The 57,671-nt window shown below is 65.0% G+C and carries 49 protein-coding genes (1 of these 49 running past the window's edge); 24 read left to right on the top strand and 25 right to left on the bottom strand.

Going from position 1 to position 57,671, the window contains the following annotated elements; all coding sequences use genetic code 11:
* Positions 1-463, bottom strand: the 5' portion of a protein-coding gene (locus WC704_RS06460) for a prephenate/arogenate dehydrogenase family protein (protein ID WP_372889079.1). The gene continues 446 nt to the left of window position 1, outside the view; only the first 463 of its 909 coding nucleotides appear in the window; the start codon lies at positions 461-463; the stop codon falls past the left edge of the window.
* Between the two features lie 86 nt (positions 464-549).
* On the opposite strand from WC704_RS06460, the gene WC704_RS06455 reads away from it, so the two are divergent.
* The 6 genes from WC704_RS06455 to WC704_RS06430 all read left to right on the top strand — a co-directional run bounded on the left by WC704_RS06455 (position 550) and on the right by WC704_RS06430 (position 6,626).
* Entirely contained in the window at positions 550-2,121 is a 1,572-nt protein-coding gene (locus WC704_RS06455; RefSeq protein ID WP_372889078.1) for a flavin monoamine oxidase family protein, read from the top strand.
* A gap of 27 nt (positions 2,122-2,148) precedes the next feature.
* On the top strand, positions 2,149-3,282 hold the full coding sequence (locus tag WC704_RS06450) for a homoserine O-acetyltransferase (RefSeq protein ID WP_372889077.1): 1,134 nt from the start codon (positions 2,149-2,151) through the stop codon (positions 3,280-3,282).
* Entirely contained in the window at positions 3,279-3,704 is a 426-nt protein-coding gene (locus WC704_RS06445) for a GNAT family N-acetyltransferase (RefSeq protein ID WP_372889076.1), read from the top strand. The genes WC704_RS06450 and WC704_RS06445 overlap by 4 nt, the downstream gene beginning before the upstream one ends.
* Positions 3,701-4,306 carry a methionine biosynthesis protein MetW gene (metW, locus tag WC704_RS06440; RefSeq protein WP_372889075.1) on the top strand — a complete coding sequence of 202 codons (606 nt, stop codon included), beginning with the start codon at positions 3,701-3,703 and terminating at the stop codon, positions 4,304-4,306. The genes WC704_RS06445 and metW overlap by 4 nt, the downstream gene beginning before the upstream one ends.
* 72 nt (positions 4,307-4,378) lie before the next feature.
* A complete protein-coding gene (locus tag WC704_RS06435; protein ID WP_372889074.1) occupies positions 4,379-6,121 on the top strand; it encodes a carbamoyltransferase in 1,743 nt (580 codons plus the stop codon).
* A gap of 109 nt (positions 6,122-6,230) precedes the next feature.
* On the top strand, positions 6,231-6,626 hold the full coding sequence (locus WC704_RS06430) for a response regulator (protein WP_372889073.1): 396 nt from the start codon (positions 6,231-6,233) through the stop codon (positions 6,624-6,626).
* Positions 6,627-6,629: 3 nt separating this feature from the next.
* On the opposite strand, the gene WC704_RS06425 is transcribed toward WC704_RS06430, so the two are convergent.
* Genes WC704_RS06425 through WC704_RS06400 form a run of 6 tightly spaced genes read right to left on the bottom strand, consistent with a single transcriptional unit; the run spans position 6,630 to position 12,596 of the window.
* Positions 6,630-8,153 (bottom strand): PAS domain-containing protein, encoded by a 1,524-nt coding sequence (locus WC704_RS06425; RefSeq protein ID WP_372889116.1) that lies wholly within the window; start codon positions 8,151-8,153, stop codon positions 6,630-6,632.
* 32 nt (positions 8,154-8,185) lie between these two features.
* On the bottom strand, positions 8,186-8,749 hold the full coding sequence (gene ssb / locus WC704_RS06420; RefSeq protein ID WP_372889072.1) for a single-stranded DNA-binding protein: 564 nt from the start codon (positions 8,747-8,749) through the stop codon (positions 8,186-8,188).
* A gap of 24 nt (positions 8,750-8,773) precedes the next feature.
* On the bottom strand, positions 8,774-10,648 hold the full coding sequence (locus tag WC704_RS06415) for a ferrous iron transporter B (protein ID WP_372889071.1): 1,875 nt from the start codon (positions 10,646-10,648) through the stop codon (positions 8,774-8,776).
* Position 10,649: 1 nt separating this feature from the next.
* On the bottom strand, positions 10,650-10,937 hold the full coding sequence (locus WC704_RS06410; protein WP_372889070.1) for a ferrous iron transport protein A: 288 nt from the start codon (positions 10,935-10,937) through the stop codon (positions 10,650-10,652).
* Positions 10,938-10,994: 57 nt separating this feature from the next.
* Positions 10,995-11,672 (bottom strand): COQ9 family protein, encoded by a 678-nt coding sequence (locus tag WC704_RS06405; protein WP_372889069.1) that lies wholly within the window; start codon positions 11,670-11,672, stop codon positions 10,995-10,997.
* 9 nt (positions 11,673-11,681) lie between these two features.
* Positions 11,682-12,596 (bottom strand): DMT family transporter, encoded by a 915-nt coding sequence (locus tag WC704_RS06400; protein ID WP_372889068.1) that lies wholly within the window; start codon positions 12,594-12,596, stop codon positions 11,682-11,684.
* Between the two features lie 54 nt (positions 12,597-12,650).
* Between WC704_RS06400 and WC704_RS06395 the strand changes: the two genes are divergently transcribed.
* Positions 12,651-13,739, top strand: coding sequence for an alkene reductase (locus WC704_RS06395; RefSeq protein ID WP_372889067.1), 1,089 nt, complete (start codon positions 12,651-12,653; stop codon positions 13,737-13,739).
* 32 nt (positions 13,740-13,771) lie between these two features.
* Here WC704_RS06395 and WC704_RS06390 read toward each other — a convergent pair whose 3' ends face one another.
* From WC704_RS06390 to WC704_RS06355, 8 genes are all read right to left on the bottom strand, one after another.
* On the bottom strand, positions 13,772-15,145 hold the full coding sequence (locus WC704_RS06390) for a cytochrome P450 (protein ID WP_372889066.1): 1,374 nt from the start codon (positions 15,143-15,145) through the stop codon (positions 13,772-13,774).
* Positions 15,146-15,362: 217 nt separating this feature from the next.
* Positions 15,363-15,782: a 6,7-dimethyl-8-ribityllumazine synthase gene (gene ribH, locus WC704_RS06385; RefSeq protein ID WP_372889065.1), complete on the bottom strand. Its 420-nt coding sequence runs from the start codon at positions 15,780-15,782 to the stop codon at positions 15,363-15,365.
* Positions 15,782-16,930 carry a 3,4-dihydroxy-2-butanone-4-phosphate synthase gene (gene ribB, locus WC704_RS06380; RefSeq protein ID WP_372889064.1) on the bottom strand — a complete coding sequence of 383 codons (1,149 nt, stop codon included), beginning with the start codon at positions 16,928-16,930 and terminating at the stop codon, positions 15,782-15,784. The genes ribH and ribB overlap by 1 nt, the downstream gene beginning before the upstream one ends.
* A complete protein-coding gene (locus WC704_RS06375) occupies positions 16,917-17,537 on the bottom strand; it encodes a riboflavin synthase (RefSeq protein ID WP_372889063.1) in 621 nt (206 codons plus the stop codon). The genes ribB and WC704_RS06375 overlap by 14 nt, the downstream gene beginning before the upstream one ends.
* 4 nt (positions 17,538-17,541) lie before the next feature.
* Positions 17,542-18,528, bottom strand: a complete 987-nt coding sequence (gene ribD / locus WC704_RS06370; protein ID WP_372889062.1) for a bifunctional diaminohydroxyphosphoribosylaminopyrimidine deaminase/5-amino-6-(5-phosphoribosylamino)uracil reductase RibD — start codon at positions 18,526-18,528, stop codon at positions 17,542-17,544.
* Between the two features lie 2 nt (positions 18,529-18,530).
* Positions 18,531-18,881 (bottom strand): hypothetical protein, encoded by a 351-nt coding sequence (locus tag WC704_RS06365; protein ID WP_372889061.1) that lies wholly within the window; start codon positions 18,879-18,881, stop codon positions 18,531-18,533.
* Positions 18,882-18,943: 62 nt separating this feature from the next.
* Positions 18,944-19,615: a TonB family protein gene (locus WC704_RS06360; RefSeq protein WP_372889060.1), complete on the bottom strand. Its 672-nt coding sequence runs from the start codon at positions 19,613-19,615 to the stop codon at positions 18,944-18,946.
* An 85-nt stretch (positions 19,616-19,700) separates the two neighbouring features.
* Positions 19,701-21,029, bottom strand: coding sequence for a glutamate--tRNA ligase (locus WC704_RS06355; protein ID WP_372889059.1), 1,329 nt, complete (start codon positions 21,027-21,029; stop codon positions 19,701-19,703).
* Positions 21,030-21,165: 136 nt separating this feature from the next.
* On the opposite strand from WC704_RS06355, the gene WC704_RS06350 reads away from it, so the two are divergent.
* Positions 21,166-22,101: a ribose-phosphate pyrophosphokinase gene (locus tag WC704_RS06350; protein ID WP_372889058.1), complete on the top strand. Its 936-nt coding sequence runs from the start codon at positions 21,166-21,168 to the stop codon at positions 22,099-22,101.
* A gap of 30 nt (positions 22,102-22,131) precedes the next feature.
* On the opposite strand, the gene WC704_RS06345 is transcribed toward WC704_RS06350, so the two are convergent.
* On the bottom strand, positions 22,132-22,650 hold the full coding sequence (locus tag WC704_RS06345) for a sterol desaturase family protein (protein WP_372889057.1): 519 nt from the start codon (positions 22,648-22,650) through the stop codon (positions 22,132-22,134).
* A 121-nt stretch (positions 22,651-22,771) separates the two neighbouring features.
* On the opposite strand from WC704_RS06345, the gene sucC reads away from it, so the two are divergent.
* The 3 genes from sucC to WC704_RS06330 all read left to right on the top strand — a co-directional run bounded on the left by sucC (position 22,772) and on the right by WC704_RS06330 (position 25,848).
* Positions 22,772-23,971, top strand: a complete 1,200-nt coding sequence (gene sucC / locus WC704_RS06340; protein ID WP_372889056.1) for an ADP-forming succinate--CoA ligase subunit beta — start codon at positions 22,772-22,774, stop codon at positions 23,969-23,971.
* Between the two features lie 201 nt (positions 23,972-24,172).
* Positions 24,173-24,922 (top strand): electron transfer flavoprotein subunit beta/FixA family protein, encoded by a 750-nt coding sequence (locus tag WC704_RS06335; protein ID WP_372889055.1) that lies wholly within the window; start codon positions 24,173-24,175, stop codon positions 24,920-24,922.
* Positions 24,919-25,848, top strand: coding sequence for an electron transfer flavoprotein subunit alpha/FixB family protein (locus WC704_RS06330; protein WP_372889054.1), 930 nt, complete (start codon positions 24,919-24,921; stop codon positions 25,846-25,848). The genes WC704_RS06335 and WC704_RS06330 overlap by 4 nt, the downstream gene beginning before the upstream one ends.
* A 63-nt stretch (positions 25,849-25,911) precedes the next feature.
* Here WC704_RS06330 and nhaA read toward each other — a convergent pair whose 3' ends face one another.
* The 3 genes from nhaA to WC704_RS06315 form a co-directional block, all read right to left on the bottom strand.
* Positions 25,912-27,120, bottom strand: coding sequence for a Na+/H+ antiporter NhaA (gene nhaA, locus WC704_RS06325; protein ID WP_372889053.1), 1,209 nt, complete (start codon positions 27,118-27,120; stop codon positions 25,912-25,914).
* Positions 27,117-28,694 (bottom strand): lysine--tRNA ligase, encoded by a 1,578-nt coding sequence (locus WC704_RS06320; protein WP_372889052.1) that lies wholly within the window; start codon positions 28,692-28,694, stop codon positions 27,117-27,119. Before WC704_RS06320 ends, nhaA begins: the two co-directional genes overlap by 4 nt.
* Before the next feature lie 198 nt (positions 28,695-28,892).
* Positions 28,893-30,287: an SIR2 family protein gene (locus tag WC704_RS06315; protein WP_372889051.1), complete on the bottom strand. Its 1,395-nt coding sequence runs from the start codon at positions 30,285-30,287 to the stop codon at positions 28,893-28,895.
* A gap of 497 nt (positions 30,288-30,784) precedes the next feature.
* Here WC704_RS06315 and WC704_RS06310 point away from each other — a divergent pair, with 497 nt between their 5' ends.
* Positions 30,785-33,493: a helicase C-terminal domain-containing protein gene (locus WC704_RS06310; protein ID WP_372889050.1), complete on the top strand. Its 2,709-nt coding sequence runs from the start codon at positions 30,785-30,787 to the stop codon at positions 33,491-33,493.
* 11 nt (positions 33,494-33,504) lie between these two features.
* Positions 33,505-34,050 carry a histidine phosphatase family protein gene (locus tag WC704_RS06305; protein ID WP_372889049.1) on the top strand — a complete coding sequence of 182 codons (546 nt, stop codon included), beginning with the start codon at positions 33,505-33,507 and terminating at the stop codon, positions 34,048-34,050.
* On the opposite strand, the gene WC704_RS06300 is transcribed toward WC704_RS06305, so the two are convergent.
* Positions 34,047-34,574: a DUF177 domain-containing protein gene (locus tag WC704_RS06300; protein WP_372889048.1), complete on the bottom strand. Its 528-nt coding sequence runs from the start codon at positions 34,572-34,574 to the stop codon at positions 34,047-34,049. The two genes, WC704_RS06305 and WC704_RS06300, sit on opposite strands and share 4 nt — an antisense overlap.
* Positions 34,571-35,095 carry a ubiquinol-cytochrome C chaperone family protein gene (locus WC704_RS06295; protein ID WP_372889115.1) on the bottom strand — a complete coding sequence of 175 codons (525 nt, stop codon included), beginning with the start codon at positions 35,093-35,095 and terminating at the stop codon, positions 34,571-34,573. Before WC704_RS06295 ends, WC704_RS06300 begins: the two co-directional genes overlap by 4 nt.
* A 93-nt stretch (positions 35,096-35,188) precedes the next feature.
* On the opposite strand from WC704_RS06295, the gene WC704_RS06290 reads away from it, so the two are divergent.
* Together WC704_RS06290 and WC704_RS06285 are read left to right on the top strand one after the other, a co-directional pair.
* Positions 35,189-35,689 (top strand): outer membrane protein assembly factor BamE, encoded by a 501-nt coding sequence (locus WC704_RS06290; protein ID WP_372889047.1) that lies wholly within the window; start codon positions 35,189-35,191, stop codon positions 35,687-35,689.
* Positions 35,690-35,826: 137 nt separating this feature from the next.
* A complete protein-coding gene (locus WC704_RS06285) occupies positions 35,827-36,333 on the top strand; it encodes an RcnB family protein (protein ID WP_372889046.1) in 507 nt (168 codons plus the stop codon).
* Positions 36,334-36,375: 42 nt separating this feature from the next.
* Here WC704_RS06285 and pbpC read toward each other — a convergent pair whose 3' ends face one another.
* Together pbpC and WC704_RS06275 are read right to left on the bottom strand one after the other, a co-directional pair.
* On the bottom strand, positions 36,376-38,574 hold the full coding sequence (pbpC, locus tag WC704_RS06280; RefSeq protein WP_372889045.1) for a penicillin-binding protein 1C: 2,199 nt from the start codon (positions 38,572-38,574) through the stop codon (positions 36,376-36,378).
* 64 nt (positions 38,575-38,638) lie between these two features.
* Positions 38,639-44,461, bottom strand: coding sequence for an alpha-2-macroglobulin (locus tag WC704_RS06275; RefSeq protein ID WP_372889044.1), 5,823 nt, complete (start codon positions 44,459-44,461; stop codon positions 38,639-38,641).
* A 161-nt stretch (positions 44,462-44,622) separates the two neighbouring features.
* On the opposite strand from WC704_RS06275, the gene WC704_RS06270 reads away from it, so the two are divergent.
* Genes WC704_RS06270 through WC704_RS06255 form a run of 4 tightly spaced genes read left to right on the top strand, consistent with a single transcriptional unit; the run spans position 44,623 to position 48,769 of the window.
* A complete protein-coding gene (locus WC704_RS06270) occupies positions 44,623-46,011 on the top strand; it encodes a glycosyl transferase family protein (protein WP_372889043.1) in 1,389 nt (462 codons plus the stop codon).
* A 20-nt stretch (positions 46,012-46,031) separates the two neighbouring features.
* On the top strand, positions 46,032-47,045 hold the full coding sequence (locus tag WC704_RS06265; RefSeq protein WP_372889042.1) for a hypothetical protein: 1,014 nt from the start codon (positions 46,032-46,034) through the stop codon (positions 47,043-47,045).
* A gap of 48 nt (positions 47,046-47,093) precedes the next feature.
* A complete protein-coding gene (locus WC704_RS06260; protein WP_372889041.1) occupies positions 47,094-48,008 on the top strand; it encodes a sulfite exporter TauE/SafE family protein in 915 nt (304 codons plus the stop codon).
* Positions 48,009-48,046: 38 nt separating this feature from the next.
* Positions 48,047-48,769, top strand: coding sequence for a TIGR02186 family protein (locus WC704_RS06255; protein ID WP_372889114.1), 723 nt, complete (start codon positions 48,047-48,049; stop codon positions 48,767-48,769).
* A 43-nt stretch (positions 48,770-48,812) separates the two neighbouring features.
* Here the strand turns inward: WC704_RS06255 and WC704_RS06250 are convergent, their stop codons facing one another.
* Positions 48,813-50,072: an HD-GYP domain-containing protein gene (locus WC704_RS06250; protein ID WP_372889040.1), complete on the bottom strand. Its 1,260-nt coding sequence runs from the start codon at positions 50,070-50,072 to the stop codon at positions 48,813-48,815.
* A 155-nt stretch (positions 50,073-50,227) separates the two neighbouring features.
* On the opposite strand from WC704_RS06250, the gene WC704_RS06245 reads away from it, so the two are divergent.
* Positions 50,228-51,877: an ATP-binding protein gene (locus WC704_RS06245; protein ID WP_372889039.1), complete on the top strand. Its 1,650-nt coding sequence runs from the start codon at positions 50,228-50,230 to the stop codon at positions 51,875-51,877.
* Between the two features lie 8 nt (positions 51,878-51,885).
* Here the strand turns inward: WC704_RS06245 and WC704_RS06240 are convergent, their stop codons facing one another.
* Positions 51,886-53,352: a peptidoglycan DD-metalloendopeptidase family protein gene (locus WC704_RS06240; RefSeq protein ID WP_372889038.1), complete on the bottom strand. Its 1,467-nt coding sequence runs from the start codon at positions 53,350-53,352 to the stop codon at positions 51,886-51,888.
* 269 nt (positions 53,353-53,621) lie between these two features.
* Here WC704_RS06240 and WC704_RS06235 point away from each other — a divergent pair, with 269 nt between their 5' ends.
* The 4 genes from WC704_RS06235 (at position 53,622) to WC704_RS06220 (ending at position 57,634) form a co-directional block, all read left to right on the top strand.
* Positions 53,622-56,156, top strand: coding sequence for a helicase-related protein (locus WC704_RS06235; protein WP_372889037.1), 2,535 nt, complete (start codon positions 53,622-53,624; stop codon positions 56,154-56,156).
* A 25-nt stretch (positions 56,157-56,181) separates the two neighbouring features.
* Positions 56,182-56,484 carry an RNA-binding S4 domain-containing protein gene (locus WC704_RS06230; protein WP_372889113.1) on the top strand — a complete coding sequence of 101 codons (303 nt, stop codon included), beginning with the start codon at positions 56,182-56,184 and terminating at the stop codon, positions 56,482-56,484.
* A 33-nt stretch (positions 56,485-56,517) separates the two neighbouring features.
* Entirely contained in the window at positions 56,518-56,859 is a 342-nt protein-coding gene (gene fdxA, locus WC704_RS06225; protein WP_033967381.1) for a ferredoxin FdxA, read from the top strand.
* Between the two features lie 241 nt (positions 56,860-57,100).
* A complete protein-coding gene (locus WC704_RS06220; protein ID WP_010161421.1) occupies positions 57,101-57,634 on the top strand; it encodes a CarD family transcriptional regulator in 534 nt (177 codons plus the stop codon).
* The last annotated feature ends 37 nt before the right edge of the window (positions 57,635-57,671 follow it).

Below are 57,671 nucleotides of genomic sequence, written 5' to 3'. Positions count from 1 at the left end.
GCGGATCCGCCCCCTCGGGCGGGGTGAGGATGCACCAGCGCTTGTGAAACAGCGTTGCAAAGCCCGCTTCAGGCCCGCTGCGCTCGGTTCCGGCGACTGGGTGGGCGGGCACGACCGTCGCGCCGGGCAAGGCCGCGGTCAGCGCGCGGAGCACCTCGGCCTTGCAGCTTCCCACGTCGCTGACCACGGCGTCGGCGGGCAGTTCAGCGGCGAAATCGGCAGCGGCGGCCTCCATCGCGCCAACGGGTACGCACAGGATGACGAGATCGGCATCGATCACCGCCGCGCCGCTGCTGTCGGTCACGTCGTCGAACAACTGGAGCTGTTCGGCGGTCGCGCGCACTTGCGGGTCGGCATCATAGCCGGTCAGCCGAACCGTCGGCATCGCCACGCGCGCGGCGCGCGCGATCGAGGAGCCGATGAGACCGATGCCGATGATGGTGACGCGGGCGAAGGGCAGCATGGCGCGTCGCATGACGGATGCTCAAGCCAATGGCAAGCTGGCGTTGTTCGCCCGGCCTGCTAGGAGGCCGCAGCGGGGAGATTTTGATGCGGGGAAGCGAGACGGTCTGGCGCGCATTGGCAGCGGCACGACGGGCCAATCTGACGGAGACACATCTGCCAGCGCCCGTTGCGGGCGGAACGGGGGAGACGCGGCGGGCGGTCCTGGCGGCGATTGCAGCGGCGGGGGCGGCGAGCGCCGTGCCGCGCCCGGCGCTCGCGACGGTGCAGGGGACCGGGCCGGTGGCGATCATCGGCGGGGGTATCGCCGGGCTCACCGCCTTGTGGCACCTCACCCGCGCCGGGATCGACGCGCGCCTTTTCGAAGCGCGCGCGCGGCTTGGTGGCCGGGTCTATACCGCGCGGGAGCCCGGCAAACCCACGGTCGAAGCCGGCGCGCAACTGGTCAACACCGATCATGCCGACATGCACACGCTGGCGCGTGAATTCGGCCTGGCGTTGATCGACCGCAAGGGCACGCCACACCGCACGATGATCCTGGCCAATGGCAAGGAGGTGCCCGAGGGCAAGCTCGCCGCCGCGCTCCGCGGCATTGCCGGGCAAATCGATGCGGATTCGGTGCGGATGGACCAGGATTATACCCGCGTCGTGCCCGAACTGGATGCCCTGAGTTTTACCGATTATCTCGACAAACATGCCGATCTGATCCCCGAACCGTGGGTACGCAATCTGATCGAGGCGACGGCGCGAACTGAATATGGCGTTGAGCCGGGCGAGGCATCGGCGATCGAATTGGTGTTCAATCTGCCGACGGTCAACGGGCGGCGCATCGATGTGCTTGGCCGCAGCGACGAGCGCTATCTGATCTCCGGTGGTACAGGCGCGTTGATCGACGCGATGGCGGCGCGGTTGTCGGCGCACATTCAGCTCAACCGGCGCGTGACGCGGATCGATCCGTTCGGGGCGGGCGTGCGCATCGTGTTTGCCGATGGCAAGACGGTCGATGCGGCGAATGTCATCGTCACCACCCCCGCCTCGATCACGCGCAATATCGATTTTCGGGTGCCGCTGCCGCCCTTGTGGACGCGTTTCATCGCCGAAGTCGGGCTGGGCAGGAACATGAAGGTCCAGGCGGGGATGACCGCGCGTCCGTGGGACAAGGTTATCGGGCGCGGTGGCGATATCTGGCAAACCGACGCCCGCGCCGGCATGGCGAGCGGCTGGGACGGCAGCGTCCACGGCGGCGGCGCATCGGGCGACATGTGGACCTGGTTCCTGGGTGGAGCCGAGGTTGCTGCGGCCGACCGGCCAGAACCGTTATCGTTGACCGCGAAATATGCGGTCCAAATCGAGCCTGGCGTACCGGGGATGTTGGCAGCGACCGGCCCGTTCGTGCGGCGCACCAACTGGCACCGCGACCCGATGGCGATGGGGGCCTATGTCAATTTCCGGCCCGGCCAATTGACCCGTTTCGGTCGGCTGATCTGGACCGAGGTCGGCGGCCTGGTGAAGCAGCCCGTTTCGGCCGGGCCGGTGCTGTTCGCAGGAGAGCATCTTTCCGACGCCTATCCCGGCTATATGAACGGCAGTGCGCAGACCGGGCGACTTGCCGCCTCGACGATCATTGCGGGCCGGGCTCATGCGCGACGCTTGAGTTGAGCCCCGCATGATCCTAACCACCGCGCAATGACCGAGGATGCGCGTTTCGGGCTTGCCCGCCATGTCCGTTTGCCGGGGCCGTTGCGGCTTGACGGTGGTACGCTGCTTTCCCCGGTCGAGATCGCGTATGAGACCTATGGCACGCTGAACGCCGACCGCAGCAATGCGGTGATGATCTGCCACGCGCTGACGGGTGACCAGCACGTCGCCTCGCCCCATCCCGTAACGGGCAAGCCCGGCTGGTGGACGCGGATGGTGGGTGCGGGCAAGCCGGTCGACCCGGCGCGGCATTTCATCATCTGCACCAATGTCATCGGCAGTTGCATGGGCTCCTCGGGGCCCGCCACGATCAACCCCGCCACGGGCGCGCACTGGGGGATGGCCTTTCCCGTCATCACCATCCGCGACATGGTGCGCGCGCAGGCGCTGTTGCTCGATCATCTGGGCATTGCCACGCTGGCGGCGGTGATCGGTGGCTCAATGGGGGGGATGCAGGCGTTGAGCTGGCCCGCAACCTTCCCGGATCGCGTGGCGGCGGCGGTCGTGATCGCCTCCACGGCGCGCCATAGTGCGCAGAACATCGCCTTTCACGAGGTCGGGCGACAAGCGATCATGGCCGATGCCAAATGGCGCGACGGCAATTATTACGAAACCGGGGATCCGCCCGCCGCCGGTCTGGCGGTGGCGCGGATGGCGGCGCATATCACCTATTTGTCGGAAGCGGGGCTGACCGAAAAGTTCGGCAGGCGCCTGCAACAACGGCCTGATCGGCCCGATGGCGCAATCAGCTTCGGCTTTGACGCCGATTTTCAGATCGAAAGCTATTTGCGGCATCAGGGCATCAGCTTTGTCGATCGCTTCGATGCCAATTCCTACCTCTATATCACGCGCGCAACCGACTATTTCGATCTCGCGAGCGAGCATGGCGGGCATTTGGCCAATGCCTTCCGCGCCACCAAAGCGCGGTTTTGCCTGATAAGTTTCGATACCGACTGGTTGTATCCGACGCCCGCCTCGCGCGCGATCGTCCATGCCCTCAACGCGGCGGGGGCACCGGTCAGCTTCGTCGAATTGTCGAGCCCTTATGGGCATGACGCCTTCCTGCTCGACGCACCCGAAATGAACCGCGTCGTCGATGGTTTTTTGAGAGCGGGCGCATGATCGATTTATCCGACGACAAGAGCCTGCTCGACGTGGCGCGGGTGCATGGCTGGCTCGCGTCGAGCTATTGGTCGCCGGGCATCGCGCGCGATCTCGTCGAACGGGCGATGGCGGGGTCGCATTGTCTGGGCGCCTATAGCCGGGACGAGCAGGTCGGCTACGCCCGTGCGATCAGCGACCGCGCAACGTTCGCCTGGTTCGCCGACGTCTGGGTCGACGGCGCTGCGCGCGGGCAGGGGCTGGGGCGACGGATGGTGCAGTGGTTTCTCGATCATCCGGAATATCAGGGGATTCGCCGGTTCGGCCTGGTCACGCGCGATGCGCACGGGGTTTACGCCGCCTTGGGGTTTCATCCGCCGCTTCGCCCGGAAACCTATATGGAGCGGCTCGATCCCGCGTATCTGGCGGTGCTGCGGTCATGAGCTTGCGCCCCGATCTTGCGATCATCGCCGACCATATTGCGCCGGGCAGCCGCATTCTCGATGTCGGCTGCGGCGATGGCGCGCTGATGGCCGCGTTGCGTGATGCCAAGGGCGTCGATGCGCGCGGGCTGGAACTGGATGCGGGCAATGTCGCGGCGGCGGTGTCGCGCGGCTTGTCGGTGATCCAGGGTGATGCCGACATCGATCTCGCCGATTATCCCGATGCGAGCTTCGATTATGCCATCCTGAGCCAGACCTTGCAGACCGCGCGTCGCCCGGACGTGGTGCTCGAACACTTGTTGCGGGTTGGGCGGCAAGCCTTTGTTTCCTTTCCAAATTTCGCCCATTGGCGGGTGCGAATGTCGCTCTTGTGGGGCGGGCGGATGCCGGTCACGCGGTTGTTGCCCGAACAATGGTTCGATACGCCCAACATCCACCACGTAACGATCGAGGATTTTCGCGCCTTCGTCAGGGCACGCGGAATCGAGGTGCAGGGCGCGTGGTTCCTGTCGGGCGATCAGCAAACCGGATCGACCCAGGCCAATCTCCTGGCGGAACATGCGGTGTTCCAATTGGGCGGGCGCGGTGCTTTGACGGCTTAGATTCGGTCGCTATAAAGCCTGCATAATCGGCGATGCTGCACTGCAACCGCACACCGAACTGGGGATAAGCGCTTGATCATTCTGGGCCTCAACGCCTTTCATGGCGATTCGTCCGCATGTCTGGTGCGCGATGGCGTGCTGATTGCCGCTGCCGAAGAAGAACGATTCCGCCGTATCAAGCATTGGGCGGGCTTCCCGTCGGAGGCGATCGCCTATGTCTTGCGCGAAGGCGGCGTAACGCTCGCCGATGTCGATGTCGTTGCCTATAATCAGGACAGCCGCGCCAATCTGTGGCGTAAACTTGCCTTTGTGGCGCGCAACCGGCCCAACCCGGCCTTCGTGCTCGATCGCCTGCGCAACCGTGGCAAGCGCCAGAGCATCCCCGAATTTCTCGCACAGGAAGTGGGCCCGGGCTTCAAGGGTACGATGGCGCCGGTGGAGCACCATCTCGCGCATTTGTCCTCCGCCTTCCATGTTTCGCCCTTCAAGGATGCGACGGTCGTCTCGGTCGATGGCTTTGGCGATTTCAGCAGTGCCGCCTGGGGGCTTGGCACCGAATCGAAGATCGACATTGAGGGGCGGGTCTATTTCCCGCACTCGCTTGGCGTGTTCTATCAGGCGCTCACCCAATATCTTGGTTTCCCGCATTATGGCGACGAATATAAGGTGATGGGCCTCGCCCCTTATGGCGCACCGACGCAACTCGACAAGCTGCGCGACATGGTGGACCTGAAGTCCGACGGCAGCTTTGCGCTCAACCTCCGCTATTTCTCGCACCACAAGGACGGCGTTCCTTATCAGTGGGAAGGCGGTATTCCCGCGGTCGGCGACCTGTTCACCAGTGCGCTCGAAGAACTACTGGGCCCGCGCCGCGCCAAGGATGAACCGCTGAGCCAGGATCATCGCGACCTCGCCCGCTCGGTGCAGGCGATGTACGAAGAGGCCTTCTTCCATCTGCTCGACACGATCCAGCCGCGCCACGGGACGACGGCGATCACCATCGCGGGCGGGTGCGGCAACAATTCGGTCGCCAATGGCAAGATCCGCCGGCGCACCAAATACACCCATGTCTATGTCCAGTCGGCGGCGGGGGATGCCGGCGGCGCGATCGGTGCGGCGTTCGCGCATTGGCATAGCGCGGGCAACCCGCGCAGTTTCACGATGGACCATGCCTATTGGGGCCCGTCGGCGAGCGAGGACGAAATCGGGACGCTGCTCGACACGCGGGCGAGTGCCATTGCCGATGCGGGTTGCACCGTCACGCATTTTACCGACGAGGCCGCGCTGTGCGATCATACTGCGACGGCGATCGCCGAGGGCAAGGTGATCGGCTGGTTCCAGGGGCGGATGGAATGGGGGCCGCGTGCGCTTGGCAACCGTTCGATCCTTGGCGATCCGCGGCGCGCGGACATGAAGGACATCCTCAACCTCAAGATCAAGCGGCGCGAGAGCTTCCGCCCGTTTGCGCCGTCGGTGCTGGCCGAGGGCGTGGCCGACTGGTTTGAGGAGGATGACGATGTCCCCTTCATGATGCAGGTGTTCCAGATCCGCGAAGACAAGCGCGCGCGCATCCCGGCCGTCACCCATGTCGATGGCTCGGGCCGCTTGCAGACGGTCAAGGCGTCGACCAATCCGCGCTATCACCGGCTGATCTCGGCATTCCATGCCGCGACCGGTGTGCCGATGGTGCTCAACACATCGTTCAACGAAAACGAACCCGTGGTGTGCCGCCCGGAAGAGGCGCTCGACTGTTTCCTGCGTACGCGCATGGATCTGCTTGTCATCGGCGATCGCATTGTCGAGCGCGTTGGCTGATTTCGGGCGCGGAACGACGGCATAATAGATTGATCGAGGTTAAGGAACCAACCGGGGCGATGCGGGGTTGGTGAGGTTCTGATCTCCCAAATCGATTGTCGAACCCGCCATGCCTGCCACCGCGCTGATTGTAGAAGACGAAATTTTCGTCGCGCTCGATCTGGAGCGAATCCTGATCGATGCGGGCTATGCGGTAAAGGCGATCGCTGCCGATCGTGACGGTGCGCTCGACGCCGCGCCCGAATGCAGCTTCGCGCTGGTGGATATCAATTTGCGCGACGGTGCCACCGGCCCGGAATTGGCGCGGACGCTCACGCGGGATTATGGGATGAAGGTCGTCTTCGTCACCGCCAATCCGGGGCAAATCGCGCATCCGAGCGGGGCGCTCGGCTATGTCCGCAAACCCTTCAGCGAAGCTGCCATCCTTGCGGCAGCGGCGATTGCCAGTCACGCTGCCCTGCCCGGGAGCGCTGCGCACGGTGATTTCGTGCCCCTGAGCGCTTGATGACTATGCCCGGCTGAGCGCCGGGTTGGGGATGCCGATCTCGACCGTCAGCCCGTCGTTGGTCCAGTCGTGCGTGACCGTTCCCCCCAATTGCCGCACCGCGCTAAGCTCGATCAGTTGCGAGCCGAAGCCGCTTTTGGCCGGCGCGGTGACCGGCGGGCCGCCGCGCTCGCGCCACAGCATCACGACGCGCGCGCCGTCGCGGCGGGTGGTGAGTTCGATTTCCCCACCATCGACCGCCAGCGCGCCATATTTGATCGCATTGGTGGCGAGTTCGTGGAACAGCAGCGCGATCGGGGTGGCGGAGCGATCGTCGATCTCGAAATCCTCCCCGCCCACCAGAATACGCGGGGCAGTCGTCGGCTGATAGGGCAGGAACAATTCTCGCAAAAGCCCGTGCAGACTGCTTTGCGATACCGCGGGGCGCGACTGCGCGCTGTGCGGACGCACGAAATCATGCGCGCGCCCCAAGGCTGTGACACGGTCGCGCAGGTCGCTGGCAATGCCCGCAAAACCGGGATTGGCGCGCGCCGAAAAGGCGATCAGGCCCGAAATGACCGCGAAGATGTTCTTGATCCGGTGGCTGAGTTCATGCGCGATGATCTCGCGCTGCTCGCTCGCTTCCTTTTGTTCGTGAATGTCGGTGCAGGTGCCGAACCAGCGCACGACCGCGCCGTGATCGTTATAGATTGGCAGCGCGCGCCCCAGCGTCCAGCGATACGCCCCGTCGGCGCGGCGCAGGCGATATTCGATCTGATAGGGCGCGCCCGTTTCCAGCGAGTGTCGCCACGCCGCCCAGGCGCGATCCTGATCGTCGGGGTGGAACATCCCGTTCCACCCCTCACCGTCGGTCGATCCCGCCGGCATTCCGGTAAATTCATACCAGCGCGCATTGTAATAATCGTGGAAGCCATCGGCTCGCGTCGACCACACCATTTGCGGCATCGTGTCGGCCAGCGTGCGGAAACGCTCCTCGCTCCGCTCCAGCGCAGCGCGCGACCGTGCTGCAGTGCGTCTGTCGCTCAAGCGCACCATGACGTCGGCGGCGAGAACGCGAAGCCCCTGGCGTTGAAGATCGCTTAGCCCCGCGCGCGGGGCCGTATCGATCACGCACAACGAACCGAGCGGCAAACCATCTTCGCGCACCAAAGGGATGCCGGCGTAGAAGCGGATCCCTGGCTCGCCTGTCACCAATGGGTTGTCGGCAAAGCGCGGGTCCTGGGTCGCGTCGGGCACGACCATGATGTCTGTGCCCTGTATCGCATGGGTACAAAAGGATATTTCGCGCGGAGTGTCGCGAACGTCGAGGCCTGTGCGCGACAGAAAGGTCTGGTGACACTCCTCCACGATACTGACGGAGGCGATTGGTGTCCCGCACAAGGCCGCCGCAAAATCGGTGATGCGGCTCAGCGCCGCGTCATCGCGCAGCGCCTCCAGATCATGCTCCGCAATCGCCGCGGCGCGCGCGCGCTCGTCAATCTGCCAGCCGGGCGTGCCGGATATCGCGGGAAGCGAAAAGTCCATCATCGGCTCGAACAACGCGGCGGCGCGCGTTCGGTTCAGAACGGCACGTCGTCGTCGAGATCGTCGGCAAAGCCGCCGCGTGCCGCGCCGCCACCAGCGGGGGCACCGCCGCGTGATCCGCCGCGATTGCCGCCACCGTAACCGCCCGAACCGCCGCCGAAATCGTCATTGCCGCCGAAATCGTCGCGCGAGGCTCCGCCGCCACCGCCACCGCCACCGCCACCGCCGCCGCCGCCCGAACCGGGGGCTCCGTCGAGCATCGTCAGCACGCCATTAAAGCCCTGCAGTACGATTTCGGTCGAATATTTGTCGTTGCCGCTGGCATCCTGCCATTTGCGGGTCTTCAGCGCGCCTTCGATATAGACCTTGGAGCCCTTGCGCAGATAGCGCTCGGCCACATTGCCCAGCGCTTCGTTGAAGATGGCGACCGAATGCCATTCGGTCTGCTCCTTGCGCTCACCGGTATTCTTGTCCTTCCACGTCTCCGACGTGGCGATGCGCAGGTTCACGACCTTGCCGCCATTCTGGAAGGTGCGGCTTTCCGGGTCGCGCCCGAGATTGCCGACGATGATTACCTTGTTGACGCTGCCGCCCGCCATAGTCTGTTCCTGCGCTGTCCGGGGCTAAAGCCCGAGTCCGATGGCGGCCCAATAGACCGCTCCTGCAGCGATGTAGGCGAGCGCGAACAAATAGCCAACCATGAAGGCAGGCCACTTCCAGCCATTGGTCTCCCGCCTTGTGACGGCAATCGTCGAGATGCATTGCGGGGCGAACACGAACCACATCAAAAAGGCGAGCGCGGTCGGCAAGCTCCAGCGCGCGTGCAGCGTCTGCGCCATCTTGGCTTCGTCCTGATCGCCGGCTGTATCAATGGCATAGACGGTGCCGAGCGCCGCCACCGCCACCTCGCGCGCCGCCATCGCCGGGATCAGCGCCAGCACGATGTCGCGGTTGAATCCAATCGGACGGAAGGCGGGCTCGATGGTGTTGGCGATGCGCCCGGCGACCGAATAATTGACCGCCGAAACCGGGCTGCCCTCGGGCGGCTTGGGGAAGCTCAGCAGCGCCCAGAGCACGATGGTGGTGAAGGCGATGGTCGTGCCCGCACGCTTGAGGAAAATCTCCGCGCGGCTCCACAGGCCGATCGCCAGGTCCCGCCCGCGCGGCAACTGATATTTGGGCATTTCCATCATGAAGCCCGACGAGGCACCCTTGGTCACCGTGCGGCGCAGCACGAACGCGACGACGAACGCCCCGACCACACCCATGATGTACAGGCCCAGCATCACCAGCCCCTGCAAGCCGACAAAGGGCAAGACCCTGGTGTTGGGGATCAGCGCGCCGATCACCAGCGTGTAGACCGGCAACCGCGCCGAACAGGTCATCAGCGGTGCGACCAGAATGGTGGTCAGCCGGTCCTTCTCATCCTCGATCGTGCGCGTCGACATGATGCCGGGCACCGCGCAGGCGAAGCTCGACAGCAGCGGGATGAACGCGCGGCCCGACAGGCCGACGCTCGCCATCACCCGGTCCATCAGGAAAGCGGCGCGGACCATATAGCCGCTCGCCTCCAGCACCAGAATGAAGAAGAACATGATGAGGATTTGCGGCAGGAACTTCACCACCGCGCCGACGCCCGCGATGATGCCGTCGGTGATGAGCGAGCGCAGCACCGAATCAGGCATGACGCTCTTCACCAGCGCGCTCACCGCATCGAACCCGGCGGCAATCGCGTCGGCGGGGGTGGCCCCAGCATAGAACACCGCCTGGAACATCACGAACAGGATCGCGAACAGCAGCATCAGCCCGAAGATCGGGTGCAGGGCAACCGAATCGAGCGCGTGCGTCCAGCGGCGCACCGGTGCCTCCGACACCGTTGCCGCAGCGGCGATCCTGCGCGCGCGGCGCTGTAGCGTGACGATATCCTCGCCGATCGTGCCATTGCTCGGGCGCAGCCGGACCGCGGCGCCTTGGTCGATGATCGCGCCGAGCCGGGCCTTCAATTCGTCGAGACCGCGTCGCCGCACCGCCACGGTCGCCACCACCGGCACGCCCAGTTCGGTCGATAGCCGCGCCGGATCGAGCGTCAGCCCGTCGCGCTCGGCCAGATCGAACATGTTGAGCGCCACCACCACCGGCAGCCCGAGCGCGATCAATTGCAGCGTGAAGCGCAAATGGTTGTCAAGGTTGGAGGCATCGACCACCACCACCAGCGCATCGGGCAAACGCTCGCCGACTTGCGTGCCGGTGACGAAATCGCGCGTCACGCGCTCGTCGGGGCTCGACGGTTCGAGGCTATAGGCACCGGGCAAATCGACCAGATCGACGATGCGGCCATCGGGCAGCGATAATTTGCCCGAATGGCGTTCGACCGTAACGCCCGGATAATTGCCGACCTTCTGCCGCGCGCCGGTCAGCGCGTTGAACAGCGCGCTCTTGCCGGCATTGGGATTGCCGACCAGCGCCACCAACGGCGCGGCGCCGGGAACGGGGGGCATGTTAGCGCGTAACGGGCGAAACGAGGACGGCACCCGCGACGGCGCGGCGCAGCGCGACGGTCATCCGCCCGATCCGGCACGCGATTGGCCCCCTGCCGAGGCGCGCACGGTGCAGCACCTCGACGCCGACACCTTCATCGAAACCCAGTTCGCGCAAGCGCCGCGCCTCCGGCATCGACAGATGCCCCCAATCGATTGCGGATACGGTCGCGCACTGCCGCTGCGGCAGCGACTCGAGGCTGAGCAAGGGAAGCGACGACGCAGTCTTCACCGGGTTGGACATATCCATGATGCGACTGATTATCAATGACGCGAGCGCAATGCCAGCGTTAAATGCGAATCACTCTCAAACAGCCGGATAGCGCAGCCGTCCGATGAAGCGCGACAGGCTTGGACGCAATTCGGCTCGGCCCAACAGTTTCGCCTTGGCTTTTTCGAACTGCATGATGCCGCCAATCCGCCGGGCGAGAAAGGCGCGGGTGGCGGCATAACCGTCGCTTTCATCGTCCAGAAACACCGTTACGGTGGCACCATAGACCGCCGCCAGCATCGCGCGCTTGGTATAGTGGTTATAATCGGTTGCCGTGTCGCCCGCCGCGCGCCACATCACATCGGCGGCGTTCCAGCCAAGCTTCACGCCACGCGCCGCGTTCTGTGGCAGCGCAAGAATGGCAAGGGCGCGCCGCAGCGCCTCGCGATCGGGCGCGGCGGTGGCCAGGCGTGCCTCGACCAAGGCGGTGATCTTGTCGCGAATCTTCATCGTCGCCAGCCGCTCGGCGGGCACGCGCTGCAGCATGGCGTGGTCGACATGGGCGAACCACGCCTCCACCATATCGACCGCGCCGCCGGGAAAGGCGAGCCGCGCGACATCGCGATCGACCCCTGCACCGTCGGCGGCAAGATCGCGCGCGCTATCGCCCCAGCCGTCAAACCCGGCATTGGCGGCGATCAGCGGCGCGAGCGCGGCGCGGATTTCATCGAGCGTTGCATCGGCCAGCGGCGTGGGGGCGATCGAATCTGTCATGCCGGTTATCTAGGCGCGCGCGCGGCGGCTGACCAGCACCAGCGCGGCCGCGACCAGCAACCCGCCGACCCAGTCGGCCCAACCGAGTTGCTCATGGTAAACGACCCAACCGATCGTGGCGCCGACGATCGGCTGGATCAGCAAAGCAAGCCCGATCGTCAACGGTGGCAAGCGACCGAGCCCATAGATCATCAGCCCCTGGCCAATAATCTGGCTCACCAGCGCAAGGCCAATCAAGGGTGCCCAATGCGTCGGCAGCAGCTTTTCGCCGAGCAACAGGGCGAAGCACAATAAGGGCACGATGCTGGCCATTGTCGACAGCGCCAGAGCGGGAAGCGGCGCGAGCGTCGCCCGCACGCGCGCCATGAGGATGAAATAGCCCGTGTAAAGCAGCCCGGCCAGCACACACAGCACATCGCCTGCGAGATGGCGGGGATCGAGCTGGTAGGACCGCCCCATCAACAACCCCGCGCCGAGCACCGCCAGTGCCAGCGCCAGGCCCTGCATCCGCGTCGGCCAGGCGCGCGCGATGAGGAAGCCATAAATTGGGAACATCAGCGTGGCCGAATTGCCGAGCAAGGTCGCATTGGCGAGCGTCGTGCGCAAAATCCCGAGGTGCCAGCTCCCGAGATCGGCGGCGAAACATAGCCCGCCCAGCGCAACCATCCACCACAAACCGCGCCCCGCGCCGCGCCGATCGACGTGAGCGGGGCGCGACCCGCTTGCCAATGCCGCCGCGACGAGCACCGGTGCCGCAAGCGCAATCCGCCAGAAGGCCGAGGCAACGGGCCCCGTGTCGGACAGGCGCACGAACCACGGCCCGAAGGCAAGCGCGGCGTTGGCGAAAATCACTGCGAGCAGCGCAGCACTGCTGGCTGGGATTGCAGCCGTAACAGTTATTCTTTTGTATCGGGCCTCATGCATGGCGCGCTGTAGCGCCCTATTTATGGCGCGTCACAGCAAAAGGACTTGTCCGCAATGCCCAGCCTCTTCGACCCGATCCAACTCGGCGCGATCCATGCGCCCAATCGCATTTTGATGGCACCGCTCACACGCGGGCGCGCCACGCGTGATGCCGTGCCCACCGCAATCATGGCCGAATATTATACGCAGCGTGCGAGCGCCGGGCTAATCATCACCGAAGCGACCGGCATCAGTCGCGAAGGGCTCGGCTGGCCGTTCGCGCCGGGCTTGTGGACCGACGCGCAGGTCGAACATTGGAAACCGGTGGTGGATTCGGTTCATGCCGCGGGCGGGCACATTGTCGTGCAGCTCTGGCACATGGGTCGCCAGGTGCATTCCTCGGTAACGGGTGCGCAGCCAGTTTCCTCTTCGGCGACTCGTACCAATGGTCAGGCGCACACCTTTGACGGCAAGAAGGATTTCGAGGTCGCCCGGCCACTCGAACTGGCCGAGATCCCGCGTCTGCTGGCCGATTATGAGCAGGCGACGCGCAATGCGATCCGTGCCGGCTTTGATGGGGTGCAAATCCATGCCGCAAACGGATATTTGCTCGACCAGTTTTTGCGCGACAATGCCAATTTCCGCGACGATATCTATGGCGGCAGCATCGAAAATCGCACCCGCCTGTTGCGCGAAGTGACCGAGCGTGTCGTATCGGTGGCGGGCGCGGATCGCACCTCGGTTCGCCTGTCGCCCAATGGCGATTCGCAAGGGGTGGACGACAGCAATCCGCGTGCCCTGTTCACCGCTGCTGCCAGGGCGCTCGACGAAATCGGGGTCGCTTTCCTCGAATTGCGCGAGCCGGGTGTCGATGGCACCTATGGCCGTACCGATGTGCCCAAGCTGAGCCCGGTGATCCGCGAGGTCTTCTCAAAACCGCTGGTGGTGAACTCGGATTATACGACGCTGGAGCAAGCGCAGGCGGTGCTCGACGCGGGTGTCGCCGACGCGGTTGCGTTCGGGCGGACTTTCCTGGCCAATCCCGATTTGCCCGAACGGCTGCGTACCGGCGCGCCGCTCAACCCGTCCGACCCGAAGACGTGGTTCAGCCAGGGGGCGGAAGGCTATACCGACTATCCCGCGCTGGAAACGGTGGCGGCGTAAGACTTGCCGACCCCTCCTGGAAACGGGAGGGGTCAGGCCAGCGGAATGAAGTGCAGGGGCAAGCCGTCCTTCGGGCGTGGAATCGGCCAGGCTTGCCACTCCGCCCCGGCACCCTCATCGAGTTCGATCCGATAGCGGCTGAGCAACTGCGCGAGCAGGATGCGGATCTGCATCGTCGCGAAATGCAGCCCCAGGCACATATGCGCGCCACCGCCAAACGGCACCCACGCATATTTGTGCCGCGCGCGCACCGCTTCTGGCGTGAAGCGCAACGGGTCGAAACGCTGCGGGTCGGGCCACAGCTCGGGCATGGTGTGGGTGTAGGCCACGCTGACGCTGACGGTGGTGCCGGCGGGAATATGATAGCCGCCGAAATCGAACGGCTTGATCGCACGGCGCGGCAGCGACGGCACGGGCGGGATTAGTCGCAGCGCTTCCTTGAAGGCCATGTCGGTCAGTTCGAGCCGGTCGAGTTGGCCATAGGGCAATGTGCCCTCGGCGTTCATGCCGAGTTCGGTAATTTCGGCGCGCAGTTTCTCTTGCCATTCCGGATTCCGCCCGAGCAGCATGATCAGGCTGGTTGCCGAGGACGTGATGGTGTCATGCGCCGCCATCATCAGGAAGTTCATGTGATCGGCAATCGCATCGGCGGGCAGCGGCTGGCCGTCATCGCCGGTCGCGCGGCAGAATTGCGAGAAGAAATCCTGCCCGGTGCCGGTGCGCCGCGCCGGGATTTCGCGTTCGAACAGGTCGATCAGATAGGCGCGCGCGCGCACGCCCTTGCGCATTTGCGATCCCGGCAGCGGAATGCGGATCGGGGTGATCGACGCCTGCACTTCATCGACAAAGGCCTGGTTGATGCGCGTCGCCTCGGGGCCGAGCGGCATACCGAGAAAGCTCTCCGCCGCCAGATCGAGCGTCAATTCCTTGATCGCGTCATAGAAGCGAACGGGTTTGTTGCCCCAGCTCGCCACCGCGCGCGAGATGCCCGCATTGAGCGTCTCGGCATAATGCCGCATCGGCTCGGGTTTGAACGCCACCGCCATCACCTTGCGGTCGGCGCGGTGCTTTTCGAAATCCATCAGCATCAGCCCGCGCGGGAACAGCAGGTTGAGCAGCGGTCCCCAACCCTGTTCGGACGAAAACACCCGGTCGCGGTCGAACAACACCAGTTCGTTGGCGTCGGGGCCGATCAAGCTGACGGTCGGGCCGCCAAAGGCATTGTTGCGGAACACCGGACCATAAGTGTCGATCATCCGCTTGCCGAAAGCGACGGGGTCGCGCAGCATCCGGAAGGTATTGCCAATGAAGGGTAGCCCGTCCTCGCCCGGAATGGCGTGGATCGCGGATTGCTTCTGGCGGGGCAGCCAATGCGGATTCGCCCGATAGGTGTGCGCATAGGCCATCGATCGCTCTCCCGCTTATTGACACAAGTATAAGTAAGGATGCTGGCGGTGGGAAGGCCCCACCTTTACCACACTTCCCCGGCGAAGGCCGGGGCCCAGGAGCAAGACAGGAGAAAATCAGACGCTGCGTGTCGTTACCAAAACCTGCGCGATTGGGCCCCGGCCTTCGCCTGGGAAGCGCTTAAGGAAGGAACAAAAACCGGACCCGCTGCGCCGCTCAGCCGAAGCGGCTCTTCAGCGCGAGCATCGCGAGCGCGGCCTTGGCGGCGGCACCGCCCTTGTCGAGTTGCGCGCGGTCGGCCCGGACGATCGCCTGCGCTTCATCCTCGGTGGTCAGGATGCCATTGCCGATCGGCAGCCCATCCATCGACAGCGCCATCAGCCCGCGCGCGCTCTCGCCCGCGACGATCTCGAAATGATAGGTCTCACCGCGGATGACGACGCCCAGCGCGACGAACGCATCATAGGCCCCGCTATCCGCCGCCAGTGCGACGGCGGCGGGAATTTCCAGCGCACCGGGCACGGTGATCGTCTCGTGCTTGTGCTCCGCTTCCTCGATCGCGGCGCGGGCGCCGTCGAGCAGCATGTCGTTGAGATGGTCGTAGAAGCGGGCTTCGACGATGAGAATCTTGGCCATTATTCGCCTCCAGTACCGGGAATCGTGCGCTCGTCGACAATCGACAGGCCATAGCCTTCCAGACCGACCAGCGCGTGGTGGGTGTTGGTCAGCAACACCATTTCCTCAACGCCGAGTTCGGCGAGAATCTGGGCACCAACGCCATAGTCGCGCAGTTCCTCAACCTCGGGCGCGCCCGCGCCCTTGCCCTCGCCGCGCAGCTTGATGAAGCGCGTCACCGAATCTTTCATCGGGCGGTTGATGACGACGATGACGCCAGCGCCTTCCTCGCCGATCAGCTCCATCGAGCGTGAGAGCAGCCCGGAACGTTCGGATTGTTCGCCGAACATGTCGACGAAATAGGAGGCGGTGTGCATCCGCACCAGCGTCGGCTTGGCCGGGTCGATCTTGCCCTTGACCAAGGCGATCGTCTCGTCGCCGGTCGCCTTGTTGTGGAAGGTCATCGCCTTCCACTGGCCGCCCCATTTCGACTCGAACGCCATTTCGGCGCGCTTCTCGACCAGATGATCGTGGCGACGGCGATAGGCGATCAAGTCGCGGATCGTACCGATCTTGAGATTGTGGAACTGCGCGAAGGTGACGAGGTCGTCGAGGCGGCTCATCGTGCCATCCTCGTTCATGATTTCGCAGATCACGCCCGAAGGGTTAAGCCCGGCGAGGCGCGAGACATCGACCGCCGCCTCGGTATGGCCGGCGCGCACCAGCACGCCGCCATCGCGCGCCACCAGCGGGAAGACATGGCCGGGCGTGACGATCTCGTCCTTGCCCTTGGATGAATCGATCGCGACCGAGATGGTGCGCGCGCGGTCGGCGGCGGAAATGCCGGTGGTAACCCCATCGCGCGCCTCGATTGAAGTCGTAAAGGCGGTTTCATGCCGCGTGCCATTGTGGCGGCTCATCAGGTCGAGGCCGAGTTCGTCGACACGCTTCTTGGTCATTGCGAGGCAAATCAGCCCACGGCCATATTTGGCCATGAAGTTGATCTTCTCCGGCGTCGCCATTTGCGCCGGGATGACCAGATCGCCCTCATTCTCGCGGTCTTCATCATCGACCAGAATGAACATGCGGCCATTCTTGGCCTCGTCGATCAGTTCCTCAGGGGTCGACAGGAACCCATGACGCAGGCGCGTGACTTCAGGCTGTGGCACGATAATGCTCCATGCGTTTCAAATAGCGGGCGAGGACGTCGATCTCGATGTTGACGGCATCGCCGGGGTGAAGATCGCCCAGCGTGGTCATCGCCTGGGTGTGCGGAATGATGTTGAGCGAGAAATGCGAGGTCGTGCCGTGGTCGGCGACGGCATTGACCGTCAGCGATACGCCATCGACGGTGATCGAACCCTTTTGTGCGACGAACGGGGCGAGGTCGGCGGGCACGGCGATGTCAATCTTGCGCGAGTCGCCATCGTCGCTGACGCTCACCACGCTGCCGATGCCATCGACATGGCCGGTGACGATGTGCCCGCCCAGCTCCTCGCCCAGCTTCAGCGCGCGTTCGAGGTTGAGGCGGCGTCCGGTGGTCCATTGCTGGGGTGGCGTGCGCGAGACGGTTTCGCCCGAGACATCGGCGGCGAACCAACCCGGTTCGCCCGCGCCCGATTTGTCGATGACGGTCAAGCATACGCCCGAACAGGCGATCGACGCGCCGAGATCGACGCCCGCCATGTCATAGTCCGTCCGCACGAAGATGCGCCGGTCGCCGCGCGCCTCGACCCGGTCGATCGTGCCGATATCGGTGATGATGCCGGTGAACATCGCGCTATCCTCTTTCGCCCGGTACAGGCTCCCTGACGCGCTCGTAAACCTCGAGCCGGTCGCTGCCAAGGCTCCGCGAATCGATCGGTCGCCAGCGGCCATGCGCGTCGGCAAGGTCGGTGAGGCCAATGTCGGGCAGCGTGCGTCCGCCACCGATGAGGATCGGCGCCTGATAAAGCAACAGCCGGTCGACCAGATCGGCGGAGAGGAAAGCGGCGGCGGTGGCCGGCCCACCCTCGACCAGCACATGATCGACCGAATCGAGCGTCGCGATGTCGGTGGGCGCGGCGAGGCGCGTCCAGCCATCGGTTTCGGTGCGCGACAGTAAAATTCGCTGCGGGCTGCGCGATTCAAGTCCCGCGAGCCGGACGTCGAGCTTCGGAGCATCCGCCTCAAACGTGCCGCGTCCAACCAAAATCGCTTCGTGGCGCGCGCGTTCGAGATGCGCGTGCGCGCGCGCTTGCGGCCCGGTGATCCAGATGCTTTGCCCCGACCCCATCGCCATCGCCCCGTCGAGCGATAGCGCGAGTTTCAGCGTCACGTGCGGGCGTCCGAGCAGGCGGCGGGCAAGAAATCCCGCCATCGCTCTGCGGGCTTCGTCGGCGCGTACGCCGACCTCAACCGCGATCCCGGCGTCGCGCAGCCGGACGATTCCCGCGCCGTTGGTCCGCACATCGGGGTCCTCCAGCGCCACCACCACGCGCGCCACGCCTGCCAGTTGCAGCACATTGCTGCACGCGGGGCCGCGCGGCGAGACATGCGCGCAGGGTTCCAGCGTGACATAGACCGTCGCGCCGCGCGCCTTTTCGCCGGCCTCGGCCAGCGCCATCGCCTCGGCATGGGGGCGGCCGCCGGGCTGGGTCCAGCCGCGCCCGACGACGCGGCCTTCGGACACGATCACGCAGCCGACATTCGGGTTGGGAGCGGTGCGCCCGCGCCCGCGCTCGCCCAGCGCCAGCGCGGCCCCCATCCAGCGATGGTCGCCGATCATGCTCAGAGCCCGTAAGCCTTGAGGCCGTCATTTACTTTCTTGAACTGCGCGCGCCGCTCGGCCTGCAGCCGCTTCAGCTCATTCTCGCGCCGGGTCTGTTCGATGCCGTCGATTTTCTGCTGCGCGACGATTTCGGCATCGGTGCGGTTGGCGGGCCATTGCTGCACATAGATGATGTCGCGGTGATACGGCTTGGGCGGAATGCGCGATTCATAGATCACGCCCACCACCATGACATAGGTCAGCGCCAGCGCGACGCCCATGAAGCCAAGCTGATGTCGCTGCCGGGTGCCAATGTAATAACGCAGATCGCGCCAGGCACGCAGCAGAGAGAAATGGCGCAGGAAATTCATGAAAGAGCAGATAGGCGCGGCGGGGCACCGATGCCACCCCCACCGCGCCGCACCACGGTTTGTTATTCGCCATCGAGCTCGAAGCGCACCGCCATCGTTCGCCATGCCTCGACTGGCACGCCGTCGCGCGTACCCGGCATGAAGCGCCATTTGGTCAGCGCCTGTTTGCGTGTCGCCTCGAAAAAGGCGGTGCTGGCGGCGCTGACCTGCTGCACGTCTTTCACGCGCCCGTCGGTGCCGATCAGCACGCGCACGACGACTCGGCCCGTTCGACCGGCGAGGCGTTCGTCGCTCGGGTAATTGGGCTGGAACAGGTTGGCATAGCGCGAGTCGAGCTGTGGGCCGACGATCGCGGGGACATGCGGTGGTGTGACAGTACCGATCTCGTCCGAACCCGTGCCCACGGCGACTTCGATCTTGGGCGGAAACTCGACCGGAAAAGCGGCGGTCCCGGCGCTGGTCGCGGATTGCTGTTTGGAACTGTCGACGGTTTCCGGGGGTGGGTTCGCGCGGGTTGGATCTTTTAGATGCCGCTCGGGCTGGGTCTTTTCGGGCGGTGGAGGATCGCTCGGGATGGGGATGTTGGTGGTCGTCAGCGGTGGATCGACCAGACGGGTGAGGATGTTGGGTGCGGTCAACGAAAGCCCGAATAAGAGCACGCCGCCCACGCCGAGCGCGAAACCGACGCCCCCGGGATCGAGGCCCTGGCGGCTGGAATAACGATCTGCGTACATCGTTGCTCTCCCTCTGCGGTGCCCGACCGCGCGCCGGGCAGAGAGAATGTTACATCATAACATTTGCGGCACAAGAGACATTATATCAAATCGTAGAAAGTCGCGCTGCCGCACGATCGCGTCCGATCAACGGCAGCAGCGCCTTCATGTCCGGGCCGTGGTCGCGCCCGGTCAGTGCGCGGCGCAGCGGCAGGAACAGCGCCTTGCCGCCGCGTCCGGTCTCGGCTTTCAAAGCGGCGGTCAGCGCGTGCCACGGATCGGCGTCCCACGGCATCGTGGCCACATGGCGCGCGGCGGCGGCGAGGAAATCGGCATCGGCGGGGTCGCGCACCGCATCGATCGGGCCTTCGATCACGCCCCACCAGTCCGCTGCCTCGGCAACGGTCGAGAGGTTTGGCCGCACCGCCTCCCATTCTGGCGCACCCATCCCTGCGGGCAGCCGTTCAGCCACGCTGGCGAAATCGAGCTGGTGGACGATCTTGGCATTGAGCGCGGCCAGTTCCGCTTCGTCGAAGCGCGCGGGCGCGCGCCCGAATTTGGCGAAATCGAAGCTTTCGACCAAGGCAGCGGTGTCGACCAAAGGCTCGACCGGCAAGCTCGTCCCGATCCGCGCCAGCAGCGCGCGCACGGCGGCGGGCTCGATCCCGGCTTCGCGGAAATGCTCGACGCCAAGCGAGCCGAGCCGCTTCGACAATTTGCCTTCGGAGCCGACCAGCAACGCTTCATGCGCGAAGGCAGGCGGCGCGACACCCATCGCCTCGAACATTTGCAATTGCAGCGCGGTGTTGGAGACATGGTCCTCGCCGCGCACGACATGGGTGATGCCCATCTCGGCATCGTCGATCGCCGAGGGCAGCATATACAGCCACGATCCATCGGCGCGGCGGATCACCGGATCGCTCATCGTCGCCGCATCGAATTTCTGGGGGCCGCGAATCAAATCGTCCCAGAGGATCGGCGTGTCATGATCGAGCTTGAAGCGCCAATGCGGGGCGATGCCGTCGGCTTCCAGTCTGGCGTGGTCGGCGTCCGACAAAGCCAGCGCGGCGCGATCATAGATCGGTGGCAGGCCGCGCCCAGCGGCGATCTTGCGCTTGAGATCGAGTTCCTGCGCGGTTTCATAAGCGGGATAGACCCGCCCCGCCGCGCGCAACGCGGCAAAGCGCGCCTCGTACAGCGCGAACCGCGCCGACTGGCGTTCCTCGCCGTGCGGGGTGAGGCCAAGCCAGCCGAGATCGGCGCGGATCGCGTCGACAAAGCGTTCCGCGCTCCGTTCGGCATCGGTATCGTCGATGCGCAGCCAGAATTCCCCGCCCTGCGCTTGCGCCCACAACCAGTTGTGGAGCGCGGTGCGGATATTGCCGACATGCAACATGCCGGTGGGCGAGGGGGCGAAACGGGTGCGAATGGTCATGGATTTGCTCTAGGCAGCACGCCTTCGCGCGGCAATGCCCCTTTACCGCGCGCAAAACCCACGCCTAAAGGACGCTTTGTCAGCACGGCGCGCAGCCCGATGCGGGGCACGGGGACCAAAGGGAGTTTCGAACGCCATGAAATTGATGACCGGCAATTCGAACTTGCCTCTCGCGCGCGATATCGCGGCCTATCTCGAACTGCCGTTGACCGACGCGTTGGTGCGCCGTTTCGCCGATGAAGAAATCTTCGTCGAGATCCGCGAGAATGTGCGCGGCGAGGATGTGTTCGTGCTGCAATCGACCGGCTATCCGGCGAACGACAATCTGATGGAGTTGTTGATTTGCATCGACGCGCTGAAACGCGCCTCGGCCAAGCGCATCACCGCCGTCATCCCCTATTTCGGCTATGCCCGGCAGGACCGCAAGCCGGGGCCGCGCACGCCGATTTCGGCCAAGCTCGTCGCCAATCTCATCACCGTTGCGGGCGCCGACCGCGTGCTCTCGGTCGATCTCCACGCCGGGCAGATTCAGGGGTTCTTCGACATCCCGACCGACAATCTGTTCGCAGCCCCAGTGATGTCCGCCGACATTCTGACGCGCTATGGCAAGCGCAACCTGATGGTGGTTTCGCCCGACGTTGGCGGTGTGGTGCGCGCGCGCGCGCTGGCCAAGCGACTCGACAACGCCCCACTCGCCATCGTCGACAAGCGGCGCGAGCGCGCGGGCGAATCCGAGGTGATGAACATCATCGGTGACGTCGAAGGCCGTTTCTGCATCCTGATCGACGATATCGTCGATTCGGGCGGCACGCTGTGCAACGCCGCCGCTGCGCTCAAGCAAGCGGGGGCCGAGGGCGTCGCTGCCTATATCACGCACGGCGTGCTGTCGGGTGGTGCTGTGGCGCGCGTCGAAAGCTCGGCGCTTGAGGAACTCGTCATCACCGATTCGCTCGGCAGCCATGACATTGTCGCTTCGGCTAAGAAGATCCGCCATCTGACGATCGCACCGCTGCTCGCCGAAGCGATCCGCCGCATCGCCGATGAAAGCTCGGTGTCGTCGCTGTTCGACTGAGGGGCGGCGCGTAACGCCGACGCGCGCGGTTCAATCGGAAGCGCGCGCTTCCTCGCCGACCGGGGCGCGGACCCCGGCATAGCCGCGCCGTTTGAGGTCGGCCTTCAGAACTTCCGGGCGCGGCGTCACCAAGAAGCCGAAACTGACATTGCCTTGCCTGGTTTCCACCACATGGTGCAGCCGGTGCGCCTGGATGATGCGCTTCATATAGGCCGATTTGGGCAGATAGCGGTGGTTGAAGCGCTTGTGCACGATCACATCGTGAAAGCCGAGATAGATCGCGCCATAAGCCGCAATCCCGGCACCAACCCAGATCGCCCACGCGCCCCAGCCCCATTGCACGCCGCCGAGCAATAGCGTGATCGAGGGGGCAGCGAAGATCACGAAATACAGGTCGTTCAGTTCCCAATTGCCGGTGCGCGGGCGGTGGTGGCTTTCATGCAGGAACCAGCCGGGGCCGTGCATCAGCCAGCGGTGCGCGCCGTAAGCAAAGCCTTCCATTCCGGCGACGGTGGCGACAAACAGCAGCGGGCCGGTGATCCAGGACATGGCGCCGATATAGCCTGCAGGGGCAAGGATGGCGAGCGATGCCGACGCCTACGGGGTGGATTCGCGAGTTCGGCTGTGCTTAAGGCCACTCTATCCCCGATTTTCGAAAGGCACGCAGCCCATGAACATCCATGAATATCAGGCCAAAGAAGTCCTCGCGAAATTCGGCGTGCCGGTGCCCGCAGGCTTTGCTGCGCTGACCGTCGAAGAGGCCGTCGCCGCCGCCGCCAAGCTTCCCGGGCCGCTTTACGTCGTCAAGGCGCAGATCCACGCCGGTGGCCGCGGCAAGGGCAAGTTCAAGGAACTCGGGCCTGATGCAAAGGGCGGTGTCCGCCTCGCCAAGACGCTCGACGATGTGCGCGCGGCAGCGACCGACATGCTCGGCAACACGCTCGTGACCGTGCAGACCGGTGAGCATGGCAAGCAGGTCAACCGCCTGTACATCACCGACGGTGTCGACATCGCCAAGGAATTCTACCTGGCACTGCTCGTCAACCGCGCAACTGGCCGCGTGTCGATGGTCGCCTCGACCGAAGGCGGCATGGACATCGAAACCGTCGCACATGAGACGCCTGAAAAGATCCACGCGATCGACATCGATTGCGCGACCGGTTTCCAGCCGCATCATGGCCGCGCCGTGGCTGCCGCGCTCGAACTGAAGGGCGATCTCGCCAAGCAGGCGGCGAGCGTCGCGTCGAAGCTGTATGATGCGTTCCTCGGCACCGATGCCGAGCAGATCGAGATCAACCCGCTCGCGGTTACCGAGGACAACAAGCTCGTCGTGCTCGACGCCAAGGTCGGCTTCGACGGCAATGCGCTGTTCCGCCACAAGGATCTGCTCGAACTGCGCGACGAGACCGAGGAAGATCCGGCCGAGCTCGAAGCCTCCAAGTACGACCTGGCCTATATCAAGCTCGACGGCGACATTGGTTGCATGGTCAACGGTGCGGGCCTCGCGATGGCGACGATGGACATCATCAAGCTGAACGGCATGTTCCCCGCCAACTTCCTCGACGTTGGCGGTGGCGCCAATAAGGAGAAGGTGACGGCGGCGTTCAAGATCATCCTCAGCGATCCGAACGTGAAGGGCATCCTGGTCAACATCTTCGGCGGCATCATGCGCTGCGACATCATCGCCGAGGGCATCGTCGCGGCAGCCAAGGAAGTGAACCTTTCGGTGCCGCTGGTCGTTCGTCTCGAAGGCACCAACGTTCAGTTGGGCAAGGACATCCTGGCCAATTCCGGCCTGGCGATCGTCCCTGCCAACGATCTGGGCGATGCCGCCAAGAAGATCGTCGCCGAGGTCAAGGCCGCGGCCTGAACGGGCTAACCCGTCCTACGCACGCTAAACGAAGGGCCCGGACGGAAACGCCGGGCCCTTTCGCGTTCAGGGCGTGGTCGAGTCGCGCCGGATGCCGCTACGGCACGCGCGAATGGCATACCGGACTTGCGAAAAGCGCGTGAAACCGCCATTTGAACAGCCGATGCTGCCGAGCAAGAAACTGCCCTGGAAGGAATCCCGATGAAAGTGCTGGTCCCGGTCAAGCGCGTGCTTGATTACAATGTGAAGCCCCGCGTGAAGGCGGACGGGACGGGGGTCGACCTCGCCAACGTCAAGATGAGCATGAACCCCTTTGACGAAATCGCCGTCGAAGAGGCGATCCGCTTGAAGGAAAAAGCGGGCGTCACCGAGATCGTCGTCGTGTCGATCGGCGAGCAGAAGGCGCAGGAAACGCTGCGCACCGCGCTGGCGATGGGTGCCGACCGCGCGATCCTGATCGTGTCCGAAGACAAGGTCGAGCCGCTCGGCGTCGCCAAATTGCTCGCCAAGATCGTCGAGGAGGAACAGCCCGACCTCGTCATCCTCGGCAAGCAGGCGATCGATGATGACAACAACCAGACCGGGCAAATGCTGGCTGGGTTGCTCGGTCGCGGCCAGGCGACCTTTGCGTCCAAGGTCGAACTGTCGCCGGGCACCGTCATGGTGACGCGCGAAGTCGATGGCGGTGCGGAGACCGAATCGCTGCCGTTGCCCGCGATCATCACGGTCGACCTGCGTCTTAACGAGCCGCGTTATGCCTCGCTGCCCAACATCATGAAGGCCAAGTCCAAGCCGCTCGCGCAGAAGACCCCGGCGGATTACGGCGTCGATGTGTCACCGCGCCTGACCACGCTCAAGGTGGTCGAGCCGCCCAAGCGCTCGGCGGGAATCAAGGTTGCCGATGTCGATGAATTGGTAGCCAAGCTCAAGGCAATGGGAGTCGCGAAGTGAAGACGCTCGTTTGGGTTGAACATGATGGTGCATCCGTAAAGGACGCCACCCTCTCCACCGTCACCGCTGCTGCCAAGCTGGGGGAAGTGCATCTGCTCGTCGCCGGCCAGGGCGTCGGCGCGGTGGCCGAGGCTGCCGCGAAGATCGCGGGCGTCGGCATGGTGCATGTCGCAGACGACGCGGCTTATGCCCATGCGCTCGCCGAAAACGTCGCGCCGCTCGTCGCCAAGCTGATGGAAACGCATGACGCGTTCCTCGTGCCCGCGACCACCAACGGCAAGAACATCGCGCCGCGCGTCGCCGCCTTGCTCGACGTGATGCAGATTTCGGACATCCTCTCGGTCGAGAGCGAGGATACCTTCACGCGCCCGATCTATGCCGGCAACGCCATCGCCACGGTGCAGACGCGCGACGCCAAGAAGGTCATCTCGGTGCGCGGCACCGCTTTTGAAAAGGCGGCGACCGAAGGCGGCGCGGGCACGATCGAAGCCGTTGCCTCGACCGGCGATGCCGGCGTGTCGAGCTATGTCGGTTCGGAAATCGCCAAGTCGGAGCGGCCCGAGCTCACCTCGGCCAAGATCATCGTTTCGGGCGGGCGCGCACTCGGGTCGAGCGAGCAGTTCCATGCCGTGATCGATCCGCTTGCTGACAAGCTCGGCGCGGGCGTCGGCGCCAGCCGCGCGGCGGTCGATGCGGGTTATGCGCCAAACGACTATCAGGTCGGCCAGACCGGCAAGATCGTCGCGCCCGAAGTCTATGTCGCAGTCGGCATTTCGGGCGCGATCCAGCATCTGGCGGGGATGAAGGACAGCAAGACCATCATCGCCATCAACAAGGACGAAGACGCGCCGATCTTCCAGGTCGCCGATCTCGGCCTCGTCGGCGATCTGTTCAAGATCGTGCCGGAGCTGACCGAAAAGCTCTGATTGACCGATTGAGGCGACATGGGACGGGCGCTCCAAACGGGGCGCCCGTTTCGTTTTGGGCGATCAAGCGCCGTTCGTACGCGGCGCGATATAGCGCAGCACGATATAGCCCGCGATTGCCGACAGGATCGATCCACCGAGCACGCCGATCTTGACCGAATCCTGCAATTGCGCGTCGCCCGGAAAAGCGAGGCCGCCGATGAACAGGCTCATCGTGAAGCCAATGCCCGCCAGCAGACCGACCCCGTAAAGCTGCATCCAGCGCATCCCCTTGGGGCGTTTGGCGATCCCCAGACGCTCGGCGAGCGCCACGCCCCCGACGATCCCGGCCTGTTTGCCAAGGAACAGGCCGCCGGCAATGCCCAGCACCAATGGATCGCCCAGTGTCGCCGCCGATACACCGAGCAGCGATACCCCGGCATTGGCAAAGGCGAACAGCGGCACGATGCCGAACGCGACCCAGGGCGAGAGTGCATGTTCGAGCCGGTGGAGCGGTGAATGCGCGGCATCGGGCGCGCCGCGCGAGATCGTAACCGGGATCAACGCGGCGGCAATCACGCCCGCGACGGTTGCGTGGACGCCCGACAGCAGCACCAGCCACCACAGGCACACAAAGCCGAGCAGATAAGGCCACAAAGCGACTACGCCGCGCCGGTTGAGCGTGAACAGGATCAGGATCGTGCCCACCGCGCCCGCTAGCGCGATCCAGTCGATGCCGTGGCTATAGACCAGCGCAATGATCGCCACCGCGCCACAATCATCGACGATCGCCACGGTGGTGAGGAAGAGTTTCAGCGCGGGGCTGACGCGCTTGCCGAGCAACGCCAGCACGCCGATGGCAAAGGCGATGTCGGTTGCCGCCGGAATCGCCCAGCCTGGACTCAATGCAGGCGCGCCGCCGGTAATGGCGAGAAAGACCAACGCCGGTATCGCCATCCCCGCGCCCGCCGCGATAATCGGCAAGCGCCGTCGCGCGGGACTGGCCAATTGCCCATCGACCAGCTCGCGTTTGATCTCGAGGCCAACCAGCAGGAAGAACACCGCCATCAAGCCGTCGTTGATCCACAGATGCACCGTCATTGGACCGATCGCGCGCGCCAGTACCGGCCCCGTCTCGTGGTGCAAGAAGGCGAAATAAGCGGAGGCCAGTCCGGAATTGGCGAAGATCAGCGCGAACGCCGCCGCCGCCATCAACACCATCCCACCCGCCGCCTCCTGCGCGAGAAACGCACGCAGGGCCGAGCGCGCGCGGCGGAGCGGCGATCGGCTCACAAGACGAGCGCTTCGGCGATTAGCTTGCGGGTATTGTCGATGCCGTACAGCGCGATGAAGCTCCCCATGCGCGGGCCCTGCGTGGAGCCGAGCAGCGTTTCGTAGAGCGCCCCGAACCAGGCGCGCAGCGGCTCAAACCCGCCTTCATTGCCGATCGCATAGACGATGTTCTGCAAATCGACCGCCGAGGCATCAGCGGGCGCGGCGGCGAGTTCGCGGTCAAGCCGTTCGAGTGCGGCAATCTCGATCCCCTCGGGCTTGCGGCGCTGGAGCGTCGGCGCGACATAATCGCGGTTATAGGCGAGTGCATGACCGATCAGCGCGTTGAGTTCGGGCGTGATGGCCCCTTCGACATAATTGCTGAGATAGCCGTGGACCTGTTCCGCCGTCCCGCCCGCACCCAGCACGCCGACCAGATTGAGCAACAGGCCGAAGGTGACCGGCGGGTTGGTGTCCGGCACGTCGCCTTCATGGATATGATGCACCGGATTGCCGAGCTTCTGTTCGACCGGCTGCGCGGCATAGCTGCCGCGGAACTGGAAATACTCGTCCACCGCGCGCGGGATGACGCCGATGTGGAGCTGCTTGGCTTTTTTGGGCTCGCGATAAGCGAAGAAGGCCAGGCTCTCCTGCGTGCCATATTCCAGCCATTGCTCCAGCGTCAGGCCATTGCCCTTGGACTTGGAGATCTTCTCGCCCTTTTCGTCGAGGAACATCTCGTAGATCAGCCCCTCGGGCGGGCGCCCGCCGAGCACGCGCGCGATCTTGCCCGACTGCACGCCGCTGTCGATCAGGTCCTTGCCGTACATCTCATAATCGACGCCCAATGCGACCCAGCGCATCGCCCAATCGACCTTCCACTGCAGCTTGGCCTGCCCGCCGAGCACCGATTGGACGAGCACCTCGCCGTCGCTGTCGGTGAAGCGGATCGTGCCCTGCTCGACATTGACGACCTCGACCGGGACTTGCAGCACGATTCCCGTCTTGGGGCTGATCGGCAGGATCGGCGAATAGGTCGCGGCGCGTTCCTTGCGCAGCGTCGGCAGCATCACGCCCATGATCGCGGCATAGTTGCGCAGCACGCCCTTCAGCGCATCGTCGAACACGCCGGCTTCATATTGCGAGGCCGACGAGATGAATTCATACTCGAAGCCGAAGCGATCGAGAAAATCGCGGAGCATGGCGTTGTTGTGGGCGGCGAAGCTCTCGAACTTCTCGAACGGATCGGGAATACGGCTGAGCGGCTTGCCGAGATGCGTCGCAAGCATCGCCTGGTTGGGGACATTGTCGGGGACCTTGCGCAACCCGTCCATATCGTCGCTGAACTCGATCAGCCGCGTCGGCGCATCGGACAGCGTCTGGAAAGCGTGGCGCACCATCGTCGTGCGCAGCACTTCGTTGAAGGTGCCGATATGCGGCAGACCCGACGGGCCATAGCCGGTCTCGAAGATGATCGGCGCGGGCTGTCCGTCCTTGGCCGGTTTCCCCTCCGGATAGCGCTTGAGCAGCTTGCGCGCCTCTTCATACGGCCAGGCTTTGGAATCGAGGGCGGCGGTGCGGAAATCGGTGGTCATGCGCAGCGTCTAGCGCGGTGGGGGCGGTTCGTCACGGGGTGGGCAGTGCTCGGTGATCGTTATGCGGATGCTCAAGACGCGGGAGGGCAGGTGGCCTGCGAGAATGTCATATTTTGATTGTAAAGCAGCTTTTCCGTTTCTGGGCAGCAAAAGGCGTAGATGGTCGCTCATTCAGGAGGCGCGGCAGACCGGTATTCGTCATATCTTAATATCGTATGGCTTATTGTCTCGCACCGCTTCAAGTAGGTCAAATGCCTCTTGGGAATATTTGTGATAGCTGTTCGTGTTCATCTGTTCCGAGCGATGATAAATGTTGTCGGATGCTTTAATGTTCTTCCCAGATGACGCTTCCAGTTTCTCGATTAACTTGTTTGCGACATGCCATGTCGTGCCGCCTAGCTTCTTTGCCAGTTGCGTGGCGGTGTATTTGTAGTGGGCCGAAGCGGCTGAATAGTCGCTGATTGTCGCGATACCGAATAGGCTAGCGAACGCTTCGGAGGATGCGACCTTCTCAGTGAGAACCTGAAAGTTTGCTTCCATTTGCATACGCGGGATATCGTGCCGGACCAGTTCGTAGGAGCGTGCGAGTAGAGACCGGAGGACTCGCGGGTTCACGTTGTTCAGAACGGGGTTGGCGGCGAAAGCATCGAACACCCAAGAGAAGTCGCTCGCCGTAATTAGCTTCACCCGAACCGTCCTATCTTCCTCCGTCTGGATCATCTTGTCGTGAGCGGGATAGGAGGTGTCGGTGAGGTTCGGATCCCACTCCAGAATGTAGACGTTCGGGATGACACCGCCCCGCTCAGGAAGAGCTTCGTCAATGTCGGACAGGATAGCCCGGATGTTGGGATCGCTAGCGCTGTATCCGATAAAAATCAGCGGGTGCTCGTTAAAAAACGTTAGTAGCTTGGCACTTAAGAACTTCTTTTTCTTGGTAAACTGTTCGTAGTCCGAAGCGGTCAAGACGATCTCTGATGGTCGCGTCACGCAGCCGTGTATCTTGAAGACCTCACCGATGGATACCGATTGTCCCTTGATAGCCTGTTGGCCAATAATGGGTGTCAGGTCGGGAAATAGAACCTCCAGCATCTGATCGTAATTTGTCGTTATGATCGCGTGAGGTTTGATCTTTTGGAGCGCTTGGATTTCACCTGCCAAAGGTGACGTCAAAAAAGCTTCGGAATTTGGCGGCGTTAAACTTTTTATGTATTCTGCTACCTTGAATTTGACGTAGTCATTTTTGCCTACCTTAGGATCGTTGAACATTTCCTCGGGAAATTCGTTGTGCCCTGTCGACCAAGCCCACTGTTGGTAAAGGTTAGCGAACTCTTCTCCGATGTGAATAGAGTCTCCCAGGGATTGTTTGTAAAAGCCTATGCCCTTGTCGATCATCGAGCACTTTTCGGCCAGATGCTCCAGAAGCTCGTCCCAACTAGGAGCACCAAAGTACCGCTTAGACAGGCCAGAGCCGATAAAGAGGATGGGCTGAACGCCATATTGCTGGATCGTCTCGCCGATATCCTCAGCGACTTCCTCAACGTATCGGGCGTACCGGCTCGTTGCGTCGGACCCAGCAGAAAGATCTTGCGCCATAAAAATATTCCTCGTTGACCGCACGATAACCAGAAGAACGCACTAAGCAATGAGCCTCAATCTACACCGCTCTCCGCAGGCATTTCATCACGCGATCAAAGTGGCCCACGTAAGCGCCGTTTCTCATATTTGAACGAAGGTCCGGTTGGAGCGGCCTGTCACCGCCAGCCATCGGCACTCCGCCCTGTCCTACACGTCGCATTTATGCGATGCTCTGGTGAAATCCCGCTCTTTCAAACCGTTAACCGCGCTCGTTTTCGGCGAGCCTCCCTCCCACGACCGCTCGCGCAACGGCGGTGTTTGCAAAACGCATTTCGCCTAACCTTAGCCTAACCTTCCGCGCCCCACCCAACCTACGCACCGCGTGCCGACGGCCCCAAATCCACTCGCGCCACGCCCGCCGCATTACCCCCGATCGCCTAACCTTTCTGACTTTACGCCACGCCCCCGCACCCCCCGCCCGTTGCCATTTCGTTCCAACCCGCTATCTCCATCCCATGCTCCCGTATCCCGCCCTCCACGCCAGCCACAGCGGCATCTGGATCGCGGATGAGAGCGGCACGCGGCCGATCGGGCGGGGGGAGGCGATCCGGATTGCCGCCGATACGCCGGTGATCCTGCTCAATGCCGCCTTGGTCGGGCAGCGGCTGGGCTATACCGATCTGTCGGGGCTCGATTTGCTCGAACTGTTCGCCTTTCTGTGCCCGGCGCGCTTCATGGTACCGACGCCGCGCGGGCTTGCGCGGGTGACCGGGCTGACGCCGCCCGCCGCCGATGCCGAAGTCGCCACTTTCCTGCGCGCAGCCGCAGCGGCGTTGCTCGGCATGATCGAGGGCGAGTGGCCCGAACGCGAGGGCGCGTGGACTGCGGCGCAGTCGCTGTTTCGTCTCCGCTGGACCTGGGCACCGGTGCTGACCCAGCGCCTGAAAAAGCCCGAGACGGCCGAGCGCTGGCTGTTCACCAAGCTCGGCGATTGGTCGGAGGGCGCGCCGCGCGCGCAGCCGCGCACGGTCACGCTGGAAGCGGACGAAACGCAGGCGCGGCTCGCCCGCTTGACCGGCAGCACCGCCGAGCAGCGGCCCGGCCAGCGTGCCTATGCACAGGCGGCGCGCGAGGCGTTTGGGCCGCGCATGGCGGCGGGGATGCCCAATATAGTGCTCGCCGAAGCCGGCACCGGCATCGGCAAGACGCTTGGCTATCTCGCGCCGGCTTCGCTCTGGGCGGAGAAGGCCGATGGTGCGGTGTGGGTATCGACCTTCACCAAGGCGCTGCAGCGGCAATTGGGGCATGAAAGCGCGCGGCTGTTCCCCGATGCGGCAACCCGCCGGGCGAAGGTGGTGACGCGCAAGGGCCGCGAGAATTATCTGTGCCTGTTGAACCTCGAGGATGCGCTGCAGGGCGGATTCGCCGGGCGCGCCGCGATCCTGGCGCATCTGGTCGCGCGCTGGGCGGCGTATAGCGCCGATGGCGACATGGTCGGCGGGGATCTGCCCGGCTGGCTGCCGACATTGTTCCGCCGCAACGGCGCGACCGCGCTGACCGATCGGCGCGGCGAATGCGTTTATGCTGGCTGTCCGCATTACCGCAAATGCTTCATCGAAAAGGCCGCGCGCGCGAGTGCCGATGCCGATCTCGTGATCGCCAACCATGCGCTGGTGATGGTCAACGCGGCACGGGGACGCGAATCGACCACGCGCCCGACACGCTATGTGTTCGACGAGGGGCATCATTTGTTCGATGCCGCCGACGCGATGTTCTCGACCGCGCTGACCGGTGCCGAGACGATCGAACTGCGGCGCTGGGTGCTCGGCCCCGAATCGGGCGGGCGCGGGCGGCGACGCGGACTGGCGGCGCGGCTGTCCGATGTGGCGAGTTATGACGAAGGCGGCGCGCGCGCAATCGCCGATGCGGTGAGCGCGGCGCAGGCGCTGGCGAGTGATGGCTGGCTGCAGCGCCTGGGCGAAGGTGCGCCGTTCGGTCCGATCGAGGCGCTGCTCGCGGCGGTGCGCGGGCTGACTTATGCGCGCGCCGAATCGGGGCGCGATCCGGGTGGTGACGCGGGCTATGGTCTGGAAACCGAGCTGGCCGAGCCCGACCCCGGCTTGATCGAGGCGGCGGGCCCGGCGGCGGAAGCGCTGGATGCCTTGGTGCGCCCGCTGGTGGCGCTCGGGCGGCGGCTGGAAGCGGTGCTCGACGAAGCACCCGACTGGATGGACGGTCCCGCGCGCGCGCGCATCGAAGGCGCGGTGGCCTCACTCGGCTGGCGTGCCGAGACGGTGGCGGCGTGGCTGTCGCTGCTCGCGCGAATTGGCGGGCCGGCCTCGCCCGATTTCGTCGACTGGATGGCGGTCGATCGCGTCGAAGGGCGCGATTACGATGTCGGCCTGCACCGCCATTGGCTCGATCCGACGCGGCCCTTTGCCGAAACCGTGCTGAAACCCGCGCATGGCGTGCTCGTCACCTCGGCGACGCTGCGCGGCGGGGGCGACTGGGACGTGGCGGAGGCGCGCACCGGGGCGACGCATCTGCTGCGCGGCGCGAGCCGGTTCGAGGCGGCCTCTCCCTTCGATTATGCGGCGCAGGCCGAGGTGCTGATCGTCACCGATGTGAAGCGCGGCGATATGGGCGCGCTCGCCAATGCCTATGCGCGGCTCGGCGTGGCGAGCGGCGGCGGGATGCTTGGCCTGTTTACCGCGATCCGGCGGCTGCGCGGCGTCCATGCCCGCATTGCCGACCGGCTCGCGCGTGAGGGGCTGCCGCTCTACGCGCAGCATGTCGATCCGATCGATACCGGCACGTTGGTCGATATTTTCCGGGATGATCCGGCGGCCTCCTTGCTCGGCACCGATGCGCTGCGCGATGGCGTCGATGTGCCAGGCCGCTCCTTGCGGCTGGTGGTGATGGAGGGTGTGCCGTGGCCCAAGCCAACCGTGCTGCACGCCGCGCGGCGTCTGGCGGGCGGCGGCAGCGGCTATGACGATCGCATCGTGCGGGCGCGGCTGGCGCAGGCGTTCGGGCGCTTGATTCGCCGCGCCGACGATCACGGCGTGTTCGTTTTGCTCTCCGCTGCAATGCCATCACGCTTGCTGACGGCGTTCCCGCCCGGCGTGACGATTACGCGCGTTACGCTGGATGAAGCGGTGGCGCGCGCGTCGGCGCTTCCCTCGCTGACGCAAACGGGGCATGACGCGCACGAAACCGCCTGACGGAGATCCGCATGACCGCCGGCACCAAGACGCTGACGTTGCTCCGCCACGCCAAATCGGGGTGGGACGATCCCGCGCTCCGCGATTACGACCGCGCGCTCAACGCGCGGGGCAAACGCGCCGCCGCGCTGATGGGCGGTTATTTGCGCAGCGGTGGCGCGGTGTTCGATCATATCATCGCCTCACCCGCGCTTCGTGTGGTGGAGACGCTCGCGCACGTCGAAACGGGGTATGGCCGCACGCTTGCGCCGGAATGGGATCGGCGAATCTACCTCGCTTCGGCGGTCACGCTGCTGGATATCGTCCACGAATTTTCCGAAGACACCGCGCGGGTCCTGCTGGTGGGGCACAATCCCGGCCTTGAGGATCTGGCGATGCTGCTCGCGCCCGAATCGGATGAGCCTGCGCGCGTCGCGCTCGAGGCCAAATACCCGACTGCGACCCTTGCCGAACTTCAGTTCGAGGGGGGCTGGGCGGATCTGGCCGCAGGCGGTGCGCGGTTGGTGCGCTTCGTGCGTCCGCGCGATCTCGACCCGGCGCTGGGGCCTGAGGATTAATCCTTCGCCAACAGACTCTTTAAACCGGCAAGTGCCCCCGCCGGTTTGGCGTCTTCCTCGCTGATGACCCCCGCCGCGCGCAGGGCCGCCGCCGCATTGGGCCCGCGTGGAAACGGATCGAGCGCCAGTGCCATCGTTTCTGCGGCGGCCTCGCCGAGATCGATTGCCGCGCCGTCATAAGGCATCGTGTCGAGCGCATCGAGGTCGAGCTCGATCTCCTCCTCGGCGGCGGCTTCCTGCTCGGTGACGAAGCGCAAGGCGACGTCTTCGCTGACGGTGACGGGCAAGGGCTCCTCGGTCACCGAGCAGGCTTGCACCACCGCTGCGCGCACTTCGCCGCGCGCCACGACGCCCGCCGCATCGCGCTGCACGCGGAAAGTCGCCTCCAGCCGATCGACCGCGAGCAGGCCAAACCGCGCCGCCAGCGCGCTACGCTCGGCGGCATCGGCGGTGATCGAGACGCTGCGGGCACCCTCGCCGATCGTATCGATTCGCTCCAGTCGCGAAAATTTGGGGGCAGTCATGGCAGGTCTCCGGCGATCAACACAGCGGCGGGGGTGGCGGCGAGCGCGTCGCGAAAGGCGATCAGTGCCGCTTGCGAATGGATCAGCGCAGTCGGAGCAGGGTCAATCCCGCGATAAAGATTGCGCAGCAGCGCCGCCGTTAGATCGCCTGCCATCAACCCGTCGCGATACGCGCCCAGCCGCCCGCCAAGCATACTCATCATCTTGCCGATATGCTTGCCGACCCCGATGTCGCCAATGCCGCTTTCGCGCAACTGTCCGTCCATGTCGGTCACGAAGCGCTCGGTCAGGCGCGCGCTGACGGCGGCCGATTCGGCGTCGCCTTCCAACCGCAACAGCACCAGCGCCAGCACCGCCACCACCATATCGAAGCGCCCGTCGAGCGAATCGGGCACGCCGCCCGCTTCATACCAATGCGGCGCACGCGCGCGTTCGATCACGCCATTGTACAGCCGCAACGCGACCGTATCGCGCTCCCCGCCCAGCAATCTGGTAAGCCAGCCCAAAACCTTGTTCCCCATGCGCCCTTGTTTGGCCGCGTTTCCCGGCATATTGAGGCTCCCTGTCCGCGATGCAATGCGTCCTGGACCTTTGCGTGCCTGTGGAGAGTGTCGATGAGCCCCAAGTCCGTCCGCCTGATGACGGCCGCTGCCCTCGCCACCAGTCTGTTCGGGGCCAGCGCCTGCGTTCCGCTGAAGGGGCATCAGGGCTATGTCATCGATTCGGATCTGGTAAATTCGGTCCAAGCGGGGACGGATACGCGCCAGTCGGTGCTCGCCGTGCTTGGCAAGCCGACCTTCACCAGCGAGTTCAACCAGGGCGACTGGTATTACATTTCACGCGAGGTCCGTAATTTTGCCTATAACAATCCGCACGTACACGATCAGGTGACGCTGCGGATCAGCTTCGATTCACGCGGTGTCGTATCGGCGGTGCGGCGGTCGGGGGCGGAGCAAGTCGCCTCGATCAGCCCATCGGGCAAGACCACGCCGACCTTGGGCAAGAAGCGTAGCTTCTTCGACGAACTGTTCGGCAATATCGGCACGGTTGGCGCCATCGGTGGCGGACAGGGCGGCGGCAACAACAATACCGGTGGCGGTCGCGACACGCCATAATGCGAGGCGTTACGGTTTTGATACAACCCTGACAGACTCCTGACAGCGCCGTTCGCGCAGCGTTCAGCCCGACATTGCCACATTCCCCGTCATGGCTCGGCCAATGCCAATCCGGTCGACCAGTAATGGAGGATATGATGCGTAAACTCATTGTCACCGCGCTGCTTGCTGCGACCCTGGTTCCTGTTGCAGCCAGCGCCCAGTCAAACGAAGACCTGCGCCATGATCGGCGGGACATTCGCCGTGAACAGCGCGATTTGAACGCGGCGTATCGCAGCGGCGATCCCCGCGCGATCCATGAAGAACGGCGCGAGTTGCATGACGCCCGCCGCGATTTCCGCGAGGACGTTCGCGACCGCGATCGTGCCTGGGGCCGGGATGACTGGCGCGGCTGGCGCGATCGCAACCCCAATTGGTATGGGCGTGGGCGCTGGGAGGCTCCGTTCCGCTACACCGCGTTCCGTCCTGGCTTGCGCATCGCCGCGCCCTATTATGGCCCGCGCTACATCATTGTCGATCCGTGGCGCTATCACTTGCGTCGTCCGGCTTATGGCCAGCAGTGGATCCGGCATTATGACGACGTGATCCTGGTCGATACGCGGCGTGGTTACGTCGTCGACGTGATCCACGGCTTCTACCGCTAAACCCCGTCGCATCGGTCGCTCCCCTCGGAGCGACCGGTGTCTTCAGCGAATCGTAAATATCACCTGATCGACGACGCGCCCGCCGACATCGGTGAGGCGCAGGCGGTGCGTGCCCGGCCCGGCGATGATCTCGGGCTGCGAATCCGCCGCTCCAATGTCGGTCTTGTCGAGCCACAAGCGATGCGCGGTGACCGCCCCCGACACATCGACCGCGAGGCGTTGCCGGTCGTGCGGAATGTCGGGATCGATCGCATAGACGCTGCCGGAAACGGGGTTGGTGATGCGCGGGCGGCGCGATTCGTCGGGCGCGAAGGCGATGTGGCTTTGCCCGGTGCCGGCCAGGAAATATTCGGTGCGCGGCTGCTCGATCGCGCGCGCGAAAGTGATTGCGCGTGCTTCGACGCCCGCCGGGCGCGGCGGCGGTGCGCCGCGTTCCTCGGCATTGAGCGACAGCATGATGTCGCGCCACACCGGTGCCGCGCCGCTGACGCCCGACACCGCGCGCATCGAATCGCCCTCCAAATTGCCGACCCACACGGCAACCGTGTATTTCTGGGTGAAGCCGATGCACCAATTGTCGCGCAGCGCCTTGCTCGTCCCCGTCTTCACCGCCGCCCAGAAGGGCAGATGCAGCGCCGAATCGAGCCCGAAAGTGACCGCGCGGGCATTGGCGTCGGCCATCATGTCGGCAACGATCCACGCCGCTTGGCGGGTGGTGACCGCGCGGGGGGCGGTGCGGGGCGCATCGAGGGTCAGTCGCAGCGGTGACCAGCGCCCGCCTTGCGCGAGGCTGCGGTAAGCGTCCGCCTGTTCGAGCAAGGTGACTTCGGCCGAGCCCAAGGCGAGCGAATAGCCGTAATACTCGCCATCCTCGACCAGCCCGCGATAGCCCGTATCCCATAGCCGGTCGCGAAACGGCTCGACCCCGACGAGCAGCAAGGTGCGCACTGCGGGCACGTTGAGCGACCCTGCCAGCGCCGAACGCGCCGACACCGGCCCCTTAAAGCCGCGATCGTAATTCTGCGGCACGTACAGGCCCGACGCCGTATCGAGTTGCACCGGCGAATCATCTAGGATCGAGGCGGGCGTCAGATAGCCCTTTTCGATCGCCTGGGCGTAGAGGAACGGTTTCAGCGTCGATCCCGCCTGGCGATAGCTGTTCGCGCCATCGACGGCGGGCGCGGTCGAAGCCCCACCGATGCCGCCGACATAGGCCAACACGTCGCCGCTGGCATTGTCGATCACCACTACTGCGCCGTCGCGCGCGCGCGCGCCGCCAAGGCCCTGCAACTGCCGCTTCAACGCGACGATGGCGAGCGTCTGGATGCGGCGGTCGAGCGTGGTGGTGACCTTGAGCCCGGGCTTGGTCAGCAAACGGTCCGACAGATGCGGCGCGAGCCCCGGATCGAGCGCGAGACTGCGCGCGGGCCCGAGCATCGAGGCCGCTTCCCCGGCAAAGCGCCCACAGTCCTGCTCGTGCGACACGGCGCAGGCGCGGCGTGCGACGGTTCCAGCATCGGCTTGCGGATCGGGCAGCAGCGCCGCCAGCAGCAGCGCATCATCGCGCGCAAGCGCATCGGGGGTCTTGCCGAACAGTCCGAGCGCGGCTGCACCAATGCCCTGCGCCTCGCCGCGAAACCCGGCCAGGTTGAGATAGGCTTCGAGGATCTGCTCCTTGGACCAGCGTGATTCGAGCGCCCAGGCGGCGCGCATCTGGCGGATTTTGTCCCATAGGCGGCGCTGGCCGGGGGCAGCAAGATCGGGCGCAAGGAAACCGGCGACCTGCATCGACAGCGTACTCGCCCCGCGTGCCCGTTCGCCCTTGGCCTTGTCACGCGCGACCCCCGCGAGCGCGAGCCAGTCGACGCCGCTATGTGAGAAGAAGCGGCGGTCCTCGACACCAACGATCGTCGTGCGCGCCACCGGGCCGACATGGTCGAGCGGGGTCCAGGCGAGGCGGCGCGCCTTGAAATCGACGCGCGCGCTGTCGATCAGCACGCCGTTTCGGTCATAGAGCCACGCTTCGGACGGGTGCCATGCGCCGCGGACCTGGGCGTAACCGGGGAGCGGCGGGGGCAGGGTAGCATAATCAAGTGTAATGAAGGCTAGGAGAAGCAGCGTCAGCCCCGCGATGCTCGCGCCTGTACGCGTCTGGAGGACAGCCCAAACCTTTTCGCTTCCCCGGCGCAGGCCGGGGCCCAGTCGCGACAGTTTCTGCAAGAGAGCACCATGCTCAATCATTCAACGGCCCGCGACTGGGCCCCGGCCTGCGCCGGGGAAGGTGAGAAAGGGGGGAGTAAGACGCTTATCGCTGCACGACCGTCATCGTCTCGAGCGGCAGTTGTGCGCGGATCGCGGGCGAATACATCGCCTCGATCCGGCTCGGCGGCAGGTTGAAGCGCCCGGCTCCGTTTAGCCGCAGCATGTACGACGCGCTGAACGCCCCGCGCGGAACCCAGCCATAATAAGCCCGCCAGCTATCGTTCCGCCGCTCGACATAGGCGGGCACAACGCCGACCTGAATGTCCCACAGCTTGCCATTGGCATCGCGCGCCTCGAACTTGGTGCCCGGCCCGGCTTGCGCTTGCCCTGCAAGGATTTGCGATTGCCCGCCCAGATCGCCGATGATCGTCGCGCCCGCCGGGATCGGATCGTTGATCACCACCCAGTTGCGCTCGGCGCTGGCCTTGACCGTGATCGTCACCCTGACCACGTCGCCGCGCGTGAGAACGCCCTTGGTGCGCGCTTGCACAACCTCGACCCGGCGTTGCATCTCATAGCCTGCGAATAGCGGCTTGGTCAGCGGCACCGCTGCCGATACTGAGACCGTCGCCCACGGCCCGGCCCCAACCGATTGCGCGAGTTTCAGCGGGGTCTGCGTTGTCGGCAGCGCAAAGCTTGCGGTGCGCGCGGTGGCGGCGAGCGGCCAGTTCTTGCTGATCGTCTGCGTGCCCAACCCCAATGTGGTCGTGCCGATGATCGCGCTGGCGGGATAGAGCGCGCCGAATTTACGCGCCGCGATCGTGCCCCAGGCATTGGCGGTGGTGGTGTCCCACCGTCCGTGCGACTGGCGCAGCGCCACGCCGACCATCATCTTGGCGGCTTCGTCCTGCCAGCCCGGACGGCCGAGCGTGGCGATCACCGTCTTGATCGACGCTTCGTCGCCCGACGACATCAGCCACCACGGCTGGTTGCTGCTGTCGGACAAGTCGAGCCGCGTGCCTTCATAAACCAGCCGCGTGCGCAACACCGCCTCGGCGGCGCTCTTCAGTGCAGCCCCGTTGGCGAGGCCCTGGAGATGATCGAGCGACACCAGATAATCGGCGAGCAACGCGGTCGGCATTTCCTTTGGCGTCATGCTCAATTGGCCGAGCATCGCCGGGGTCGCGGCCCCGGCGCGGGCGAGCGCGTTGAAGGCATAGACGCGCTGCCAGCGCACATCGCCATAATCCTCATGCCGCAAGCGCCCGTCGAGCACGGCCTTCAGCCCCTCGATCATCTTCGCGCGCGGGCCCGCCGGGATCGGCAATCCTGCGTCGGAGGTCATCGCCAGCACATAAGCGGTCAGCGCTTCGGAGCCGGTCAGGCTGCCCGAAGGCCAATAGCGCAGCAGGCCGTCGTCGGCCTGATAGGCCGGAAGATCGCCCGCCAGCGATTGCCACAGCCCGGCATCGCCGAGCGCGACCGCACGCGACAGACGCTGTTCGAAGCAATCATAGGGATAGCGCGCCATGAATTCGCGCACCCCGGCGAGCGGCGGCGCCAGCGTATCGTCGAGCCGGATATCGACGGTTCCGCGCCCCGCGATCGCGCCCGCAGGCGGCAGAATCGGGATGGTCGTATCGGCACCGATGCGCGCCAGCGTGCCCGCCCACACTTCGACCGGATAGAGCGGCACCACCGCCTGATCGGTGGTGATCTGGTCGACCGCCTTGCCGTTCGACGCCTTGGCGCTGACATGCCAGCGCAAGCGGTCGATAGTGGCGGGCGCAGTGAGATTCCACGCGACCGGCACCGCGCCGCCCGCCGGGATCGTGACCGTCAACGGCTTGCCCTGCGCGATGGCGGGGGTCAGGTCGACCGTTGCCGTCACCGTCATCGGCTTGTCCGATCCGTTGCGCAGCGTGAAGCTCGACGCATAGAAATCGCCGGTACGCACGACCGGGGGAATGCCGGCATAGATCGACAGATCCTGCGCGGTGCGCACGCTGGTCATCCCCGTGCCGTAGAGTTGCGCGCCATCGGTAGCGATCGCGACCAGCTTGAACGACGACAGCGCGTCGCTGAGCGTCACCGGAATGCGGGCATGGCCGTTCTCGTCGAGCGCGACGCGGCCCTTCCACAGAATCACCGGCTGGAAATTCTCGCGGTTGAGCCCCGAAGAATCGCCGCCACCGCCGCCACCGGCCTCGACCGCTTTCTTGCCATAGTGGCGTTTGCCGACGACCTGCGTTTGCGCGGTCGAGGTTAGCACCGACAACGGGCGTTCGCCCATCAGCGCGGTCAGCACGTCCCAGCTATCATTGGGAGCGAGTTGCAGCAGCGCCTCATCGACCGCCGCGAAGGCGACATCGGCGGTGCGCGCGGGCTTGCCATCGGGCGTCTTCACCGCGACATCGACTTGCGCCACGTCGCGCACGGCATAGCGCGCGCGATCGGCCTTGACCGCGACCTGCAACTGATGCGCTTCCCAGCCGACCTTCACCTTGGCGATGCCCAGGCGATAACTCGGCTTGGCGAGATCGACCAAAGCGGTCGGCTCCTGTCCCTCGGGCGGGCTGTTCGCCAGCCCGACCGACTGGGCGATGCCGTGCAGCCATGTCCAAAAGCCGCTTTCGGTGCGGCCACGCACGACCATGACCGAGACGAACACGTCGGGCGCATAGCTGCCCGGCATCTTGACCTCGACCACCGGATCGGTGCCGCTGAGCTCTGTGACGAAGCTCGACAGCACCCCTTCGCGCTCGACCGTGACCAGCGCGGTCGCCTTGCGGAAGGGCATCCGCACCTGGAAGCGTGCAGTGTCGCCCGCTTTATAGGCCTGTTGTTCGGGCACCACGTCCATGCGGTCGCCATTGTCGCCGCCGAACCACCAATCGTCATTGCCCGCCAGCCACACGCTTTGCGTGGCGCGCGCTTCGTTGCCGTTCGCGTCCTTGGTCGTGGCGACGGCATAGACTTCGCCCGAAATGCCCGGCGCGATCTTGCACCTCGCCAGCCCCTGCGCATCGGTCGTCGCGGTGCAGCTTTGCGAGAGCTTGGTCGTCTTCATGCGGTTGTCATAGGCATAGAAGCCGCCGATCAGCCGCCGCCTGGCGGTGAGGATCTGGCGGCTGTAGAGCGCGACCGAAATCGCCTGGTTGGCGATCGGCTTGCCATTCGTGTCGAGCGCGACGAAGCGCAGCCGCAAATCGTCCTGCTTCATCAGCCAGCCATCGGTCTTCACGCCCAGTTGCACCGTGCTCGGGAAGATCGGGATGCGTTTGGATGCGGTCAGCACCTCGCCATTGGCGTCCTGATAATCCATTTCGACCAGCATGTCGGTGACGCCGTCGAGCGTCTGCGGCACGGCGACGGTCTGTTTGCCGGTCCCGTCCCCGCCGAGCGTGGTCGGCAGCGTCTGCGTTGGCGGGAGCGCGGTCTGCTCCTCTTCGCCATCGCCGTTGAGCGGCTTGGTGCCCTCGGTGATCGCCTTGCCGCCGAAGCTGTAGCTTTCATAGCCGTCGGGCTTGGTGTCATGCGCGAAATAGCCGATGCGCATGTCAACCGGCAGGTTCGACGCGCCGCCGCCCGACAGATAGCCGACGAACAGATCGAGCAGCAGATTGGTCGGGCGGACCGCGGCGTCCTTGGGGCCGGTGACGCTCGCGCGCATCGTCGGCAATTTATATTCGTCGACCTTGAACGATTGCGAGGTCTCGATCGTGCGACCATCGACGATCACCGACAGGTCGTAATCGCCCATCGGCGCGCCGGTGGGGGCGGTCCATTCATTCTCGCCAATGCCATTGGCGTCGATCGTCAGCGGCAAATCGAACTGCGTGTCGGACCCGCGATGCTGCAAGCGGAGCGTGCCGGACACTGCCGGGGCCATGCCGAAGCCATCGGCAACCGACGTGCGCAGGATGTGCTTCATGTGGATCGTCTCGCCCTGGCGGACGAGCATCCGGTCGAACACGGTGTGCAGCATTTCGCCGCGCGCCTGATAGCCATAGGGCAAGTCGAAATCATACGGGCGGATGCCTTCGCCCCAGGCCGTCAGCGTGAAGCTGAAATCGTCGGCGGCGCGGGCTGAGACCATTAGCGGGTGGCTGCTGGTGTCTTCGCAACTGCCCCAGGTTTCGGGCTCGGGCAGGCCCGGCGGGGCATAGACGCCGCCGCTCTTGTCGGTCACCCCGCGCGCGAGCACTTCGCCGGTGCAGCTATCGCTCACGCGCACTTCGGCCCCGGCGACGGGCTGGCCGGTGTCGAGCGCGGTCACCCAGGCGAGGCTTTTCGCGCGGCCCCATTTGAAGTGGACGCTCATATTGGTGACGAGCGCGGCGGCGGCGACGTAGCGCGGGGCCTTGCGCCCGAGCAGCGCCTGGCCGAGCACGGGGCTGGCCAGTTCGACGACATAGAAACCGGGCTTGCCGCCGCCGAGCGGCATTCCGACGACTTCGAAATCCTTGCCCTTGCCGGGCAGGCCGATCTTCAGTGACGCGCCCTGCTTGCCGAGGATCGAGGTCGCGCCGGTGTCGTTGATGCGGACCTTGTCCTTGCCGCGTGTTTCCTCATGGCTGGCGGTGTCATCGGCATGGGAAACGGTGCGCAGCCATTCGGCGATCTTGCCGTCGGACCCGTCGATGCGCAGCGCCTGCCCGGCGATGCTGAGGTTGGTGCCCTGAAGGGCTGGTTCGACATTGCGCACCGTCACCGGCAGCACACCGCCTTGCTTCGATTCCAAGATGCCAAAGGGCGCCGCGAATTTCACCAGCGGCGGCGCGGCATCGAAGCGCACGTCCAGCGGGAAGCGCTCGGCATTGGCGAGCGCGCGACCGCTTTCGTCCTTCACGCCCGCTGGCAACAACAGCTTGGCGGCTTGCGATTCGGGCAACGGGCTTTTGAAACCGACCGACGAGACGGTCGCCTTGCTCTTGGCATCGCCATGTTCGGTGTCTTCGGAGGCATCATCGAACAGCGTCGGGGTCAGCAATTTGCCGTCGGCGGTCTGGATGCGGATTTGTTTGGCGAGATCGGTCGCGACGGGCGCGGAGAAGCGCACCCACGCTTTCTCGACCGGATTGCACCCGGCTTGCGCGTTGACACGACCGCATTCGAAGCGCGCGGTAAAGGGTTTGCGCACGGTGTAATCGAAGCGCTGGTCGGCACCTGCGGTCTTGCCGCTGGCCCCGGCGATATTCGCACCCCATACCAACGCCATGTCGGTGCCCGGCGGCAGCGGACGGCGGCACTTCAGTGCGGTCACCCCGGCATAAGCCTTGGCGCGATCGGCAGCGGCGGGGATCGCGGCGGGGAGCCCGGCGCTTTCCAGGAAGTTGCGCACGGTCCAATTCTCGGTGCCCATTTCGCCGAGCAATTTTCCGGGCACATCGGGTGCGAGCACTTCGACCGGAATCTTCTCGCCAATGCCCTTGACCGCGCAATAGGCGTTGGCCGCGACCGAGGCGGGCGTGGCGGGCAAATTGGCGGCGACGAGGAAAACCTGATCTTCCTCAATCTCACTATCGTATTGGCTGGGCAGGACAGCGCGCGCGACCGGGCCGCCGGCGTCGACCGAAAATTCCTGTTGCCCCGTGACGGCATAACCCGACACGCTCTTCAGGCCCGAGCGCAGTTTGAACTTGCAGACGGTGCCGCCGGGCAGGCCGTTTGCAAAATCATAGACGAAGGTCTGCGGATCAACCCACCGCCCCTGACCGCCGACCGCGCAGCTAACGTCGAAGGGCGAGGCCGCGCGTGGGTCGCCGAGGGGCACGATCGGCTGGCTGAAGCGCGCGGTGAAGCGTTCGATCGCACCGTCACCAATGCCGGGCGTCGCCAGAATGACCTGCGGGCTCGAATCGCCAAAAGCAGTGACCGGGGCAAGCGCCAAAGCGAGCAATGCGACTCGGAACGCGCGTTTCATCAAATCCTCCCCAAGACCCAGGGGCGGGGTATAATGCGATAAGGCGTGCTCGTACATCGATGAATGGTGACGATGCTGTGACAGCTTGATCGAAGGAACGGGCTGTTGGACAAAAGCGACCATTCGACTCGGGGGGCACCGGTCGAGGGGGAGGAACGCTCTTGGCGGGAGAGTGGGTCATCGCCGCGCTGGACGCGGTCGCGCGTGAGACCATGTTGTTCGCCGCGATCGGCTTTCTGGTCGGGGGCGTCGATGACATCGCGGTCGACTTCGCCTGGTTGTGGACGCGGTTGTGGCGGCGATCCGATCGCTTGCCCGACACGCTGGAGGGCTACGCCCTGCAAGAGCCCCGCCGGATGGCCGTGTTCGTTGCCGCATGGGATGAGGCAAGCGTCATCGGTGCGATGTTGCGGGCCAGCCTCGCGCGCTTCGATCATCCCGATTACCGAATCTACGTTGGCACGTACCCCAACGATCTTGCGACCATCGCCGCCGTCGCTGCCGTGGCGGCGGACGATGCCCGTGTGCGGTTGGTGATCGGGCCGAATGATGGGCCCACGACCAAGGCCGACTGCTTGAATGCGCTGTGGGCGGCGCTGCTGCGCGACGAGCGAAGCGAGCAGATTCGCGTGGCGGCAGTCGAACTGCACGATGCCGAGGATATGGTTCATCCAGCCGAACTGCGCGTGATCGATGCCCTGATCGGGCGATACGCCGCAGTGCAGTTGCCGGTATTGCCACTGGTGGATGGCAAAGCGCGGCTGGTTTCGGGCCATTATGCCGATGAATTTGCAGAGGCGCATGGGAAGAATCTCGTGGTGCGCCAGGCGCTCGGCGCGGGGTTGCCGCTTGCCGGGGTCGGCTGCGCGATCGAGCGCGGGATGCTCGAGAGGATTGCTGCGGCGCGCGGTGGCGTACCGTTCGATGCCGATAGCTTGACCGAGGATTATGAGCTTGGCCTGCACATTGCCGGGCTGGGCGGGCGCGGTGCGTTCGCGCGGGTGCGCGAGCGGCGGGGCGGACCATTGGTCGCGGTGCGCGCCTATTTCCCCGCCACGCTTGAAACTGCGGTCCGGCAGAAATCGCGCTGGATGACGGGCATCGCGCTGGCGGGGTGGGATCGGATGGGGTGGGCGCGCCCGCTCGATCTGCACGAACATTGGATGCGGATGCGTGATCGCCGCGCGCCGATCTCGGTCCTCATCTTGGCGATCGCCTATGTCGCGCTGGTGGCGTGGGGCGCGTCGCTGCTGGGCCATGCGTTGCTGGATGGCGGCGGGCTGCGTCTGTCCGATCCGATGGCGGGGCTGTTGCGCGTCAACGCGGCCTTGCTGCTGTGGCGGCTTGCCTCGCGGGCGGCGTTTACCGGCGCGGATTATGGCTGGCGCGAGGCGGCCTGGTCGTTGCCGCGCGCTTTTGTCGGCAATCTCATCGCTTTGCTCGCCGCACGGCGCGCGATGGTCGCTTATGTCGCGTCGCTGCGCGGGACGGCGCTGCGGTGGGACAAAACCCAGCACACCTTTCCCGACCTGGCGCAGCTCGATCAATGAAAACCGGGCGGGGGCGCCCTTTGCGGTTCCTCGCCTTGTTCCTGATCGCGTGGGTCGGCGCGCGGGTGGCGCTGCTGTGGCCGCAGTTCGAGTCCGCAGCGGACGTGCTTCGCGCCGTTGTCCCGGGCGTGGTGACGGCGATGGTGCGCGAAGTACCAGCCGTGGCCACCAGACCGGGGGTGGGGAAAGAGGAGCCGCACCGGAATGGCACAACGGTGGCCGCCCCGCGCTGGCCGTCGCCGCGCAAGCCCGATCCAACCCGGATCGCGCTCGCGCTGCTTGGGCTCGTTCGCTACGGCGACGCGCAGCCGGTGGTGCAGGCGGCTCCCGCGCAAGCGACCCCCTTATTGCCAGGCCTTCCACATCCCGCCGGCGCAGACATGCCCGCAGGGCGACCTCCGCCGTCGCGTTGGTCTGGGAGTGCATGGCTGTTCGCCCGCGCTGGTTCCGGGCTCGCGCCAGGGGGCCTTGGCGGGCAGCTCGGCGGATCGCAGGCGGGGGTGCGGATTGCTTATACCGTCGATCGCAAGCATCGCCTTGCGCTGGCTGGACGCGTGTCTTCGCCGCTGGGGCCGGGCCTGCGCGAGGCGGCGTTCGGGGTTGAATGGCAACCGACTCGCCTGCCGCTGCGATTGGTCGCCGAACAGCGTTTCGCGATCTCGGGCGGGCGCGGCGGATCGGGACTGGCGCTCGTTGGCGGGGTTGGGCCAACGCGACTGCCGCTTGGCTTCCGGCTCGACGCTTATGGTCAGGCGGGCGTGATTCGCCGCACGACGACCGAGGCCTATGGCGATGGGGCGGTACGGATCGCACATCCCTTTGCGGCAATCGGCGGCGTTCGGGTCGATCTTGGGGCCGGGGTGTGGGGCGCTGCGCAACGCGGCGCGGCGCGGCTCGATCTGGGGCCGTCGCTGGCGCTCACCGTCCCCATTGGTCAACGCTCGGTGCGGCTCGGCTTCGATTGGCGCGCGCGTGTTGCCGGGGATGCGCGGCCCGGATCAGGGCCGGCGCTGACGCTCGGTGCGGATTTCTGACACGGCGTGCTTTGCGCAAGCGGCGCGAACGGTTAACGCTGTCGCGCAATGGACATCTACCTGCCCATCGCCAATCTTTCGGTCAACGCGCTCGTCATCGTGCTGTTGGGGGGCGGCGTTGGGCTGTTGTCGGGCATGTTCGGTGTCGGCGGCGGTTTCCTGACCACGCCCTTGCTGATCGTTTACGGTATTCCGCCAACCGTCGCCGCCGCCTCCGCTGCAAGCCAGGTGACCGGGGCCAGCGTTTCCGGCGTCTTCGCGCATGTCCGGCGCAAGGGCGTCGATTTCAAAATGGGCGGGGTGCTGGTTGCGGGCGGACTGGTCGGTTCGGTGTTCGGCGGCTGGGTGTTCCGGTTGCTGCAGGCGAGCGGGCAGATCGATACCGTCATCGCGATCGTGTATGTCGTGCTGCTCGGTTCGATCGGCAGCATGATGGCCAGGGAAGCGCTGGGCGCGATCCGCGCCGCGCGCGCGGGCGAGGCGCCGCGCGCGCGCAAGCGGCGCCACCATCCGCTGGTCGCAGCGCTGCCCTTGCGCACGCGCTTCTATCGCTCGGGGCTGTATATTTCGCCGCTGGCGCCGCTGCTGCTGGGGTTCGGCGTCGGCATCCTGACGATCCTGCTCGGCGTCGGTGGCGGATTCATCCTGGTGCCGGCCATGCTCTATCTGCTGGGCATGACGACGCAGGTGGTGGTCGGCACCTCGCTGTTCCAGACGCTGTTCGTGACCGCGATGGCGACGATGGTCCATGCGACGACGACCAAGGCGGTCGATATTGTGCTGGCGGCGCTGCTGCTGTTCGGCTCGGTCGCGGGCGCGCAGGTGGGCGCGCGCTTTGCCGCCAGGGTGAAGCCCGAATATCTGCGCCTCGCTTTGGCGGTGATCGTGTTGCTCGTCGCCGGGCGAATCGCGCTGGGGCTGGGCTGGCGGCCCGACGAAATCTATTCGGTCGATCTGTCGTGAAGCGGGGCTGGATCGCGGTCCTGCTGGCACCGTTGCTGATGGCGCAATCCAAGCCGGTGCTGGTGCCCGACGTGTCGCAGCGCGATATCGAAATCCAGTACAGCTTTACCGGTGCAGATTTGCTGCTGTTCGGCGCGATCCTCTATCCCGGCGGGCGCCTGCCCGATGACGACAAGCCGACCGACATCGTGGTGGTGGTGAAGGGGCCGGTGCAATCGATCCTGATCCGCGAAAAGCAGAAGTTGGGCGGGCTGATCTGGGTTAACGCCAATCGGCTGCGCTATCGCTCGGCGCCCAGTTTCTATGCAATCGCTTCGTCCAAGCCGATTGCGCGGATGCTCGATGCGCGCACGCGCGCGATTTACGAACTGGGCCTGTCGAGCCTGCAACTGTCCCCCGCTTCCAGCGCGCCGCTGCAGGATCAGGATCGTTTCGCGCGCGGGCTGGTCGAGCTGAGGCGGCGCAACGGCCTGTATGTCGAGGCCCCGGGCGCGGTCGAGATTAGCGAAGGCGTGCTGTACCGCGCGCGTGTGACGATTCCGGCACGGGTGCCGGTCGGTCGATTTACCGCCGAAACCTTCCTGATCCGCGACGGTCGCGTGTTGGCGGTGGCGACGCGCGAAATCGACATTCGCAAATCGGGCTTCGAGCGCTTCGTCGCACGCTCGGCCGAGCGGCAATCGGTGCTGTACGGGCTGGTCGCGGTGGCGCTGTCGGTGTTGTTCGGCTGGGGCGCCGGGGTGGTTGCGCGGCGTTTTTGAGAGAGGCGGGGCGATGCTGTTCGCGCCGCTGGTAAAAGAGATTTTACGAAAACAACGGCTTGGAGGGCAGGCGCGGCGTTTTGCCGTCCATCAACTGTTCCGCAACCACCGACCAGTTCGCAATGCCCCAATCGAGCGGGACTTGTTCGCTCAGCACCTCATTGTCGGAGGCGCTGTCTTCGATGAAGACATCGTGGAGCGGCAATGGTGTCCGGGTGCGCGCGCAATAGAACACCCGCACCTTGGCGCGCGACGCACGTCGACCATTGAGTAATGTGACCGCAAGCCGATCCGAAGGCAGCCGCACGAGCAAGCCCGGCGGATAGACCCCAATAACCTCCATGAAGGCAAGCAGAAGGTCGGGATCAAAATGGCCGACCCAACGGTGCATTTTGGTGATGGCCTGTTGCGACGTCCACGCGCTTTTATAGGCGCGGTTGGAGGTCAGGGCATCGTAAACGTCGCAAATGGCCGCCATGCGGGCCACGCGACTGATTCCCTCCCCCTTCAATCGGAACGGATAGCCCGTGCCATCGACGCGCTCATGGTGGTGACGGCAGATGTCCAGCACTACGTCCGGGGTTGTCGGGTCTTGGCGGAGCAGGTGATAGCCTCGCTCCGGGTGCGTTCGCACCACGGCAAACTCTTCATCGGTCAGCGATACGGGCTTTTGCAGAACGGTATCGGGGATGAAGATCTTCCCAATGTCATGGAGAAGACCTGCAAGCCCGAGCTCATAAACCTCCATCTCGTTCATGCCGAGGCTGCGCCCAAAACTGGTGAGGAGCGCGCTGACCGAAAGCGAGTGAACATAGGTATAGACATCGCGCGACTTGAGGCGGGTAATGGCAATCAACGCACGAGGATTACGTTTAATCGACGATATTACCTCGACCACCGTCGATGAAAAGGCCGAAATATTGACGACCTCCCCACCATGCACTGCGTCGAAGAGGTTTTTTATCTCGTCGGTTGCCGCGCGGACCATTTGGGTCGCGCGCTCTGCCTCTTCGGCAAAACTGTTGGCCTGTTGCTGCGCCGAAGCCGATCTTGGTGAAGATGCCGGGTCGGAAAGCGTTGGAACGGTTGGGGCCCCCTGACAGGGATTCCCCGCTTTCAAAGGCAGGCCCCGCCGCTCGTCGATCACCACCGACGAAACGGCGCTTTCGCGAATACGGTCGAGATCGGTGGTATTTTTGACCAGGAAGCGCGTGCGCCAGAAGGGGTTGTCCAGCCACGACTCATCGAAGGCATGAATGAACATGCCAATTTTGACCTGACCGGGCGCAATTCGTCTGAGCATCACTCTCCAACAACACGGGTGATGCAGCCGAATCGGTTAAGATACCGTTCTCTGGGGAAGCGGCGTGAGCAGGGTGCGGGCACCCGTCGGCATCCTTACCCGATCTTTACCGGTCGTCCGGCATGAAAGCCGCACGAAGCAAGCAAGGGCTGCCGATGACCGAGATGCCGGGCGGTAACGCCTTTGTCCAAGCCGCGCCGCTGGCGGCGATGCCGTGCATCGGCATGGTGTTCGATATTGCCGGATCCAGCAGCCTGGTCATGCTCGATCCCGTCGCGCTCGAAGCGACGATGGGGCATGGCGATCCGGTGATCGCCGCTGCCGGATCGGTTGGTAGCCAAATCAAGGTGCGCGTCGGCGGTTCATGGCTGATCGCCAATGTCCGGTCCTTGAAACTCATTGACGGGCAGGAAGACCGCATCGCCGCGCAGGTCGATTTCCTGGGCGAGGGTGACGAGGAAAAGCTGACCGGAAAGCTGTATAATTTCCGCCGCGGCGTCACCCGCTATCCGACTCCCGGCTATCCGGTCTATCCGGTTTCGACCGCCGATCTGACGCAGATTTATGCGGCAGACGAGCGCGTGAATATCGAAATTGGCACCGTATATCCGACGCGCGACATTCGCGCCGCGCTCTATGTCGATGCGTTGCTTGGCAGGCATTTCGCGCTGCTGGGCTCGACCGGCACGGGCAAGTCGACCGCTGTCGCGTTGATCCTCCACCGCATTTGCGAATTGGCACCGCAGGGGCATATCGTGATGGTCGATCCGCATGGCGAATATGCCGCCGCCTTCAAGGGCAATGGCGCGATTTACGACGTGTCCAATCTGCAAATGCCCTATTGGCTGATGAATTTTGAAGAACATTGCGAGGTGTTCGTCACCGCATCGGGTGCGGAGCGGCAGATTGACGCCGACATCCTCGCCAAATGTCTGCTCGGCGCGCGCGCGAAGGGGCGGTTGGGGCAGGAAATCAGCAAGCTGACGGTCGATGCCCCGGTGCCGTATCTGCTGAGCGACCTGTCCAACCTGATTCAGCTCGAAATGGGCAAGCTCGACCGGGCGGGCGACACCGCGCCCTATTTGCGGCTGAAGACCAAGATCGACGAGATCAAGACCGATCCGCGCTATGGCTTCATGTTTTCGGGCATGTTGGTCGCCGATACGATGGGCGCGTTCCTGGAGCGGATCTTCCGCTTGCCCGGCGACGGCAAGCCGATTTCGATCATCGATGTGTCGGGTGTGCCGAGCGAAATCACCTCGGTGGTGGTGGCGGTGCTGGCGCGGATGGTGTTCGACTTTGCGATCTGGTCGCGCGGGGAGCCGCAGCGGCCGATCCTGCTCGTCTGCGAAGAGGCGCATCGCTACATTCCGAGCGGGCAACATGCCGATTTTTCGAGCGTCGGGCGCATTCTCAGCCGCATCGCCAAGGAAGGCCGCAAATATGGCGTGGCGCTGGGGTTGATTACCCAGCGGCCATCGGATCTGGCGGAGGGTGTGCTGTCGCAATGCGGCACCATCATTGCAATGCGGCTTAACAACGATCGCGACCAGGCCTTTGTCCGCGCGGCGATGCCCGAGGGCGCGCGCGGGTTCCTCGATTCGATCCCCGCCTTGCGCAATCGCGAGGCGATCGTGTGTGGGGAGGGCGTTGCGATTCCGATCCGCGTCGCCTTCGATACGCTGGCCGAGGACAAGCGCCCCGCATCGGACGACCCCGTTTTCTCGCGGCTGTGGCGGGAAACCGGCGGAGAGGGCGAGATTATTGCGCGGACGCTCAAACGCTGGCGCGCGCAGGGGCGGTAACGCGGGGCTTACGCCCCCGGTCGCACCGCCAGCAGGTTCGCCACCTTCGCCTTGAACTGGCGCAATTGTTCGCCTGACAGGGTGGCAATGCTGGAGAAGGAGAAGCCGCGCGGGTTGACCGCGACGCCATTGCGGATGACCTCCCAATGGAGGTGGGGTCCGGTCGACAGTCCGCTATTGCCCGAATAGCCGATGATTTCGCCGCGCGCGACATGCTGGCCCGAGCGTGTCGCGAACCGGCTGAGATGGCCGTAGCACGTGACGATGTTGCCGCCATGCGCCATCTTGATGAAATTGCCATAGCCGCCGCTGCGCCCGGCATAGACGATCGTGCCGTCGGCGGGGGCATGGATCGGTGTGCCCCACGGCGTGCCGATATCGATGCCCTTGTGCATCCGCGTGAAGCCGAGCAGCGGGTGGAAACGCATTCCGAAGCTCGACGTGACCCGCGCCATCGACACCGGCATGGTGAACATGCCTTGCCGCTCGGCCTGGCCCGAGGCTTCATACCAGGTGCCGTCGGTCCATTTGACCAACTGCGTCTTCTTGTCGCCATGATCGAGCCCGGCGAACAGCAGATTGCCGAGCTGCTGCTCGCCGGTGGCGGCGCGCTGGCGCTCGATCACCAGATCATAGGTGTCGCCCGAGGAAACCCGCCCGATCGCGAATTTGGTGGCGATTGCCTTGATATAGGTTTCGACCAGCTTGACGGGCACACCGGCGGCGCGCGCCGACCGGTACAGGCTGCCCCCGACCGGCCCCTGAATGCGCAGCGGCGTATTGTCGATTGCGATCGCCTGGCGGGTGAGCGTCAGGCCGGTGCCGGCACGCTTCAACGTCAGTGCGAGATCAAAGCGCGCCCGTACCGACAGCGCTTCGAGCGGGCGCGCCACGGTCTTGTTCGGGCGCCGACCCAGCGTGATCGGGATTTGCGTGCCGGGTTTCAAATCCCCCAGCGGCACGGCGGACGAAATCAGCGCGGTCGCATCCTGCGCATCGTGCTCGGAAAGGCCGGCGCGTTGCAGCATGTCGCCAAAGCCGCCGCCGCGCCCGACGGTGACGGTGCGATCCTCGATCGGGCGTTCGGGCGCTTCGGCCAGCGGGACGACAAGGTCGTTTGCTGCCATATGCCGCCCGCTGTCGCCACCCCAGGCGATCGGTGCGATCGCTTGCGCGCGCGCTTCGTCACGGTCGGTGCCGGTCAGCGGGCTGGGCATGGTGCCGAGCAAGGGGCGACCGATTGGTGGGGCGATTGCGATGGCGGTTGCGCACAGGGCGGCGCAGGTCGCGGCTCCACGCCACCACTCGAGTGAACCGATTCGCGATCCGAGATCGGGCACCCAGTCGATTTGCAGTGCGGCGGTGCGCAGTCGATCAACCAAACCCAGTTCGGGCTGTGGTACGATCGCGCGACCGAACGCCATCGTCGCCGTGCCGCCCGCCTGCTCCAGGCCATGATCGCTTCGCAAGAACAAGGCTGAGGGTGTCCCCGAAAATCCCAACTGCTGCCGGTACCCGCCCCGCAGCATCAGGCGTAGGACTGTGCCGGGCAAAGCCTAAAGTCAAATTAACCGCGCCGTCGAAACGGGCCGGGCGCGGCGAAGCGTTTGGTCTATACGGCGAAGGGATGGAACTTAGGGAAAAGTGCGTAATTCGATATGGTTAAGGAAATCTCCGTAGAGTCGCATATTTCTCGTGACTAGCGGTTGCGCGCAGGTCCGTGGCACGCGATGTTGCAGGAGTCATGCAACAAACCCAAGGCCGCGCCGCTGCGGCGGTGCCCGTTACGGCAGTGTTGGGCCCGACCAACACCGGCAAGACCCATCTCGCGGTCGAGCGGATGTGTGGCCATTCGAGCGGCATGATCGGCTTCCCGCTGCGGTTGCTGGCGCGTGAAGTCTATGACCGTGTCGTCAAGCTGAAGGGCGAGAATCGCGTCGCGCTCATCACCGGCGAAGAGAAGATCGTGCCGAAGGATGCGCGCTGGTTTCTGTGCACCGCCGAATCGATGCCGCTCGACAAGGATCTCGCCTTCGTCGCGCTCGACGAGGCGCAACTGGGCGCGGACCCTGAGCGCGGCCATGTCTTCACCGACCGCATTTTGCGCGCACGGGGTCGCGAGGAGACGATGCTGTTGGGGTCGGAGGCGTTGCGACCGATGCTCAAGGCGCTGGTGCCAAAGATCGAGATCATCAATCGCCCGCGCTTTTCGACGCTGACCTATGTCGGGGCGAAGAAGATCAGCCGCTTGCCCAAACGCTCGGCGATCGTCGCGTTCAGCGCCGAGGAAGTCTATGCGGTGGCCGAGATGTTGCGGCGCTTACGCGGCGGCGCGGCGGTGGTGATGGGCGCGCTTAGCCCGCGCACGCGCAATGCGCAGGTCGCGATGTTCCAGGCGGGCGAAGTCGATTATCTGGTCGCCACCGATGCGATCGGCATGGGGCTCAACATGGACGTGGCGCATGTCGCCTTTGCCAGCCTCAACAAATTTGACGGCCATCGCCAGCGCCGCCTGCGCATCGCCGAAATGGCGCAAATCGCTGGGCGCGCCGGGCGGCATCAACGCGACGGCACCTTCGGCGCCTTGGTTGAGGAAGGGCCGGGGGCGTTCGCGCCCGAAGAGGTACTGGCGATCGAGGAACATCGCTTCCCGCCGCTCGAACAGCTCTATTGGCGGCAAGGCGAGCCCGATTATTCGAGCGTCGATGCGTTGATCGCGAGCCTGGAACAGCGTCCGCAGCATCCGGCCTTGTGGGCGGCCCCGCAATCGGTCGATCTCGCGGTGCTCAAGCGCATGGCCGAGGAGCCGGGCGTGCGCGCCCGCGCGCGGCATCCGGCGATGGTCGCGCGGTTATGGGCGGCGTGCGGCGTACCCGATTTCCGCAAATTGGGGGGCGATCCGCATAGCCGTTTCGTCGCGCGGCTGTGGGGCTATCTCAGCGAGGGCAAGGGTCATATCCCGCACGAATGGTTCGCCGCCGAAATCGCCCGGCTCGACCATGTGGCGGGCGATGTCGAAACGCTCGCTGGGCGAATCGCGGCGGCGCGGAGCTGGTCCTATATCGCCAACCGTGCCGATTGGCTGGCCGACCCGGCGCATTGGTCGGCGCGGGCGAGCGCGGTCGAGGAGCGGCTGTCCGACGCGCTGCACGCCAGCCTGACGCAGCGCTTCGTCGATAAGCGCACCACCTTGCTTATGCGCCAAATCGGTGCCGATCCGCGCGCGCTGCCCGTGACGATCGGTCCCGAGGGCGAAGTGCTGGTCGAGGATCATGCGATCGGGCGGCTCGACGGCTTTCGCTTCACCGTCGCCGCCGATGCGCGCGCCGCCGACAAGCGCCTGCTGCTCGCCGCCGCCGAGCGCCGCCTGGGCGACGAGCGCACGCGGCGCGGGCTGGCGCTGGCCGATGCGACCGATGCCGATCTGACGATGGTGATGGACGAAGGCGCGGTGCCGACGCTGCTGTGGCGCGCTTTGCCGGTGGCGACGCTCGGCCCCGGTGCCTCGCTGATGCGCCCGCGTGTGGTGCTGGATCGTGCGCTCGAATGTCTGACGGTCGAGCTGCGCGGGCGCATTGCGACGCGGCTCGGCGATTGGCTGTCCGGGCAGCTCCGTCGCGCGCTGCCGGGGCTGGCGCTGCTCGATTCGGTGCAGCGCGATCCTGCCGCCAGCCCCGCCTCTCGCGCGGTTGCAGCGGCGCTGGTCGCGGGTGGCGGGATGGTGGCGCGCGCCGATATCGCGGTGTCGCTCGATGGTCTGGACGGCGTGGCGCGCAAGGCGTTTCGCGGGGCCGGGGTGACGATCGGCGCGCTCGACGTGTTCGATGCGCGTGTGCTGAAGCCCGCCCCGGCACGCTGGCGGCGCGTGTTGCGGGCGGCGCGCGCCGGGGTCGCGGTGGAAGCCGGCCCGCGCGAGGGCGCGAGCGTGCTGGAGCGCGGGGCCCCTGGCGCAACGCTCGATCATGGCTATCGCCCGGTCGCGGCGCAGGCGGTGCGGATCGATCTGGTCGAGCGGATCGCGCGGGCGGCGCATGACGCGCGCGGGGCGTCGGGTCGCAAACCCTTCGCGCTCGATCCGGCGCTCGCTTTGTCGATGGGGCTGACACGCCCGACGCTCGAGCGGCTGATGGCGGGGTTCGGTTTTCGCCCCGCCCCCGTCGGGCCGGATGCGGCTGCCTTGTGGACTTGGCGCGGGCTGCCAACGGTGCGCGCCACGCCGCCGCCGCGCGACACCGCCTTGGCCGGGGCGTTTGCCGCCTTGGCGGATCTGGTGGTGTAACCGCTTGGCGGCGACGCAGGGCATGATGCGGATTGACCGCTTTTTGTGGTTCGCGCGGATCGCTAAAACGCGCGGAATCGCACAAACGATGGCGGCCAGCGGGCATTTGCGGATCGACGGTCGCGCGATCGAAAAGCCTGCCGCGCCGGTGCGCGTCGGCTGCATTATCGCCTTCGTTACGCCCGGCGGACGCGTTCGCGCGCTGCGCGTGGTGGCGCTGCCGATGCGGCGTGGCCCCTCCGACGAAGCGCGCGCCTGCTATGTCGACTTGATCGAAAATGCGCCTTCGATGCGCGGAGGCGTTGACGGCGGAAGCGCTCGCGCATAGCAGCAACGCGTTCGTTGCTCCGGGAGTGTTTCAATGACCTACGTCGTCACCGATGCCTGCATCAAGTGCAAGTACATGGATTGCGTCGAGGTGTGCCCGGTCGATTGCTTCTACGAAGGCGAGAACATGCTCGTCATTAACCCGAGCGAGTGCATCGATTGCGGCGTGTGCGAGCCCGAATGCCCGGCCGAAGCGATCCTGCCCGACACCGAAAAGGATGTCGAAACCTGGCTGGAGCTGAACGCGACCTTCTCCGCGCAATGGCCCAACGTCACGCGCAAGGCCGACCAAACCCCCGCCGATGCCGATGAGCATAAGGGCGAGGCGGACAAGTATGACAAATACTTCTCGGCAGAACCCGGCGCGGGCGACTGATCTGCGCCAACGCGGGCAGCAATCCCAATCTGGGAACGCCTTTGAGCGTTAACGCTGCGCATTGCGCGACGTTTGGCTGGTAATTTTATTACGACTCTGTTAAAAGGTCCGCACGGAAGCGCCAGCGAGCGTACTTCCGACCACGGAGACGTACACAACCAACACCCGCATGTGCCCCGTCAGCGTTGCTGCTGCGGACGCGCTGCCCCGGGAACCCCGGTCCACAGAAAGGTCTTACGGAATGGCTGCCAAGGCGCTGTCCTTCGACGTCGGCGATTATGTCGTTTACCCCAAGCACGGCGTTGGCCGTGTGATCGAACTGCAACGGCAGGAAATCGCCGGGATGCAACTCGAGCTCTATGTGCTGCGCTTCGAAAAAGAACGCATGACGTTGCGCGTTCCCACCAACAAGGCCGAAAGCGTTGGGATGCGCAAGCTGTCCAGCGACAAAACGCTGCGTGAAGCGCTCGAAACCTTGACCGGCAAGCCCCGCGTCAAGCGCACGATGTGGTCACGTCGCGCGCAGGAATATGAAGCCAAGATCAATTCGGGCGACCTGGTGTCGATTGCTGAAGTGGTCCGCGACCTGTTCCGTGCCGATGACCAGCCCGAGCAAAGCTATTCGGAACGGCAGATTTTCGAGGGCGCGACCAGCCGCCTCGCGCGCGAACTCGCCGCGATGGAGCAGGTCGATGAGCCGACCGCGCAGGAAAAGATCCTCGAAATCCTGCGCAAGGCCGCCGCGATCCACAATAAGGACAAGGCTCCGGCTTGATCCGCATTGGCGATTCGCTTGCGAAAAAGGGCGGCTG

The organism is Sphingomonas sp. (assembly GCF_041661885.1).
Classification (GTDB): domain Bacteria; phylum Pseudomonadota; class Alphaproteobacteria; order Sphingomonadales; family Sphingomonadaceae; genus Sphingomonas.
Note: the sequence above shows the minus strand (reverse complement) of the source record. Positions and strands in the feature narration are given on the sequence as shown.

Coding starts and splice junctions, on each gene's coding strand:
- WC704_RS06455 (WP_372889078.1), top strand. CDS start 550: ATGCGGGGAAGCGAGACGGTCTGGCGCGCATTGGCAGCGGCACGACGG.
- WC704_RS06450 (WP_372889077.1), top strand. CDS start 2,149: ATGACCGAGGATGCGCGTTTCGGGCTTGCCCGCCATGTCCGTTTGCCG.
- WC704_RS06445 (WP_372889076.1), top strand. CDS start 3,279: ATGATCGATTTATCCGACGACAAGAGCCTGCTCGACGTGGCGCGGGTG.
- metW (WP_372889075.1), top strand. CDS start 3,701: ATGAGCTTGCGCCCCGATCTTGCGATCATCGCCGACCATATTGCGCCG.
- WC704_RS06430 (WP_372889073.1), top strand. CDS start 6,231: ATGCCTGCCACCGCGCTGATTGTAGAAGACGAAATTTTCGTCGCGCTC.
- WC704_RS06425 (WP_372889116.1), bottom strand. CDS start 8,153: ATGATGGACTTTTCGCTTCCCGCGATATCCGGCACGCCCGGCTGGCAG.
- ssb (WP_372889072.1), bottom strand. CDS start 8,749: ATGGCGGGCGGCAGCGTCAACAAGGTAATCATCGTCGGCAATCTCGGG.
- WC704_RS06415 (WP_372889071.1), bottom strand. CDS start 10,648: ATGCCCCCCGTTCCCGGCGCCGCGCCGTTGGTGGCGCTGGTCGGCAAT.
- WC704_RS06410 (WP_372889070.1), bottom strand. CDS start 10,937: ATGGATATGTCCAACCCGGTGAAGACTGCGTCGTCGCTTCCCTTGCTC.
- WC704_RS06405 (WP_372889069.1), bottom strand. CDS start 11,672: ATGACAGATTCGATCGCCCCCACGCCGCTGGCCGATGCAACGCTCGAT.
- WC704_RS06400 (WP_372889068.1), bottom strand. CDS start 12,596: ATGCATGAGGCCCGATACAAAAGAATAACTGTTACGGCTGCAATCCCA.
- WC704_RS06395 (WP_372889067.1), top strand. CDS start 12,651: ATGCCCAGCCTCTTCGACCCGATCCAACTCGGCGCGATCCATGCGCCC.
- WC704_RS06390 (WP_372889066.1), bottom strand. CDS start 15,145: ATGGCCTATGCGCACACCTATCGGGCGAATCCGCATTGGCTGCCCCGC.
- ribH (WP_372889065.1), bottom strand. CDS start 15,782: ATGGCCAAGATTCTCATCGTCGAAGCCCGCTTCTACGACCATCTCAAC.
- WC704_RS06375 (WP_372889063.1), bottom strand. CDS start 17,537: ATGTTCACCGGCATCATCACCGATATCGGCACGATCGACCGGGTCGAG.
- ribD (WP_372889062.1), bottom strand. CDS start 18,528: ATGATCGGCGACCATCGCTGGATGGGGGCCGCGCTGGCGCTGGGCGAG.
- WC704_RS06365 (WP_372889061.1), bottom strand. CDS start 18,881: ATGAATTTCCTGCGCCATTTCTCTCTGCTGCGTGCCTGGCGCGATCTG.
- WC704_RS06360 (WP_372889060.1), bottom strand. CDS start 19,615: ATGTACGCAGATCGTTATTCCAGCCGCCAGGGCCTCGATCCCGGGGGC.
- WC704_RS06355 (WP_372889059.1), bottom strand. CDS start 21,029: ATGACCATTCGCACCCGTTTCGCCCCCTCGCCCACCGGCATGTTGCAT.
- WC704_RS06350 (WP_372889058.1), top strand. CDS start 21,166: ATGAAATTGATGACCGGCAATTCGAACTTGCCTCTCGCGCGCGATATC.
- WC704_RS06345 (WP_372889057.1), bottom strand. CDS start 22,650: ATGTCCTGGATCACCGGCCCGCTGCTGTTTGTCGCCACCGTCGCCGGA.
- sucC (WP_372889056.1), top strand. CDS start 22,772: ATGAACATCCATGAATATCAGGCCAAAGAAGTCCTCGCGAAATTCGGC.
- WC704_RS06335 (WP_372889055.1), top strand. CDS start 24,173: ATGAAAGTGCTGGTCCCGGTCAAGCGCGTGCTTGATTACAATGTGAAG.
- WC704_RS06320 (WP_372889052.1), bottom strand. CDS start 28,694: ATGACCACCGATTTCCGCACCGCCGCCCTCGATTCCAAAGCCTGGCCG.
- WC704_RS06315 (WP_372889051.1), bottom strand. CDS start 30,287: ATGGCGCAAGATCTTTCTGCTGGGTCCGACGCAACGAGCCGGTACGCC.
- WC704_RS06310 (WP_372889050.1), top strand. CDS start 30,785: ATGCTCCCGTATCCCGCCCTCCACGCCAGCCACAGCGGCATCTGGATC.
- WC704_RS06305 (WP_372889049.1), top strand. CDS start 33,505: ATGACCGCCGGCACCAAGACGCTGACGTTGCTCCGCCACGCCAAATCG.
- WC704_RS06300 (WP_372889048.1), bottom strand. CDS start 34,574: ATGACTGCCCCCAAATTTTCGCGACTGGAGCGAATCGATACGATCGGC.
- WC704_RS06295 (WP_372889115.1), bottom strand. CDS start 35,095: ATGGGGAACAAGGTTTTGGGCTGGCTTACCAGATTGCTGGGCGGGGAG.
- WC704_RS06290 (WP_372889047.1), top strand. CDS start 35,189: ATGAGCCCCAAGTCCGTCCGCCTGATGACGGCCGCTGCCCTCGCCACC.
- WC704_RS06285 (WP_372889046.1), top strand. CDS start 35,827: ATGCGTAAACTCATTGTCACCGCGCTGCTTGCTGCGACCCTGGTTCCT.
- pbpC (WP_372889045.1), bottom strand. CDS start 38,574: ATGATTGAGCATGGTGCTCTCTTGCAGAAACTGTCGCGACTGGGCCCC.
- WC704_RS06275 (WP_372889044.1), bottom strand. CDS start 44,461: ATGAAACGCGCGTTCCGAGTCGCATTGCTCGCTTTGGCGCTTGCCCCG.
- WC704_RS06260 (WP_372889041.1), top strand. CDS start 47,094: ATGGACATCTACCTGCCCATCGCCAATCTTTCGGTCAACGCGCTCGTC.
- WC704_RS06255 (WP_372889114.1), top strand. CDS start 48,047: ATGGCGCAATCCAAGCCGGTGCTGGTGCCCGACGTGTCGCAGCGCGAT.
- WC704_RS06250 (WP_372889040.1), bottom strand. CDS start 50,072: ATGCTCAGACGAATTGCGCCCGGTCAGGTCAAAATTGGCATGTTCATT.
- WC704_RS06245 (WP_372889039.1), top strand. CDS start 50,228: ATGACCGAGATGCCGGGCGGTAACGCCTTTGTCCAAGCCGCGCCGCTG.
- WC704_RS06235 (WP_372889037.1), top strand. CDS start 53,622: ATGCAACAAACCCAAGGCCGCGCCGCTGCGGCGGTGCCCGTTACGGCA.
- WC704_RS06230 (WP_372889113.1), top strand. CDS start 56,182: ATGCGGATTGACCGCTTTTTGTGGTTCGCGCGGATCGCTAAAACGCGC.
- fdxA (WP_033967381.1), top strand. CDS start 56,518: ATGACCTACGTCGTCACCGATGCCTGCATCAAGTGCAAGTACATGGAT.
- WC704_RS06220 (WP_010161421.1), top strand. CDS start 57,101: ATGGCTGCCAAGGCGCTGTCCTTCGACGTCGGCGATTATGTCGTTTAC.